The sequence below is a fragment of the Pseudoalteromonas sp. SR44-5 genome (genome assembly GCF_014163675.1).
GTDB lineage: Bacteria > Pseudomonadota > Gammaproteobacteria > Enterobacterales > Alteromonadaceae > Pseudoalteromonas > Pseudoalteromonas rhizosphaerae.
On the sequence record NZ_JACJDT010000010.1, the window covers coordinates 57,672 to 114,499 of the forward strand.

At 41.0% G+C, this 56,828-nt stretch carries 56 protein-coding genes, 7 tRNA genes and 2 pseudogenes (2 of these 65 cut by a window edge); 40 read left to right on the forward strand and 25 right to left on the reverse strand.

What is annotated here, in order from left to right:
• Together H5154_RS07805 and H5154_RS07810 are read left to right on the forward strand one after the other, a co-directional pair.
• Positions 1–1,457: the end of a translocation/assembly module TamB domain-containing protein gene (locus H5154_RS07805; protein ID WP_182717943.1), read on the forward strand. It extends 2,230 nt beyond the left edge of the window; 1,457 of the gene's 3,687 nt are visible here — the last part of the coding sequence; the start codon falls outside the window, past its left edge; the stop codon is at positions 1,455–1,457.
• A gap of 306 nt (positions 1,458–1,763) precedes the next feature.
• A complete protein-coding gene (locus tag H5154_RS07810; protein WP_182717944.1) occupies positions 1,764–2,645 on the forward strand; it encodes a peptidylprolyl isomerase in 882 nt (293 codons plus the stop codon).
• Positions 2,646–2,699: 54 nt separating this feature from the next.
• Here H5154_RS07810 and queF read toward each other — a convergent pair whose 3' ends face one another.
• Positions 2,700–3,545, reverse strand: coding sequence for an NADPH-dependent 7-cyano-7-deazaguanine reductase QueF (gene queF / locus H5154_RS07815; protein ID WP_182717945.1), 846 nt, complete (start codon positions 3,543–3,545; stop codon positions 2,700–2,702).
• A gap of 59 nt (positions 3,546–3,604) precedes the next feature.
• Between queF and syd the strand changes: the two genes are divergently transcribed.
• Positions 3,605–4,144 carry a SecY-interacting protein gene (gene syd, locus H5154_RS07820; RefSeq protein WP_182717946.1) on the forward strand — a complete coding sequence of 180 codons (540 nt, stop codon included), beginning with the start codon at positions 3,605–3,607 and terminating at the stop codon, positions 4,142–4,144.
• Between the two features lie 40 nt (positions 4,145–4,184).
• On the opposite strand, the gene H5154_RS07825 is transcribed toward syd, so the two are convergent.
• The 3 genes from H5154_RS07825 to H5154_RS07835 all read right to left on the reverse strand — a co-directional run bounded on the left by H5154_RS07825 (position 4,185) and on the right by H5154_RS07835 (position 5,562).
• Entirely contained in the window at positions 4,185–4,958 is a 774-nt protein-coding gene (locus tag H5154_RS07825; RefSeq protein WP_149982924.1) for a Zn-ribbon-containing protein, read from the reverse strand.
• Positions 4,959–4,975: 17 nt separating this feature from the next.
• Positions 4,976–5,239, reverse strand: coding sequence for a hypothetical protein (locus tag H5154_RS07830; RefSeq protein WP_149982925.1), 264 nt, complete (start codon positions 5,237–5,239; stop codon positions 4,976–4,978).
• 89 nt (positions 5,240–5,328) lie between these two features.
• Positions 5,329–5,562: a DUF2789 domain-containing protein gene (locus tag H5154_RS07835; RefSeq protein ID WP_149982926.1), complete on the reverse strand. Its 234-nt coding sequence runs from the start codon at positions 5,560–5,562 to the stop codon at positions 5,329–5,331.
• A 144-nt stretch (positions 5,563–5,706) separates the two neighbouring features.
• On the opposite strand from H5154_RS07835, the gene H5154_RS07840 reads away from it, so the two are divergent.
• Positions 5,707–6,348 (forward strand): GNAT family N-acetyltransferase, encoded by a 642-nt coding sequence (locus H5154_RS07840; RefSeq protein ID WP_182717947.1) that lies wholly within the window; start codon positions 5,707–5,709, stop codon positions 6,346–6,348.
• 722 nt (positions 6,349–7,070) lie between these two features.
• Here H5154_RS07840 and H5154_RS07845 read toward each other — a convergent pair.
• Both H5154_RS07845 and H5154_RS07850 read right to left on the reverse strand, forming a co-directional pair.
• Positions 7,071–7,370 (reverse strand): DUF3301 domain-containing protein, encoded by a 300-nt coding sequence (locus H5154_RS07845; protein ID WP_145241637.1) that lies wholly within the window; start codon positions 7,368–7,370, stop codon positions 7,071–7,073.
• A complete protein-coding gene (locus H5154_RS07850) occupies positions 7,371–8,399 on the reverse strand; it encodes a DUF3549 family protein (protein ID WP_182717948.1) in 1,029 nt (342 codons plus the stop codon).
• A 103-nt stretch (positions 8,400–8,502) separates the two neighbouring features.
• On the opposite strand from H5154_RS07850, the pseudogene H5154_RS23630 reads away from it, so the two are divergent.
• The 3 genes and pseudogenes from H5154_RS23630 to H5154_RS07860 form a co-directional block, all read left to right on the forward strand.
• Positions 8,503–8,790, forward strand: a pseudogene (locus tag H5154_RS23630) (YqcC family protein); the annotation flags it as partial.
• A 30-nt stretch (positions 8,791–8,820) separates the two neighbouring features.
• Complete coding sequence (gene truC, locus H5154_RS07855) at positions 8,821–9,585, forward strand: tRNA pseudouridine(65) synthase TruC (RefSeq protein WP_310736236.1); 765 nt, start codon at positions 8,821–8,823, stop codon at positions 9,583–9,585.
• The gene (locus H5154_RS07860; RefSeq protein WP_149982930.1) at positions 9,585–10,034 is read left to right on the forward strand and encodes a flavodoxin; all 450 of its coding nucleotides are present in this window, start codon (positions 9,585–9,587) and stop codon (positions 10,032–10,034) included. Before truC ends, H5154_RS07860 begins: the two co-directional genes overlap by 1 nt.
• Positions 10,035–10,084: 50 nt before the next feature.
• Here the strand turns inward: H5154_RS07860 and H5154_RS07865 are convergent, their stop codons facing one another.
• Entirely contained in the window at positions 10,085–11,668 is a 1,584-nt protein-coding gene (locus H5154_RS07865; RefSeq protein WP_149982931.1) for a LysM peptidoglycan-binding domain-containing protein, read from the reverse strand.
• A gap of 135 nt (positions 11,669–11,803) precedes the next feature.
• Positions 11,804–12,589 (reverse strand): hydroxyacylglutathione hydrolase, encoded by a 786-nt coding sequence (gene gloB, locus H5154_RS07870; protein ID WP_182717950.1) that lies wholly within the window; start codon positions 12,587–12,589, stop codon positions 11,804–11,806.
• A gap of 52 nt (positions 12,590–12,641) precedes the next feature.
• On the opposite strand from gloB, the gene H5154_RS07875 reads away from it, so the two are divergent.
• The gene (locus H5154_RS07875; protein WP_145241649.1) at positions 12,642–13,400 is read left to right on the forward strand and encodes a class I SAM-dependent methyltransferase; all 759 of its coding nucleotides are present in this window, start codon (positions 12,642–12,644) and stop codon (positions 13,398–13,400) included.
• On the opposite strand, the gene H5154_RS07880 is transcribed toward H5154_RS07875, so the two are convergent.
• Entirely contained in the window at positions 13,371–14,234 is an 864-nt protein-coding gene (locus H5154_RS07880; protein WP_182717951.1) for an MBL fold metallo-hydrolase, read from the reverse strand. The two genes, H5154_RS07875 and H5154_RS07880, sit on opposite strands and share 30 nt — an antisense overlap.
• A gap of 85 nt (positions 14,235–14,319) precedes the next feature.
• Positions 14,320–14,787: a ribonuclease HI gene (gene rnhA, locus H5154_RS07885; protein ID WP_145241653.1), complete on the reverse strand. Its 468-nt coding sequence runs from the start codon at positions 14,785–14,787 to the stop codon at positions 14,320–14,322.
• Between the two features lie 68 nt (positions 14,788–14,855).
• Here rnhA and dnaQ point away from each other — a divergent pair, with 68 nt between their 5' ends.
• The 9 genes from dnaQ (at position 14,856) to H5154_RS07930 (ending at position 17,819) form a co-directional block, all read left to right on the forward strand.
• A complete protein-coding gene (dnaQ, locus tag H5154_RS07890) occupies positions 14,856–15,569 on the forward strand; it encodes a DNA polymerase III subunit epsilon (RefSeq protein WP_182717952.1) in 714 nt (237 codons plus the stop codon).
• A gap of 41 nt (positions 15,570–15,610) precedes the next feature.
• Positions 15,611–16,954, forward strand: a complete 1,344-nt coding sequence (locus tag H5154_RS07895) for a TIGR03503 family protein (protein WP_404936184.1) — start codon at positions 15,611–15,613, stop codon at positions 16,952–16,954.
• A gap of 98 nt (positions 16,955–17,052) precedes the next feature.
• Positions 17,053–17,129, forward strand: a tRNA-Asp gene (locus H5154_RS07900).
• A 27-nt stretch (positions 17,130–17,156) separates the two neighbouring features.
• Positions 17,157–17,233: transfer RNA gene (locus tag H5154_RS07905), tRNA-Asp, on the forward strand.
• Positions 17,234–17,274: 41 nt separating this feature from the next.
• A tRNA-Asp gene (locus H5154_RS07910) sits at positions 17,275–17,351 on the forward strand.
• Between the two features lie 31 nt (positions 17,352–17,382).
• Positions 17,383–17,459, forward strand: a tRNA-Asp gene (locus tag H5154_RS07915).
• Between the two features lie 38 nt (positions 17,460–17,497).
• Positions 17,498–17,574 (forward strand) — tRNA-Asp (locus H5154_RS07920).
• Positions 17,575–17,611: 37 nt separating this feature from the next.
• A tRNA-Asp gene (locus H5154_RS07925) sits at positions 17,612–17,688 on the forward strand.
• A 54-nt stretch (positions 17,689–17,742) separates the two neighbouring features.
• Positions 17,743–17,819 (forward strand) — tRNA-Asp (locus H5154_RS07930).
• A gap of 180 nt (positions 17,820–17,999) precedes the next feature.
• On the opposite strand, the gene H5154_RS07935 is transcribed toward H5154_RS07930, so the two are convergent.
• Complete coding sequence (locus tag H5154_RS07935; RefSeq protein ID WP_182717954.1) at positions 18,000–19,946, reverse strand: S9 family peptidase; 1,947 nt, start codon at positions 19,944–19,946, stop codon at positions 18,000–18,002.
• A 191-nt stretch (positions 19,947–20,137) separates the two neighbouring features.
• Here H5154_RS07935 and H5154_RS07940 point away from each other — a divergent pair, with 191 nt between their 5' ends.
• Positions 20,138–20,728 carry an ATP-binding cassette domain-containing protein gene (locus tag H5154_RS07940; protein WP_182717955.1) on the forward strand — a complete coding sequence of 197 codons (591 nt, stop codon included), beginning with the start codon at positions 20,138–20,140 and terminating at the stop codon, positions 20,726–20,728.
• Positions 20,725–21,839 (forward strand): annotated as a pseudogene (locus H5154_RS07945) (DUF6136 family protein). Before H5154_RS07940 ends, H5154_RS07945 begins: the two are co-directional and overlap by 4 nt.
• 4 nt (positions 21,840–21,843) lie before the next feature.
• Here the strand turns inward: H5154_RS07945 and fadE are convergent.
• Complete coding sequence (gene fadE / locus H5154_RS07950) at positions 21,844–24,300, reverse strand: acyl-CoA dehydrogenase FadE (RefSeq protein ID WP_149982939.1); 2,457 nt, start codon at positions 24,298–24,300, stop codon at positions 21,844–21,846.
• Positions 24,301–24,599: 299 nt separating this feature from the next.
• Between fadE and H5154_RS07955 the strand changes: the two genes are divergently transcribed.
• Positions 24,600–25,364 carry a class II glutamine amidotransferase gene (locus H5154_RS07955; protein ID WP_149982940.1) on the forward strand — a complete coding sequence of 255 codons (765 nt, stop codon included), beginning with the start codon at positions 24,600–24,602 and terminating at the stop codon, positions 25,362–25,364.
• Positions 25,365–25,460: 96 nt separating this feature from the next.
• Here H5154_RS07955 and H5154_RS07960 read toward each other — a convergent pair whose 3' ends face one another.
• The 5 genes from H5154_RS07960 to cmoA all read right to left on the reverse strand — a co-directional run bounded on the left by H5154_RS07960 (position 25,461) and on the right by cmoA (position 29,826).
• Entirely contained in the window at positions 25,461–26,267 is an 807-nt protein-coding gene (locus tag H5154_RS07960; protein WP_404936182.1) for a DUF3108 domain-containing protein, read from the reverse strand.
• On the reverse strand, positions 26,212–26,859 hold the full coding sequence (gene purN / locus H5154_RS07965; RefSeq protein WP_182717956.1) for a phosphoribosylglycinamide formyltransferase: 648 nt from the start codon (positions 26,857–26,859) through the stop codon (positions 26,212–26,214). Before purN ends, H5154_RS07960 begins: the two co-directional genes overlap by 56 nt.
• A complete protein-coding gene (gene purM / locus H5154_RS07970) occupies positions 26,859–27,911 on the reverse strand; it encodes a phosphoribosylformylglycinamidine cyclo-ligase (protein ID WP_145242360.1) in 1,053 nt (350 codons plus the stop codon). The genes purN and purM overlap by 1 nt, the downstream gene beginning before the upstream one ends.
• A 200-nt stretch (positions 27,912–28,111) precedes the next feature.
• On the reverse strand, positions 28,112–29,080 hold the full coding sequence (gene cmoB / locus H5154_RS07975; protein ID WP_182717957.1) for a tRNA 5-methoxyuridine(34)/uridine 5-oxyacetic acid(34) synthase CmoB: 969 nt from the start codon (positions 29,078–29,080) through the stop codon (positions 28,112–28,114).
• Positions 29,081–29,100: 20 nt separating this feature from the next.
• Positions 29,101–29,826: a carboxy-S-adenosyl-L-methionine synthase CmoA gene (gene cmoA / locus H5154_RS07980; protein ID WP_145242356.1), complete on the reverse strand. Its 726-nt coding sequence runs from the start codon at positions 29,824–29,826 to the stop codon at positions 29,101–29,103.
• 115 nt (positions 29,827–29,941) lie between these two features.
• Here cmoA and H5154_RS07985 point away from each other — a divergent pair, with 115 nt between their 5' ends.
• Positions 29,942–30,628 (forward strand): DUF3334 family protein, encoded by a 687-nt coding sequence (locus tag H5154_RS07985; protein ID WP_182717958.1) that lies wholly within the window; start codon positions 29,942–29,944, stop codon positions 30,626–30,628.
• 139 nt (positions 30,629–30,767) lie between these two features.
• Here the strand turns inward: H5154_RS07985 and rarD are convergent, their stop codons facing one another.
• On the reverse strand, positions 30,768–31,667 hold the full coding sequence (rarD, locus tag H5154_RS07990; RefSeq protein ID WP_182717959.1) for an EamA family transporter RarD: 900 nt from the start codon (positions 31,665–31,667) through the stop codon (positions 30,768–30,770).
• 107 nt (positions 31,668–31,774) lie between these two features.
• Here rarD and H5154_RS07995 point away from each other — a divergent pair, with 107 nt between their 5' ends.
• Entirely contained in the window at positions 31,775–32,227 is a 453-nt protein-coding gene (locus H5154_RS07995) for an Lrp/AsnC family transcriptional regulator (RefSeq protein ID WP_149982944.1), read from the forward strand.
• Between the two features lie 162 nt (positions 32,228–32,389).
• On the opposite strand, the gene H5154_RS08000 is transcribed toward H5154_RS07995, so the two are convergent.
• On the reverse strand, positions 32,390–33,646 hold the full coding sequence (locus tag H5154_RS08000; RefSeq protein WP_182717960.1) for an adenylosuccinate synthase: 1,257 nt from the start codon (positions 33,644–33,646) through the stop codon (positions 32,390–32,392).
• Positions 33,647–33,768: 122 nt separating this feature from the next.
• Between H5154_RS08000 and H5154_RS08005 the strand changes: the two genes are divergently transcribed.
• Positions 33,769–34,662 (forward strand): LysR family transcriptional regulator, encoded by an 894-nt coding sequence (locus H5154_RS08005; RefSeq protein ID WP_145242350.1) that lies wholly within the window; start codon positions 33,769–33,771, stop codon positions 34,660–34,662.
• Between the two features lie 48 nt (positions 34,663–34,710).
• On the opposite strand, the gene H5154_RS08010 is transcribed toward H5154_RS08005, so the two are convergent.
• Both H5154_RS08010 and H5154_RS08015 read right to left on the reverse strand, forming a co-directional pair.
• On the reverse strand, positions 34,711–35,208 hold the full coding sequence (locus H5154_RS08010) for a M48 family metallopeptidase (protein ID WP_149982946.1): 498 nt from the start codon (positions 35,206–35,208) through the stop codon (positions 34,711–34,713).
• A 38-nt stretch (positions 35,209–35,246) separates the two neighbouring features.
• On the reverse strand, positions 35,247–36,095 hold the full coding sequence (locus tag H5154_RS08015; protein WP_182717961.1) for a DUF72 domain-containing protein: 849 nt from the start codon (positions 36,093–36,095) through the stop codon (positions 35,247–35,249).
• A gap of 203 nt (positions 36,096–36,298) precedes the next feature.
• Between H5154_RS08015 and aspS the strand changes: the two genes are divergently transcribed.
• From aspS to H5154_RS08030, 3 genes are all read left to right on the forward strand, one after another.
• Complete coding sequence (gene aspS / locus H5154_RS08020) at positions 36,299–38,077, forward strand: aspartate--tRNA ligase (RefSeq protein ID WP_145242380.1); 1,779 nt, start codon at positions 36,299–36,301, stop codon at positions 38,075–38,077.
• 113 nt (positions 38,078–38,190) lie between these two features.
• Positions 38,191–38,418, forward strand: coding sequence for a hypothetical protein (locus H5154_RS08025; protein WP_149982948.1), 228 nt, complete (start codon positions 38,191–38,193; stop codon positions 38,416–38,418).
• The gene (locus H5154_RS08030; protein WP_182717962.1) at positions 38,411–39,001 is read left to right on the forward strand and encodes a pentapeptide repeat-containing protein; all 591 of its coding nucleotides are present in this window, start codon (positions 38,411–38,413) and stop codon (positions 38,999–39,001) included. Before H5154_RS08025 ends, H5154_RS08030 begins: the two co-directional genes overlap by 8 nt.
• A gap of 30 nt (positions 39,002–39,031) precedes the next feature.
• On the opposite strand, the gene H5154_RS08035 is transcribed toward H5154_RS08030, so the two are convergent.
• Positions 39,032–39,355, reverse strand: coding sequence for a hypothetical protein (locus H5154_RS08035; protein WP_182717963.1), 324 nt, complete (start codon positions 39,353–39,355; stop codon positions 39,032–39,034).
• A gap of 176 nt (positions 39,356–39,531) precedes the next feature.
• Here H5154_RS08035 and H5154_RS08040 point away from each other — a divergent pair, with 176 nt between their 5' ends.
• Positions 39,532–40,269, forward strand: a complete 738-nt coding sequence (locus H5154_RS08040; RefSeq protein WP_182717964.1) for an alpha/beta hydrolase — start codon at positions 39,532–39,534, stop codon at positions 40,267–40,269.
• Between the two features lie 46 nt (positions 40,270–40,315).
• On the forward strand, positions 40,316–42,304 hold the full coding sequence (locus H5154_RS08045; protein ID WP_182717965.1) for a DUF2207 domain-containing protein: 1,989 nt from the start codon (positions 40,316–40,318) through the stop codon (positions 42,302–42,304).
• Positions 42,305–42,367: 63 nt separating this feature from the next.
• Here H5154_RS08045 and H5154_RS08050 read toward each other — a convergent pair whose 3' ends face one another.
• Positions 42,368–43,570, reverse strand: coding sequence for a bifunctional alpha/beta hydrolase/OsmC family protein (locus H5154_RS08050; RefSeq protein ID WP_182717966.1), 1,203 nt, complete (start codon positions 43,568–43,570; stop codon positions 42,368–42,370).
• Between the two features lie 254 nt (positions 43,571–43,824).
• On the opposite strand from H5154_RS08050, the gene H5154_RS08055 reads away from it, so the two are divergent.
• Both H5154_RS08055 and H5154_RS08060 read left to right on the forward strand, forming a co-directional pair.
• The gene (locus H5154_RS08055; RefSeq protein WP_145242335.1) at positions 43,825–44,664 is read left to right on the forward strand and encodes an isopenicillin N synthase family oxygenase; all 840 of its coding nucleotides are present in this window, start codon (positions 43,825–43,827) and stop codon (positions 44,662–44,664) included.
• A gap of 209 nt (positions 44,665–44,873) precedes the next feature.
• The gene (locus H5154_RS08060) at positions 44,874–46,277 is read left to right on the forward strand and encodes a DEAD/DEAH box helicase (protein ID WP_182717967.1); all 1,404 of its coding nucleotides are present in this window, start codon (positions 44,874–44,876) and stop codon (positions 46,275–46,277) included.
• A 55-nt stretch (positions 46,278–46,332) separates the two neighbouring features.
• On the opposite strand, the gene H5154_RS08065 is transcribed toward H5154_RS08060, so the two are convergent.
• On the reverse strand, positions 46,333–47,079 hold the full coding sequence (locus tag H5154_RS08065) for a DUF3307 domain-containing protein (protein ID WP_149982955.1): 747 nt from the start codon (positions 47,077–47,079) through the stop codon (positions 46,333–46,335).
• Positions 47,076–47,705, reverse strand: a complete 630-nt coding sequence (locus H5154_RS08070) for a hypothetical protein (protein ID WP_145242329.1) — start codon at positions 47,703–47,705, stop codon at positions 47,076–47,078. The genes H5154_RS08065 and H5154_RS08070 overlap by 4 nt, the downstream gene beginning before the upstream one ends.
• 154 nt (positions 47,706–47,859) lie before the next feature.
• On the opposite strand from H5154_RS08070, the gene H5154_RS08075 reads away from it, so the two are divergent.
• The 10 genes from H5154_RS08075 to H5154_RS08120 all read left to right on the forward strand — a co-directional run.
• Positions 47,860–48,366 carry an NYN domain-containing protein gene (locus H5154_RS08075; protein ID WP_179959226.1) on the forward strand — a complete coding sequence of 169 codons (507 nt, stop codon included), beginning with the start codon at positions 47,860–47,862 and terminating at the stop codon, positions 48,364–48,366.
• Positions 48,367–48,485: 119 nt separating this feature from the next.
• Positions 48,486–48,914: a hypothetical protein gene (locus H5154_RS08080; RefSeq protein WP_149982956.1), complete on the forward strand. Its 429-nt coding sequence runs from the start codon at positions 48,486–48,488 to the stop codon at positions 48,912–48,914.
• A gap of 1 nt (position 48,915) precedes the next feature.
• Positions 48,916–49,128, forward strand: a complete 213-nt coding sequence (locus H5154_RS08085) for a helix-turn-helix transcriptional regulator (RefSeq protein WP_182717968.1) — start codon at positions 48,916–48,918, stop codon at positions 49,126–49,128.
• Positions 49,129–49,503: 375 nt separating this feature from the next.
• Complete coding sequence (gene nagK / locus H5154_RS08090) at positions 49,504–50,418, forward strand: N-acetylglucosamine kinase (protein ID WP_182717969.1); 915 nt, start codon at positions 49,504–49,506, stop codon at positions 50,416–50,418.
• The gene (gene nagA / locus H5154_RS08095) at positions 50,418–51,536 is read left to right on the forward strand and encodes an N-acetylglucosamine-6-phosphate deacetylase (RefSeq protein WP_182717970.1); all 1,119 of its coding nucleotides are present in this window, start codon (positions 50,418–50,420) and stop codon (positions 51,534–51,536) included. Before nagK ends, nagA begins: the two co-directional genes overlap by 1 nt.
• A gap of 60 nt (positions 51,537–51,596) precedes the next feature.
• Positions 51,597–52,739, forward strand: a complete 1,143-nt coding sequence (nagX, locus tag H5154_RS08100) for a transmembrane glucosamine N-acetyltransferase NagX (RefSeq protein WP_182717971.1) — start codon at positions 51,597–51,599, stop codon at positions 52,737–52,739.
• Positions 52,740–52,955: 216 nt separating this feature from the next.
• The gene (nagB, locus tag H5154_RS08105; protein ID WP_149982959.1) at positions 52,956–53,750 is read left to right on the forward strand and encodes a glucosamine-6-phosphate deaminase; all 795 of its coding nucleotides are present in this window, start codon (positions 52,956–52,958) and stop codon (positions 53,748–53,750) included.
• 134 nt (positions 53,751–53,884) lie between these two features.
• Positions 53,885–54,808 carry an NAD(+) diphosphatase gene (gene nudC, locus H5154_RS08110; RefSeq protein ID WP_182717972.1) on the forward strand — a complete coding sequence of 308 codons (924 nt, stop codon included), beginning with the start codon at positions 53,885–53,887 and terminating at the stop codon, positions 54,806–54,808.
• A 45-nt stretch (positions 54,809–54,853) separates the two neighbouring features.
• Positions 54,854–56,035 (forward strand): cystathionine beta-lyase, encoded by a 1,182-nt coding sequence (locus H5154_RS08115; protein ID WP_182717983.1) that lies wholly within the window; start codon positions 54,854–54,856, stop codon positions 56,033–56,035.
• Between the two features lie 123 nt (positions 56,036–56,158).
• Positions 56,159–56,828, forward strand: partial view of an ABC transporter permease subunit gene (locus H5154_RS08120; RefSeq protein ID WP_182717973.1) — the 5' portion only. It continues 149 nt past the right edge of the window; the window shows 670 of its 819 coding nt (coding positions 1–670); the start codon lies at positions 56,159–56,161; the stop codon falls past the right edge of the window.

The following is a 56,828-nucleotide window of genomic DNA, read 5'->3' on the forward strand; positions in this document are numbered from 1 at the left end:
GCTCACATGATTTGGCGGCTACGCTTATAAATGAAGATAAGCGCTATCGTTTACCAATAGAAACGTTTTCGCTTAACGCGACCGCGGATCAACAAAATACACAATTGCAGGCTCGTCTAAGTTCTAGTGTGATTGGTGATATCAGTGCTGACCTCAATGCTGAAGATTTAACTGGTCAGCAATTGCTTCGTGGTCAACTTATGATTGATAAGATTTTATTAACCGATTTACAGCCTTTTATGGGTACTCTAGAGCAATTAAAAGGCAGTATTAGCGGGCAAATTGCGTTAGCTGGCACGCTCAGTGCGCCATTGTTAAATGGTGAACTTGAGATTTCCGACGTGAATTTACAAGGCGAGCAACTTCCAGTCGCGATTGTGGATTCAAATATTAGTATCGCATTTGATAAAACCAAAGCGACCTTAGAGGGTCAGTTAAAAGATGCTGAAGGCGGTGACTTAGCACTGACCGGTGATATTGATTGGCAAGGGACTCAACCTGCAGTTAACTTAGCGGTACTTGGTGAGCAGTTTTATGTGCGTGCGCAGCAAGGAGTGATTTTTAAGATCTCCCCAGACTTAAAAATAAGTTTAGTTGATAATGCTTTTAAACTAGCAGGGCAAGTGGTTGTCCCGTATGGTCGAATAGAAATAGAAGAGTTACCAGAAGGCGCTGTGCGAGTCAGTGATGATGAGATTATTATTGATAAGCAGACCAAGCAAACGCAAGCTGTGCCTTTTGATTACGATATAAACTTAAAGCTAATTGTTGAAAACGATGTGCGTATAAAATCTTTTGGTCTGGAGTCAAAAATTGAAGGTGATTTAGCGATTAAAATGGATCAACAAACGCCAATGATCACCACCGGTGAATTGAACTTACGACAAGGTACATATCGTTCATTTGGTCAAGATTTGATAATTCGTACCGGGCAAATTGGTTTTAGTGGCCCAATTGATAAGCCGTACTTAAATATTAAAGCGATCCGTAATCCAGACAATACTGCTAATGATGTTATTGCCGGGATCACTTTAACAGGCAATATCGATCAGCCTGTATTCAAAGTGTTCTCTGAACCAGCAATGGATCAAGCACAATCACTTGCTTACTTGTTAAATGGTCAACCATTAGGTGAAGGAGACAGCTCAACCGATGCGATGTTAACTCAGTTGTTGCTATCGCAAGGGGTGAGCCGCAGCGAAGGAATGGTTTCTAAAGTTGGTGAAACGTTTGGTTTATCTGATGTGAGTTTGAGCTCTAAGGGGAGCGGCGAGGAAACCAAAGTTGAAATTTCGGGTTACGTTGCGCCAGGCATTCAAGTGAAATACAGTGTGGGGATTTTTGACTCCCTTAGTGAAGTGGCTGTACGCTATCAGTTACTGTCGCAGTTATACATTGAAATCACCAGTGGCCTGTATCAAAATGTTGATATTCTTTATAAATTCGATTTAGATTAATGGTCATGATGCATTGAGAGCCTATATTTTAGCTTATTTATTTTGTTTTTTTAGTGGCTTAGCTAACACGCAATTAAGTGTTAGCTAAGCCGAAGGTCATCCTTATCCTGCTGAGTTACTCGCACTGGTATTAAGTAAGTCTGCTATCACTATTGCGCAAGCTAATTTAAAAAATCGTCTAATTGTTCAGCTTCGCAATCCCTTATTGCCGCGCAGTGCGCCGATTCAGCAACAACAATTTTGGCTTGATAAAAAAACCTTAACCCAATAATGTAGCACCACTAATAATAAAAAAAGTTGTGGGATATGTTGAAAAAATCATGCTTAGCTGCGGTTGCGTTAATCTTGAGTCAAACAAGCGTGGCAAACACGGTTGAACAACCAACAGTCAGTGATGTAATGAGTAATGTAAGCGCATCAGAATGGCGAATGGTAGACACTGATAATATCATTAAAATTACTCTACCTTCGGGCGCGGCGTATATTGAACTTAATCCATTACTTGCACCAAAACACACACAGAATATAAAAAAACTTGCTCGTGAAGGCTTTTATAGAGGTTTGAGTGTTTACCGTTTTGTGGAAGGTTTTGTAGCCCAAGGCGGTGATGCCAGTGGTAAAAAAGTAATTAACACTGCAAGTAAAGCTGTACCTGCTGAGTTTTATTTAGCGACTAAAATGGCACTTAAAATTACCGAACTGGATAGAGAAGATGGTTACGCTGCAATCACGGGGTTTTTAAATGGCTTTGCAGTGGCACAAAATGAAGCGCAAACCCAAACTTGGCAAGTACATTGTAACGGTATATTTGCGATGGCAAGGGATAATGATATTAACAGCGGTGGCACTGAGTTTTATGTCACATTAGGTCATGGACCTCGTTACTTAGATAGAAATATTACCGTATTTGGCCGGGTGCTAGAAGGCATGGCTCATTTTAATCTGCTCTCACGCATAGAAACAGCAGGAGAGAAATTTAATCCAATAACGGATCTGCAAGTTTTAGCTGATATAAGCAAAGAGGACCTGAGTCAATTTAAGATGCTAAAAACAGATTCTAATAGTTTTAAAATGTTGATTAAAGCGCGTCAAAATCGCAGTGAAGCATGGTTTGTAGAAACGCCTAATTATGTTGATGTATGCGGTATGTCAATACCAACTAAAAGAGTTAGTGAGCTAGAAAGTTAGCGAGTTGAAAATTAACCCCGAGCGGGCTCGGGGTTCTATACAATAAAATGACTATTATTGGCGGTTTATTTTCACGTTAAATGGTATTGTATCGTGATCTGTGGATCGATATGGGTTGATATCAAGGCCACCACGTCGGGTGTAACGGGCATAAACTTCAAGCTTGGTAATCTTCAATTGCGTGATTAAGTCACAATAAATACGCTCAACACATTGCTCATGAAACTCATTATGAGTACGAAAAGAAATCAAATACCGCAATAAAGACTCTTTACATACTTGCTCACCGGTATAGCGAATAATAATACTCGCCCAGTCAGGTTGTGAGGTGATCAAGCAATTAGATTTTAATAAGTGACTGTGCAGTGTTTCAGTCACTGTATTTGTCGCGACCGCTTGTAAAGAGTTAGCATGTAAATGGTAGTTATCAATTTCAATGTCTAAGTCGTCAATGCACTCACCAGGCAACGGCGTACAGGGTAAACAGTTATAATCACTCGGGCTGTACAAAGTAACATTGACGGGCTTTGCTACTGCTGTCGATAGATCCGCAGTTAGAATAGCCTGTACGTCATCAATTGAATCAAAACGGCTTTGATTAAAGCTATTTAAATATAACTTAAAAGACTTTGATTCAATGATATGGCTACTTTGACAAGGAAATTCAAAGGTGGCCACGGCAACCACAGGTTTACCTTTTGCGTTTAACCACGACAGCTCATAGCCAGTCCAAAGATCTTGACCTTTAAAGGGTAAGGCACTTTCATCAATGTTTAAATCATCGCGGTTAAGTTTACGTGCGATCGGAAACAATAAGCTCGGTGTGTAGGTATCTACATACTCGGTTGACTGGCCAAGTACGCTGCCTTTTAGTTCAGGTGAATTGCTGTAATCTGTCATGTTACGTCTTTTATAGTTACAATAGCGCCATTATACCTAAAGCTTATGAGTTTCACAGTATGAGTATTGCTACAGAATTAGAACAACTTCATCAACGATTTGCCCAGCGCCACTTAGAGCAAACAGGTTCATTACCATGTATTGAGCACGACAGTGATTGGTCAAGCCCTTGTGAGGTTGGCAGTGCGGATGCAAATGGTATGATCCAATGGCAGGCGACGCGTCGCAGTCCTACAGGCTCTTTAACTGATTTAGCAGCAGCCCTTGAGGTTGAATTTCCACAAGCACTGAATGAGTATTATGGCGCGTTTTTTGCTGGAGCAATTACTGCCAAAATAAACCAACATAGCGTGGAGTTACTGCAAGCTTGGAATGAAGATGACTTTGATTTACTGCAGCAAAATATAACTGGGCATGTATTGATGAAGCGTAAGCTTAAGCAAGAGCCAACGGTATTTATAGGCCTAACGGATCAAGACGACTTATTAGTATCAGTATTAATTTCTTCAGGTGAAGTATGTTTAGAGTATGTCGGAAAGAAACCGCATCATACCTTAGCGGCTAATCTTGAAGAGTTTATTGCAGCACTTGAAATATAACAATGCTAAAAAAGGGAACTGCAGTTCCCTTTTGTTTTTATTACTGAAAATCCCACGATATATTAGACACTAAACCACATGGTTCACATCTAAAATCAAATAAGCCAAACCATGATTCAGGTAACTTCCACTCGTTATTACAGCCTGGGCATTTACGTTCAAGCTCAGATGCTTTGTCTTTGCCACCAACCCGATACAAATAATAATAAACTGGCTTTTTAGTTAAAAAGCTAACACGTTTGGCAATATCTTTACCGCGACGAGAAAGATCGCTATCAATGTTTGATATTTCATCTAATGCAGGAAATTCACAACGCGTTGCACCATTAATTTGAATTTGGTCGCAAGCTTGCCAGTCTTCTTGCCATTTTATTAAAGTTTTATAATCACCATTGGCAATCGCGGGTATTTTAAATAACGGAACGGGTAAAAAATCATCACCGCAATACAGCGGACTACATGTATGCACATAGGTTGTATATAAAATATAGCTGGACGGCTCATGACACTCATCTGCACCATTAGAGTGAATATCTTGGCCGATCACTTTTACTTTTGGTGCCAGCAATCCAGCGCTATGTAATTTATCAATGCTGTGTTTTACAAATGGACTGTTGTTCAGCGGGTGCATTGCATCATCAGTGGGGCACATAACACGCGTTACAAAGTAGCCATCTTTTAATACTGTTGGGAATTCTTCTCCCATTATTTGCCCATTAAAGCGCAGTGCATTAACTAAGCGGTTTATCGCTTGTTCGGCATTTTCAAGGGTCGTATCTTGGTAACAATCAAACGTTAAATCAACAACAAACATGATGGATCTCTAATTTATTATTTTTCAAGTAGTGCCAGTAAGCGGTCTAGTTTTGCTTCGATGCGATCAAGTTGACTAGAGTTGTCTACAGTCTCACTTTTTTGCTGAGGTTGTTTTGCTAAATTATGGATAGAATCAGGGTTATTTTTATATTGGCTAACAGCAGCAATAATAACAGGCAATGGAATAGGTTGTGTCAGTTTACTTTTAGTTAAAGCTACAGTAGGAATTTTGCCTTCATCAAGAAGGGCTTTAATTGCATCAAAAACAACAGCATTCATTCGATTTTTAAACTCTTTAAAGTAAGGCATAGCACTAACATGTGCTGCGCCGGGTATAATAACAGGTGGTTGGCCGTAGCCAAATACTTTTACTGCTGACGTAAACGTACATCCAGTTCGTCAATCACTTCACTCCAATCACCATCTTCTGCTAATGATTCAGCAATAAAATGTTGTTGTGCTTGATCCCAAAAAGGGGCGTCTTGTAATAATGTTGTGGCAGGTAATGAATGAGCAGCAATGAAAGTGTCAATTTCAGTCTCTGAGCTTGGTAAGCCGAGTTGTTTGAATAATGTATTGATATCGTGTTTAGTGGTATCCATGTCATGCTCCTTGATGGTAACAGTTATAGGACTTTATGATGGGTTGTTAGAGTTTAACACCCGCTGAATTTGCCTTTTAACGCAGATAGGAATATACCTATAGTTGTTGATGTACAAAAATCAAAATAATAAAAAGGACTAGCTATGACAGTTGAGACTGAAAATGAGACATTTCGAGTTCAATATATCGCTGCAGAAGACATTAGTATTGCTGCGAGCTTAATCTATCAAGCTTATCATGATGATCCGCTATTGCAACCAATGCTCAATTATAGTGAGGCGAATAAAGCCGTTTATGAAAAAAAATTACGTGCTCTGATCCGTGAAGAGCTCAGTACTTTTTGGCAAGAAAAACAGCCGCTGATTGGTTTATATAAAAATGATCGTTTAAAAGCGGTTGCGTGTGTATTCGAATCATCAAGTCAGCTGCAAGCACAGCGCTATTGGCACTGGCGTTTAAAGTTAATGCTTAGTGCTGGCTATTTGCAAACAAACCAATTAATTGAAAAAGAGCAAACGATCCGTAATGCGCTCGCAGCACAAGGAAACTACTATTTTTTAGCCTTTATTGCAGTTGATCCTCATTTTCATGGTGAAGGCCTCGGCCGTCATCTACTGCGTGGCTTGAATGATTTAGTTAGCGGTAATCCAGCTGCATCGGGTATGGCTGTATTTGTAACCCAAGATAAACATACCGCGTTTTTTGCCAGTGAAGGTTTTGTGCACTTACAACAACTGACTTTTAACAATGTACAAGGTGAACTGCTATTTAAATCAGCTCAATAGCATTGATTTAAGATAAAGCGACATAATGGAAATGTCACTGTAGGAGATGTCTCACATTATCGTGCGCTTAAGCCTTTTATATCGCTGTGATCATGATTGATTTCATCGTAACAAACTGTTTTATAGTAAAAAAATTGTTTTTGCAAATTTGTTACATGAAAATTATTATTATTTATGACTACCGCTGAGTCCACTTTGCTTTAAACTTTACTTTGTCAAGACGACACAGACTCAATGAATGAGCTGCTGCCAAGGAAACGGATTATGGCAATTAAGCAAGATGCTTAGCAGGAAGCAAATGGACAAGTTAACACGGATGCAAGGATGAGTTAGGACACTGCGAGGATGCGGTACATTAGCGGAGCTAATGATAAGGATAGCCCAAAGGATTATATTACAGGAAGTAATAGGAGCGTTTGGAAACGCAGGACGGCCAGGTAGGCAAAGAGGATAACACTAGGATGTGTAGGATATTGCATAGATGCAATGTGAGGGTGTATTTGGATATATACCCGTTCAGGGGATAGATAAAAATGGTAGCTTCGGCGTAGGTATGGATGCCTTATTATGGACGAAGTCAGATTGGGGCGTAACTATATGTTACGCCTTAGTTTTTTATAGTTAACGTGAAATGATTAAATATCAGTGTGCGCTGATAACTTTCTAACTTGCTAACTTTCTAACTTTCTAACTTGCTAACTCACTAACTCACTAACTCACTACTAAATCTTATGCGGCGGCACTAAAACGCTTTTCAGCATTTCATTTTCCATAAATAACACCCCTTGATAAACGCTTTCACCATCACTGGAAAATTCAAAAATAAACTCGCTTTTGATACCAGGTTTGCCGCTTTTTAAAAGGCCAAAGCGGCGTTTAGTGCAGGCGACACTCATTAATTGCACTTGTAGCTGGTCGCTTTGACGTTTTGCGTGTGCGTTGGCAGCTTCAGCAACTTTACGATTAAGCCAAAAAAGATAAATCACACCACCAATGATAATGAATGTCCATAAACTTGCCATTTACGAGAATAACCTTCCAATTGCTCGCGCGAGAGTTTCGCTGCGATTTTCTTTGCGAAGTAAACCTAATAGGTGTGGTCGAATACTCGGTATTGCAACTAAGTCAGCAAAAATACTTGGGAAAAGCTCTTCAATTTGCTGATGGTGGGCGCAATTGTCCATAAAAATATGTAACCGCTCGGGATCAGTGAGCAAGTTAAAACAACGTCCTGCAATGGTCAGTAAAACATCCGATTCTGTGGCGATTTCTGAATCTAAAAGAGTATCCACTAATTGTACCGTAAGTGTTTGCGCTTGTGCTTTTGACATTGCACGTAGGGCACAACACAGTGCTAAGGTATCTTTTTGCGCAATGGCTTGCTGGGCGTAGCTTAACAACTGTTGACTAAATACCGGCGGTATTTCAACATGTTCAAGCATTGCGCTGAGCGGTTGTAACACTTCAGCTGGCAGTTGCTCCCAGGCTTGTTGTAATGACGCTAGATTTTTATCGCTATCTAAGCGTAATGCAAAATCAGCAATCCCCTGTACTGCAACACTTTGCCAATTATCAAACCCTAGTTTGCCACTAAAATACAGTTGGGTGTACTCATAATATTGTGAGGCAGGTTGTTTTAATAACACTTTTAACTGTGCATTAAATGCAGCTAGTTTATTTGCGTTAGGTGTAAACACATATGGGTTATTATCAAGCTTCCCGTCGGCTTGCTCGCCGGTCAAATCATTGCCAAGTGCTTCTATCACCATATTGGCAAAGTGATCGCGACTGGCGCATACCAGTTTGCTTTGCTCATCAACTGGAAACTTTAAAAACCACACGTAGGGCTCGCTACTGGCTTTGCTATCCCAAAACTGAATAGCTAACCATGCATGGCCTGCGAGCGGGAAAGGATAGGGGATCTGTGCTTGCTCAATGGCTAAAAATTGCTTTTTATCTAGCTTGGTAATATGTCTGCCAATATCAAAAACGCGCCAATTTGTGCCTGCGCCATCAAGTAATTGCCCTAAGGTTGCGATCTGCTCGGTCATAATGATCCACTGATTTTTACTGCAAAATTCGTTAAATTATACGCCATAGCAGGCCATGTTGGAACAGGGTATAATCAAGCAATGATAATCAACAAGGGTGGTTATGTACCAACAGACCCAAACTTACTTAACGCAACTCGAAGACTTATTAAAACAGCATCAACTTTGGCAAAATACTCCAATTGATCCGCAAGCGTTAAACTCAACAGTGCCATTTTGTCACGATACTATGGCGTTTGAGCAGTGGTTACAATTTGTATTTATTGAAAAAATGCAAATGTTAGTCGCTCAACAGCAGCCGTTACCGAGTAATTTTGCCATCGCGCCAATGGCTGAACTCATGTTAGCGCAAAAAAATGGTGGTGCAGCTGTGATGCAATTATTAGCTCAGCTTGATAAGTTATTAGGAAGAGAAGTAATAGTGAATGAACGTCCAGCCCCCGTTGAGTTTGGCGAGCTTGAAATTTTGTACCGTGATGAAAACTATATCGCAATTAATAAGCCTTCTGGTTTATTAGTACACCGATCATTTTTAGATAAACACGAAACACAATTTGCGATGCAGATGCTGCGCGATCAAATTGGCCAGCATGTGTTCCCTGTGCATCGTTTAGATAGGCCAACATCAGGTGTGTTACTGTTTGCATTGAGCTCTGAAGCTGCACGGGACATTAATCAGTTATTTATTGATAATCAAATCTCGAAACGTTATCTCGCGTTAGTGCGTGGTTTTGCGCCGGAGTCGGTGTTTTTAGATAAACCACTAAAAGAACAGCTGGATAAAATTGCGGATAAGTTTGCTGATCAAAATAAAGCCCCACAAGAGGCACAAACTCAGTTTAACTGCTTGCAGCAAGCAATGTTACCGATACCAATTGATAAATACCCAACAGTGCGCTATTCGCTGGTGGAGTGCTTTCCTAAAACTGGTCGTAAGCATCAAATCCGCCGTCACTTAAAACATTTATCACTGCCTATTATTGGTGATGTTAATCATGGTGATAATCAGCATAACCAATTTTTTAGAGAGCATTTTGCATTACGTCGATTAATGTTATTTGCAACTGAGCTTAATTTTGTGCACCCTTATACTCAACAACAAATCAATATTAAAGCGCCGCTAGGTGAAGCAATGCTCACTATTTGTCAACAGCTTGGCTGGCCACATCAAGAGAAGGATTATTAATGGCAACTATTAGCATATTTGTAGGCAGTGTTTATGGTGGTGCCGAGCGTTTAAGTGACGACGTTATTGACGCAATAGAACAAGCAGGGCACAGCGTAAATTTAGTTGATCAACCAACCATTGCAGATATTCAGCAAGCCACACATATTTTAGTGATCACCTCGACCACCGGACAAGGTGATATTCCTGACAACCTTGCTGGTTTTTTTAACGAGTTGAATAGCACTTTTCCTATGTTAACTGCTAAGCCATACGGTATTATCGCCATGGGCGACCGAAGTTATGGTGATACGTTTTGTGGCGCAGGGCGAAGTTTTGATGAGTTATTTCGTGACTTACAAGCACAACCTATCGGTCATCGTTTAGAAATCGATGCCTGTGAAGATTTTGAACCTTGGCCAGTAACTCAGCCATGGCTCCAAGAGTGGTTAGCTAAGTTACCTCAGTAGATAATAAAAAAGAGCGAAAACGCTCTTTTTTATTATCTGTATAACTTCGTTTAGGTGCTTTTCACATCCACTTTAAGCTTTAACTTTTGTCCTGGTTGTAAGTATTTTTGTCCTGATAAGTCATTCCATTTGATAATATCGTTGACTGTTAAATTAAACTTAGCTGCGATGCGAGCCAGAGAGTCACCACGGCGAACTTTATAGGTGATTGTTCGATTGGTACTGGCTAACGCCGCCTGAGGGGTCTTAGGGCTCTGATAAACCGTTAACTTTTGTCCTAAACGTAACACACTATTCTTTTTAAGTTTATTCCAGCTAGCGAGTTCATTAATGGTTACATCGTACTCTCGGCTTATATCCCATAAAGTATCGCCATTTTTAACCGTATGCGAGAGCTTCTTTTGACTATTGTTATTCACCGCCATACGCATTTGCTTTGGTAAGTGTTTACTATTGATTGCACCGTCACTTAACGGCACTAATAATTGCTGACCAATACGAATGGTATTTGACTTTAGTTTATTGAGTGATTTGATAGCACTGGTGCTGGTGGCAAACTTTTTCGCAATCACCGATAAACTGTCACCGCTTGCGACAATATATTGTTGCCAACGCAGACGATCTTTCATCGCTGTTTTAGCTAATAATTGTTGAAACTGCTCAACTTTATCTGTTGGTAATAATAAAAAGTGAGGACCATTTGGATCCGTTGCCCAGCGATTAAAACCTGGATTTAAACGATATAATTCAGTCAGGCTAATATCAGCCATATCCGCGGCCAGTGCTAAATCAATTTGTGAACCTACATCAACCGCTTCAACAACTTGTGCATTGATAATCGGGTTCCACTTTATCCCAAAGTCATCTTGGCGTTTTAATAAGTCTGATAATGCTAATAGTTTTGGTACGTAGGTGGTGGTTTCACTGGGTAAATCAAGAGACCAAAAATCAGTAGGCAAGTGCTTTTTACGGTTCTTTTTTATGGCGCGTAATAAACGCCCTTCACCTGAGTTATAGGCCGCGATGGCGTTGAGCCAATCACCCTCTAAGGTTTTATGTAAATAAGATAGATAATCAAGCGCCGCACGGGTTGATTGTACAATGTCACGACGACCGTCGTACCACCAGTTTTGCTTTAAATCAAAACGCTCACCAGTTTGTGGCATAAATTGCCAAATACCTGATGCACTGCGGTATGAGTAGCCAAATGGATCAAAGGCACTTTCAACAATCGGCAGCAATGCAATTTCGATTGGCATATCGCGTTTTTCAATTTCTTCTACAATAAAATGTAGATAAGGCTCAGCACGTTTTGAAATACGGTCTAAATAAGCTTGGTGTCTTGCGTAGTAATTACGCTCAGTGACGACAGGGCGATTTTGCGGGACTTCAATCGATAGTTGATAACGAATACGCTCCCATACATCATCAAAAATAGGTGCTTCATCTACATCATTTACTTGGTGATATTGCGCATTGATCATCAACGCTTCGCTAATATCATTTGGGCTTGCGCCTTCAAGTTGCGATTGTTCTGGGTGATTAGCAACTAGGTCATCAGGTTGTGTTGATGTTAATGTTTGACATCCACTTAGCACTAGTGCTAAGGCTAAAACAAGGGGGGATTTATTCATAAATACCAATGCATCAGGTAAAAAACTCGGCGAATACTACCTGTAATGAGATAACATTGCCACTTTTTGACTATCTAAAATCGTAATAATCAACTATCTAAAAATTTAATTGCTTGATTATTATTAGATTGTTTTTTAAAAATGGTCTTTCCAGATTCTAAGACCTGCAAAGTTTTGCCAAGGTTCATTATTTTGTAAGGTGTTTTTTGTACTCGGATTATATGTTTCAGGTAAGCGCTTTAGTATTCCAGTAATATCAGTTCGCATAAATGGGTTTATTTTTAGCTCTAATGCGAGTGTACTTGGTAAGGTAATTTGATTATTTTGACGCTGAATATCTACCCACTGTGCGTACTCAATTAAATCGCGGTTGCTAGGTTCCACCGCCAACGCAAAAGCTAAATTTGACTGCGTGTATTCATGGGTACAATAAATTTCACATTCAGGCGGTAATTTTTTTAATTTATCAAAAGAGTGCTGCATCTGCTCAGCGGTTCCTTCAAATAAACGCCCACAGCCACCGCTAAAAAGAGTGTCGCCAGTAAATGCTAAATTAGGGTTAAGGTAACAAATATGATCTAAGGTATGTCCAGGTGTTGTTATGATGGAAAATTCTGTCCCAAGTACGGTTATCTTATCCGCGTCCATTAATGGTTTTGTGATCCCTTTAAATGGACTATTGTGTGGGCCGTATACATCAATACCTACAAATTTTTCACACAAAGTGGCTACGCCATCAGTATGATCATAATGATGATGGGTAACTAAAATACCCGCTAAGGTCAAACCTGCTTGGTTTAAATAAGTTAACACTGGTTCAGCTTGACCTGGGTCAACTACCCATGCTTGCGAACTTGTAGGGTCGCTAAGGCACCAAATGTAATTATCAGAAAAGGCTTTAATTGCTTTGACTTGCACCATGTGACATTGCTCTATAAAGTGACGATATCAAACAGTATAACGAGCTCAGCGTATGAAACCAGCCCTTAGTTTTCAAGAAGGACCCAAACCACTGTCGTGGCAAGAGTTTCCTCATGGTGACTATTTACGTAGTGATATAGAACGTAAAATGGCCAAGTGGTTACCGCGAATGTTTGGCTATCACATGTTAAAACTCGGTAATCTCAGTGGCGAACTTAATACCAGTAAAAGCACCATTAAACACCAAGTCTGCGTAGCAGAGTCAGGACCATTTACAGGTGTTGTTGCCGATATAGATGAACTCCCTTTTTACGAGCACAGTGTTGATGCCTGTATATTAAGCCATTGCTTAGAGTATCACACCGATCCGCATCATATATTACGTGAAGCACACCGCACCTTAATACCAGGTGGCTATATGGTGATCACCGGGTTTAACCCATTTAGTTTATGTGGACTGGCGCAATTGTTGCCCTTTAGCGGTCAAAAGTTGCCATGGACGGGACGCTTTTTCACTCCCGCACGAGTAAAAGATTGGCTTAACCTATTAGGTTTTGAAATAGTCAGTGATGAACGTTTTATTTATTCGTCATTAGCACGAGGCAACCGTTTATCGCGGTTTGCGCCATGGCGACGTTTTACCAAGCAATATCTAAAACCCATGGGAAGTGTGTATATGTTGGTCGCTCGTAAACGAGTTGCGCCTTTGACACCCATAAAGCCTAAATGGCACGCTCGTCCACAGTTTGCTCCAGTAAAAGGAGCGGGTTTACGGCAAACCTCAAAGCAACACTGTGAGCGGAAGCGTTAAATAACGCTGACTGTTTTGCTGTGCTTTTGGTAATTGGCCTGCGCGAATATTCATTTGTATTGCTGGGTTCAATAATTTAGGCGCACTGAGTGTTGCATCACGGGCGCTACGGGTTGTTATGTAATCTTGCTCAGAGGCTTGTAGATGAATATTACTGGTGCGCTGCTCGAGTACCGATGTTTTGTTGGCAAGCGGGCGATCACCCGGCTGATAGTCGTGGCACATCCATAAAATAGTTTCATCGGGCAGGGCTAAAATACGTTGCAGTGACTGATAAAGCGTTTTGGCACTGCCACCTGGGAAATCACAGCGTGCAGTACCGCTATCGGGCATAAAAAATGTGTCACCAACAAACAAGTTGCCTTCAATTAAATAACACACACTGTCTGGAGTATGGCCTGGTGTCGCTAATACAGTAACCTTGTGTGCGCCCAGTGCAAAATGCTCGTTATCAGTAAATAGCTGTTCAAATGGGCTACCATCACATGGCATATCAATATTATACAGGCGGCTAAAATGCTCCTGCACTTGTATTATTTTTTTACCGGTTGCTAACTTGCAAGGATGATATGCCGCAAGTTGCTGCTTTATATAACTGGCGGCAGTAATGTGATCTGCATGGGCGTGGCTTTCTAAAACCCACTCAAGAATAAGTTGGTTATCGTTTATATGGGCAATGATCTCGTCGGCGGTTTGAAAACTTAACGTACAGCTAGCAGCATCAAAGTCAGCAGGGGCATCGATCAACATGGCAGATTTAGTGGTTTGGCAAGACACTAAATAAGTAAAGGTAGCACTTTGCTGATGAAAAAAAGACTCGATCGAGATAGCCATTTAACAACTCCATTATTTAATATATCCAAAGCTTATATCATATAACTAAGTTGTTAAATGGTTTATGATGAATTACCTACTAATATTATTCAGGGTTGTAACCTTCATCGACTAATAAATCTTTACTGCCAGCGGCATCACGCGCCAAATCATCAACAATTTCATTGTATTTATTGCCGCTATGACCTTTTACCCACTTCCAAGTCACATTATGACGGGCGCAGGCTGCATCAAGACGCTGCCATAAATCGACATTTTTAACTGGTTTTTTAGCAGCCGTTTTCCAGCCTCGCTTCTTCCAGTTAGCAAGCCATGATTCAATACCTTGTTTCACGTATTGGCTGTCGGTGGTGAGGTTTATCTCACACGGGCGGTTTAAACTCTCAAGAGCAACAATTGCTGCGAGCATTTCCATTCGATTATTGGTGGTGAGGGTATAGCCTTGGCTTAATTTTTTTTCGTGGTCATTATAAAACATAAAAATACCATAACCGCCGGGGCCCGGATTACCTAAACATGAGCCATCGGTGTAAATCTCTACGGTTTTTTGCACTGTTTTCCCTTGATCTTATGTACAATAAAGTGATTATAGAAAGATACCAGAGTCAGGCTAAATTCGATATGGCACGTAGACAAATAGTTTTAGATACAGAAACCACCGGCATCGACCCTAAACAAGGGCATCGTATTATTGAAATTGGCTGTGTGGAATTAGTGAATCGTCGTTTAACCGGCAATAACTTTCACGTTTATATCAACCCACAGCGCAAAAGTGACGAAGAAGCCATTGATGTTCATGGTATCACTAATGAGTTTTTACGTGATAAACCGTTATTCCATCAAATAGCTCAAGAGTTTCTCGACTATATTAGAGGGGCGGAGCTGGTAATTCATAATGCGCCGTTCGATGTCGGTCATATGGATAATGAATTTGCGTTACTCAATCAAGGTTATCAAAGAACCCATGATTACTGCCAAGTTCTCGACACCCTCAAAATGGCGCGTGACTTGCATCCAGGACAGAAGAATAACTTAGATGCGTTATGCCGGCGTTATGATGTAGATAACGCTAAGCGTACCTTACACGGCGCACTACTGGATTCTGAGATCTTAGCTGACGTTTATTTAGCGATGACGGGGGGGCAGGTAAAGCTCAATCTTAATCAAAATAAAAATCAAGGCAGTGAGCAACAACAAAAAGAACTGCGTCGTTTAGATTCAAACCGTCCACCGCTGGTGGTCTTACAAGCCAATAATGATGAGCAACTCGCTCACGAAGAGCGATTAAATATAGTCAACGAAGCCGGTGGTCAATGTATATGGCGCGCCGAATAAGGCAAAACATGAGAAGCATAATGTTAGTTGTGTGTTTGGTTATGATGTTACCAAACACCAGCAGTGCAACAAATGAAGATAAAATAACCTTACTGCAGCGCGATGGGCGGCAAAATGAAATTCCTTTACTGGAAAATCGTTTTCGTATTGATTATAAAGTTGACGAAATCACCTTATTATTTTTTCGCAAGCCCGGTGCACCAGCAGTGGTATTGGTAAAACCCGATGGCAGTAAATATTATGCAACCTCGGCGAGAAAAGATGACAACCTACAATGGTTTGATGAGCTAAGTTATGATCTGATTACTATTAAGCAGCCAATGCCTGGGCCTTGGCAGGTCGTTGGTAGTATTTTGCCGAAAAGCCGGATTGTGGTGTTAGGAGAAGTAGAATTACAAGCCGAACCATTACCCCCATTACTGTTTCGTGGCGAAACAGTTAAAATTACAGGGCAAATACTAAATGATGGTGAGCCGATTCAAGTGGGCTTGTTTCGGGATGTGGTCAGTTTAAATGTTGACTTTATTAGCACCAATAACAGTGACTTTGCAAACTTTGGCGCTGGCACTCAGAATGTTGCTGAATTTAAAGACGATGGCCGTGGTTTCGATGAGCGCCCTAAAGATGGTATTTTTACCGGTGAATTTAAATTAGTTTTCCCAGCCGGACAATGGCGACCAGAGCTATATATTGAAACCCCATTATTAAAGCGCACCGTGGTGCAAGATCTTATCGAAGTTAAAGAACCCCCCTTTAGTTATGAAATCGCCTTAGCCGAAGATGACCTGCAAGAACATCATTTAACTATTACCCTCGATAACCAAATAGTGCAACCAGAGACGGTATTGATCCAAGGTAAAATTTATTATCCCAATAATGAAGATCAAATGTTTACGCTTGATGCTAAAAACAGTTTGACCCGCCAGCTGACGATTAAAAATTATGATTGGGGGCGATACAGTGTTGAACTGTCTGTTTTTGGCACTAATGTGAATGGCCGTGAATTTATGGCAACTTTACCGACCTATAAATTTGAAATCGAGCGGCCAATTGAAGTGGTGCCTGAATTACCAGCACCAATTATTACCCCAGCACAGCAACAAGAAATAGAAAGAGTTGCTAAGGAAGCCGAATCAATGGCAACAATTACATTTATTAGTTTAATTGTTGGCGGGAATTTACTGGTTTTGCTGTTGGGTTGGTTAGCAATTCGTGTATTTGTGCAGAAAAAATCAATCATGCCGAAAATCAACTTACCATTTTTGAAGAAAAAAACAGCAGTTGAAAATGAGCCGCAAAGTAATGAAAAAAAAGAACTCGACAAAAATGGTTCAAAAAGTGATAGATCCGGTGAAATTTTAAACCTTTCGATGTCAGATGACTAAAAAACCTGTAAAAAAACAAAAAAGCCCTTGACGAAGTAGGGGTTGGTTCGTATTATTCACGCCGCTGTCAGGGGAGACTCAGACAGCAACGAAAATGTGGAGTGGTAGTTCAGTTGGTTAGAATACCGGCCTGTCACGCCGGGGGTCGCGGGTTCGAGTCCCGTCCACTCCGCCAATTTTCGACAATTTGTAAGTACACGCTGGAGTGGTAGTTCAGTTGGTTAGAATACCGGCCTGTCACGCCGGGGGTCGCGGGTTCGAGTCCCGTCCACTCCGCCAACACTTACACAACATATGGTTGTAAAACATATTCTTATTATGGAGTGGTAGTTCAGTTGGTTAGAATACCGGCCTGTCACGCCGGGGGTCGCGGGTTCGAGTCCCGTCCACTCCGCCAATAAGAAAAAATAACAGTTTAAATATGCGCTGGAGTGGTAGTTCAGTTGGTTAGAATACCGGCCTGTCACGCCGGGGGTCGCGGGTTCGAGTCCCGTCCACTCCGCCAACTATTTAAACAATGTTATATTACAAAATTTGTATGCTGGAGTGGTAGTTCAGTTGGTTAGAATACCGGCCTGTCACGCCGGGGGTCGCGGGTTCGAGTCCCGTCCACTCCGCCAACAAATTAAGTAATAACAAGTATAATGATATCTCTGCGGAGTGGTAGTTCAGTTGGTTAGAATACCGGCCTGTCACGCCGGGGGTCGCGGGTTCGAGTCCCGTCCACTCCGCCACTTGATATCAGTAATAAAATTAGTAAGTGCATTACCCCATGCACATACCACTGCGGAGTGGTAGTTCAGTTGGTTAGAATACCGGCCTGTCACGCCGGGGGTCGCGGGTTCGAGTCCCGTCCACTCCGCCACTTGTTATTTCCTCAATAACAAGCTTATAAAATCCTTATATAAATTTTTGCATAAAACACCTTTTGCTATCAGCTATCAGCTATCAGTTATCTTATCTGAACTTGACAAAGAACATAATAAAACCTGCAATCTTGATCAGAATTACAGGCTTATAATTAAACTTCTAGTCAGCTTTAATATTAGCCTTGTGGGCCAAAGCGTTCTTTTAAGTAGGTATCTAAAAAGTTTAGATACGCGTTGGAGGCACTGATACGGTTTTCTTTTTTGCTAAAACCATGACCTTCATCGTCAAATAATACATATTCGACCGGTACGCCATTGGCTTTCACTGCGGCAACTAATTCATCACTTTCTATCTGTAATACGCGCGGATCGTTGGCGCCTTGAATAACCATTAATGGTTTGGTGATATTCTTAGCATGGAATAGCGGTGAGATTGCACGATGACGCTCGCCGTCCGTTGCAGGGTCGCCCATTTCATCGTACAACGCTTTTTTAAAGCTTTCCCACCACGGTGGAATTGAGTTGAGCGTTCTTACCCAGTTGGTGACACCAAAAATATTAATGCCCACTTTGAATTCTTCAGGCTCAAAAGCAAGCGCTGCTGCGGTCATGAAGCCACCGTAGCTGCCACCTATGATACCGATTTTTTCTGCATCGACCCAATCTAAACTTTGTAAGTGCTTTTTACCGTAAACAATGTCTTGTAAGTCGTCGGTGCCGTGTTTTTTATCATCTAAATGAAAAAAGGTTTTACCATAGCCTGAACTGCCACGGTTATTAACCGCAAAAATAGCATAGCCATGATTGACTAAGTGTTGTTGCATTGCACTGTAACCAGTGCGGCTTTGGCCACCTGGACCACCGTGCACCCAAATTAGCGCTGGCACTTTATTATTGCTATTGGCTTGCTTGGGTTTATAAAGTACGCTGGGTATCTCTAAACCGTCAAAGCTTTTAAAGCGCACTATAGTGCTTTCAACTAAATCATTTTGATCTATCTCTTTGCTTAAAGTATTACTTAATTGCTGTGCCTTATCACTACCCACTTGCCAGACAAACAGGTTACTTGGCGAGGTATCTGAATTTAAGTAAAACGCCATGCTTTTTTCATCTGCAGAAAAGTTAACACCACGTAAGTTACCTGTGGGTAACTGAGGCATCGCAATCTCTTGGTCTGACTGGGTATCAATCACCGTGACTTTAGTGCTGGCATCGGCATTGACACCGCTGACTTGATAACGCCCTGATTTAGAAAAATAAATGAAGCTGACATCCCAATTATCTTTTAATACAGGGCTATGCTCCTCTGAGGCCAGCTCATAACGCCACACTTGTGAAAACTCGCCTTTAGCATCCGTTGAGTAGTATAAGTATTTACTATCAACAGAGAAGGTTTCAGGCGTGTATTGAGCTGGTGTATTGTGTTTTGAAATTAGCTGTGGTTTGAGGGTCTTTTTATAGGTATCGAGAATAAATGTGTCGCTGTCTTTATTGGTGTTGTTTTTAGAGAGTGCGATATAGCGGCCATCGGGGCTGATTGCTCCGACATCTAAACCAAGCGTATTTTGATAAACAGGGGTGATTTTATAGGTTTTACTATCAACGCGGTATAAGTCCATAAATTTAGCATCGCGCTGGTTACTAGTAATAAAAAACTCGCTGCCATCTTCTGTAAATCCTGCAAAGCTTGCGCGGGTTTCATCGCCGGGGGTTAAATCTGTTATTGACCCGTCAAGTTCACGGACGTAGACGTGAAAGCGCTCATTGCCGCCAGAATCTTTGGTAAAGAGGACCCTTTCATCATTTGGGAAGTAACGGACAGGGTAGGTGCTATCCTGAAAATTGGTTAAGCGGGTTTTGTTGCCTGTTTTTGCATCTACTTCATACAAGCTGTAAATACCACTTTCATCAGAGCTTACCAGTACTTTATCGCCATTGGGTGAAAAGCTACTGCCCATAATTGCGGTCGTATCAAAGAAGGTTTTAGCATTATAGGTGCTAACTTGCTGAGTTTGCTGCGACTGTACTGTGGTGACGGCTGTTGTTGAGGTTGATTGGCTACAACCGCTCAAGGCAATACTGATTGCACAGGCGAGTGCGGCAAATTGCAATTCTTTGTTCATAGTACATTCCTTGGTTTATTGTTATCTAATCATATTTTTACCGGTTTTAGTGTTGCCCTAACCCTATTTTAACGCAAGTTTTTAGCTGATTTTAACTGCAACAAAGTGTTACAAAGCCTGTATCGTTAAAAATACAGCCTACGTTATAATACTCACTCATATAAAAGGCTCTCTCATATAAAAGGAAAGTGATGATTGAAGTTAGTGGTTTACACAAGCAATTTTCCCAAAACATCCTATATAAAGATTATCGCATCAGCTTTACAGCACCGAGAGTATGTATTGAAGCGCCGAACGGTCAAGGTAAAACCACGCTGCTAATGATGCTTGCTGGACTTGAGCAACCACAAAGTGGACAGATATTATTTGCAGGCAAGGTGTTGTCTGAGCCTTATAAACAGGTAGCAATTGCCAGTGATCGCATCGCGCTGCCTGAGTTTTTAACCGCGAAACAAATTATCAATTTAACGGTTAGCAGTTTAGGCTACGATTGGCCGACAGCGCTTATCAGCGGCTTTAATTTTTCAGATTTTTTAGCGACTCGTTTTGATGCGTTGTCATCGGGTAATCAAAAAAAGTGCCAATTAATTTTAGCGTTAATGCGCGGTGCGCCGTATTTGTTACTAGATGAGCCCAGTACGGCACTTGATCAAGCCAGCATTATATATTTACTTGGTTTACTAGATAATTATTTAGCAGATAAAGCGCATGGGCAAATCATTATCACTTGCCATGAGCCGGCGCCGTTTATCGAGCATGGCTTTGAGTGTGTCCCCTTATGAGCAAGCTAGGTATTAAGCTTGAGATTGCACAATATCGCTCATTTATGCAGTATCGTTATAAGGCCTATAAAATTGAGCTGGCACAACTACTACAGCAACTTAAAAACTTCGGCTTATTATTTTTAGTGGTACTTGGCTCAGCCATGCTTGGAATGATTTTGCTGTTATTTTTAGGTCTGGGCAAAATCATCGACAGCATAGATGCGCCGCAATATGGCGCTCAAATGGCGTGGCTGTATCTATTACTGCAAAGCGTGATGCTCAGTGCAATGAAATCAGCCATTCAAAATAGTCAGCAGCGGCTCTTTCAACGCACTATTGTAAGGTCAAACTGGCTTAAGTTAATGGATATAAAACTATTGCTTTTAAGCAATGGCTGGTTGCTAGCAAGTGCTGTAATTGCGCTGGATTTAAACTATTCACAGTGGCTACGAGCACCCCATTTTGTGCTGTTTATGTTACAGCAGTTTAGCCTCGGTGTACTGTGTTTGTACAAGCCAAGAGCATTAATATATGGCTTAGTATTTACTGCTATTTTAGTCTTGCTACCGATTAATATAGCGCCGTTAGCCTATCACTGTGGCTTTATTATATTATTTGCGCTGAGCATGTTGTTGCCAGCATTTTCGCTGAGCGACCGGTTATCGGTCAATGCATTATCTACTTTTTGGCTGAGCTTTTTTATGCAACATAGCAGGGTACTAGTATGGCGAGTGGCTTTATTGTTGTGTGTATTTATGGCAATCACTACTTTGCTCAATGAGCGTGCTGATTTAGAGGCTATATTTAGTGTGATAGCCGCCGCTTTTATGGTGTTGTTTACCAGCTCACTGCAATTTGATTGTGGCAAGCTACATGATAAGTACCAGCTATTTTTTCAAGCAAATAACCAATCGCGGCTGTTTTTTATCAGCCAATTTATGCCAAGTTGCTTGTTCTTTTTGATAACACTTAGCAGCTATCTGTTGTTTGTCGCTCAAATAGAGTGGCTATTACTGAGCCTGAGTGTTGGCTGGGGTACATTACAATTATATATAGCACAAAAAAACCAGCGCATTATGCGCTGGTTTGGATGATCACAACAGGCGGGCTGTTGGCTGTGTTAACTTAATATGTTAAGCAGCATTCGCCTTTTTTGCCGTGTTATTACGTGCAGCTTTGCCTGCTAATAAATCTGCAGGGTCAAAGTCGTCAACGTTAATAACATCTAAACGTGCTTTTTCAACGCTTGCTAGCTGATCAGCCTCTGCTTGCGTTAAAATACCCGCTTCAAGTCCCATCTGAGCAACTTTATCAAGCTGGAAGAAAGGCAGTTTAACGCCTTTTTCACGACATACCTTATCAAATAAAGGTTCAACAGCTAGCACGTCTTTAAGCGTTTGCTCTTGACGACCAACTAAGTTAAGTGGTTCATTTGTTAAGTATACGTAGCTTGCTAAACGGTTACGTGTTTCGCTAGGTACTTGTAAAATTTGTGCTAATTTATGCTCAAGTTTATCAGTCGGTTTACGAACTGGACGACCGAACGGGAACAACATCAACTTAAGTGCTGCACGAAGCGGAGCTGATGGCATATTGTTAATTAAATCAGCAAGTGCACGTTGGCAGTGGTAAAGGTGATCTTGACAGCTCCATTGTACAAGCGGTAAATCTTCTTTTTTACGGCCTTCATCGTTATAACGTTTCAGCGTTGCAGACACTAAATAAAGGTAACTAAGCAAATCACCTAAACGAGCGGAAATACGCTCTTTACGTTTTAGTGAGCCACCAAATACAGCCATGCTAATGTCAGACATCAATGCAAGTGACGCACTAAAGCGCGACGCAGTACGGTAAAACTCAGCTGTTTCGTCTTTAAATGGTGTAGTTGCAAAACGGGCTCCGGTAAAGCTCATCCACTTAGTACGTACAAGGTTAGACATAGTAAAGCCGATGTGGCCCATTAATGCTTTATCAAATACCGCTAGCGCTTCTTCACGATCTTCGATTGCGCAGGCACCCAATTCAGTCAGTACAAATGGATGGCAGCGAATGGCACCTTGACCGTAAATAATCATATTACGGGTCAAGATATTTGCACCTTCAACAGTGATGGCAATTGGTGCACCTTGATAGCCACGACCTAAATAGTTATTTGGCCCAAGCATAATACCTTTACCGCCGTGAACATCCATTGCATGATTGGTTGAATCACGCATTTGCTCGGTCAAATGGTATTTAATGATTGCCGAAACAACCGATGGCTTTTCGCCTAAATCAACCGCACCAGTTGACATGCTAACAGCCGCATCTGAGCTGTACGCATAACCTGCTAGTTTTGCTAGTGACTCTTCAACACCTTCCATTTGGCCAATAGGTAAACGGAATTGACGACGAATACGGCTGTATGCACCACTTGCAAGTGCAATTGTTTTAATACCACCCGTTGAGTTTGACGGCAATGTAATAGCACGACCAACCGATAAACATTCAACCAGCATGCGCCAGCCTTGGCCGGCCATTTCTGGTCCACCAATAATGTAATCAAGCGGTACGAAAATGTCTTTACCACGAGTAGGACCATTCTGAAATGGTACATTTAGCGGGAAATGACGACGACCAATTTCAACACCTGGCATGTCTGTAGGAATAAGTGCACAAGTAATACCTGGCTCTTTAACATCGCTTAGTAGACCATCTGGGTCTTGTAGTTTAAACGCCAGACCTAATACTGTCGCAACAGGCGCTAGCGTAATATAACGTTTGTTCCATGTTAGGCTAAGACCAATGACTTCTTCGCCTTCCCACATACCTTTACATACCACACCATAATCTGGAATGGCGCTGGCATCAGAGCCTGCTTCTGGTGAAGTTAAGGCAAAGCATGGGATCTCTTGACCACTAGCAAGGCGAGGTAAGTAATGATCTTTTTGTTCTTTAGTACCATAGTGCTGTAACAATTCGCCCGGACCTAATGAATTAGGAACGCCTACAATTGATGAAAGCAGGGTAGATTTACTGGTTAACTTTTGCAGTACACACGATTGTGCAAAGGCAGAAAATTGCAGGCCGCCATATTCTTTTTTAATGATCATGGCAAAGAATTTATTATCTTTTAGGTATTGCCAAACATCTTGTGGTAAATCGGTTAACTCATGAGTTGCTTCCCAGTCGTCCAACATACTACATACCACCTCAACTGGACCATCGATAAAGGCTTGCTCTTCGATTGTCAATTTAGGCATTGGGTATTGGTGTAATTTGTTCCAATCAGGACGGCCGCAAAAAAGATCGGCTTCCCACCATGTTGTACCCGCATCAATGGCTGATTTTTCAGTTTCAGACATAGTTGGAGTAACTTTTTTAAACATGGCAAAAATAGGTTTAATAATATATTGCTGACGAATGCCAGTAACAGACAATGGCACTGCAATGATCAAGAAGATCAACCAGCTAATTGCGCCAAATGCACCTGCAAAGGTACCAATGACAAGTGTTGCGATGGAAACGCCAAGGGCAGTATTCCAGCTCGCTCTGTGGTAACTCGCGATGCTGAGCAGCACGATTAAACCAAGTGTAAATATGAGTGTCATGTATTCAATCCTTAATAGAGGTCAGACCACCTTTAGTTAGAGTAGCGCTAGAGTGAATAATTATCAAGTAGCTTAGTGAAAATATCAGTGACTGTTATTTTGTAATCTGTGCACATCAGCATACGGATAAATGTGTGATTCGTCAGTATGATTTATTTGAGAAAAAATTAAGCTGTTTTCTTGCTTGCCTTGCCCTTGCTTATGTTTAACAATGCCGCTAAGGCCTAAGTTACGGGTTTACGCTTTTTAAAAAGCAGTATTTTAAAAGTATAAAAATTTTTGAAAGGTTAATTTATTTTATGTGTGAGTTGCTTGGCATGTCGGCGAATGTGCCTACAGATATTTGTTTTAGTTTTTCAGGGCTGTTAGAGCGCGGTGGTAACACAGGTCCGCATAAAGATGGCTGGGGCATTACTTTTTATGAAGGGAAGGGGTGTCGTACTTTTAAAGATCCTGAGCCTAGCTGTCAGTCTGAAATTGCCAAGTTAGTAAAGGCCTATCCCATTAAAAGTGTCTCGGTGATTAGCCATATTCGCCAAGGTAATCGTGGCCGTGTCTGTCTTGAAAATACGCATCCTTTTACCCGTGAGTTGTGGGGCAGGGAGCTGACCTACGCGCATAATGGTCAGCTTTCGAATTATCATGATTTAAAACCTGAATATTATCGGCCAGTGGGTAATACCGACAGTGAATTGGCGTTTTGTTGGTTACTCGATCAAATTCGTGAAAAATACCCTAAACGTCCAGCTAATATGGCGTCAGTGTTTCGTTATGCGGCAAAGCTTGCACACACTTTACGTGAAAAAGGTGTGTTTAATATGTTGCTGACTGATGGTGTGTATGTGTTAGCGTATTGTACTAATAATTTGCATTGGATCACCCGCCGTGCGCCGTTCGGTAAGGCTACGTTAATTGATGCAGATATGGTGGTAGATTTTCAACAAGAAACTACGCCAAATGATGTCGTAACGGTGATCGCTACCCGGCCACTGACCAACGATGAGCGTTGGCAAAAAATGGAACCAGGTGAATTTGCGTTGTTTAAAATGGGTGAGTTAATTTAGCCGTCAGTTTTAACGTTTGAACTTAATTAATGTGGTTATAAGCTGAAAAGCCCAAGTTATGATCGTCACACTTGAGCCTTTCGTCTTGCAAGCAATTTATTCCGGTGTTATTTCGTTTTTAACTTCTTCAGGTAATGCAACTGGGCTGGTTACCGTGAACGACTTAAGTTGTACTTCAAATTGTTCTACGCCTTTTTCGCCTTTCCACATCCTAACTAGCATGTAATCCATTTCAGGGGCGAACCATGCAAGCGCTTGGCGTTTATCATTATCATATAAGCGTTTTACTTTGATCGCTTCGATATTACCGATTGGTAAGGAAATAGTCTCTTTACCAACGACTTCAAAGTTATACTCACGACAGTTGCCTTTTTTATCAACTAGCTGGTACGAAAAGCTGGTTTTACCCATTTTTAATTCTTCGCGCACTTGTACTTGATATGAAATTGAGTCTTGAAATTGCTCAGACCACTCACATTCAATGGGGTATTTACTTTCACTGCTGTTTACGATTTTTTTAGTGTGGTCAAATTGCAGTGTATATTCTTTATCCGGGCCTGTGCCTGTGCGGATCATGCTATAACTTACAGGCGTGACTTTTTTGTCGCTGAAAGTAAAATTTGATGTCTCTTTACGTGAATCTGAGAATATCATCCACTCAATATCACTGTGGTAGCTAACTTGGTAACTGTTATCTGCTAGTTTTTTTAATGTGCGGACGCCTTGACCATGGTTTTCGCCTTTGCGCAAAATATCATAGTTAGCTTCAAATTGAGTAAGTTCACCAGCAATTAAACTAGTAGGAAGTAATAAAGTGCCCGCACACAATAGCAAGGCACTTAGTTTTTTATTCTGGGTAGTGCGCGCCGTGTGCAGGAAGTTTTTTTTTGTCAAGAACTGCATAATCTGCTTCCATAGTAAGTCGTTGTTCACTGAACCACTTGACCACCAAAGGGTAAATTATATGCTCTTGTGCATGCACGCGTTTTGCTAATGTGTCAGCAGTATCATCTGCCAGCACGGGTACTTTTGCTTGAAGAATGACAGGACCACCGTCTAATTCTTCAGTAACAAAGTGCACACTTACGCCATGAATGTCATCTTTTGCATCAATTGCTCTTTGGTGGGTATTCAGCCCCTGGTACTTAGGCAACAAAGAAGGATGAATGTTCAACATTTTTCCTTTAAATTTTTGCACTAAGTTAGGAGTAAGAATACGCATAAACCCAGCTAATACAACTAGATTTGGTGCAAAAGAATCAATAACGTTCATTAATTGCGCATCGTAGGCTTCGCGCGAGTCAAAATCTTTATGGCTGAGCACTGCTGTTGCAATGCCCGCTTGCTTTGCTCGCTCAAGGCCATAAGCGTCTGCTTTATTACTAATTACAGCCGCTATGTTTGCATTTATCTCGCCGTTATTACAGGCGTCAATGATGGCTTGTAAATTAGAGCCACTACCTGAAATTAAGACTACTAGACGAGCAGGGGCCATTAATCACGGCCGCCTAGGATTTCTACTTGCTCTTCGCCAGCTTTAGCATCATGGATCTCACCAAGGTGCCAAGCATTTTCGCCAAGCTCTTTTAAGATGCTTAAGCTTTGCTCAAGTTTGTCAGCTGGCACAACCAATACCATACCTACACCACAGTTAAATGTGCGGTACATTTCGTGGGTGGTGATGTTACCGTTTTCTTGTAACCAATTGAAAATACCAGGCCACTGCCAGCTATCACCTTTAACTACTGCTTTTGCAGACTCTGGTAATACGCGTGGGATATTTTCCCAAAAACCGCCGCCAGTAATATGCGAAAGAGCATGAACATCTACTTGCTTGAACAGCTCAAGTAATGGTTTAACGTAAATACGTGTTGGTTCAAGCAGAGTTTCGCCTAATGTTTTACCTTCAAATTCAGCACTTGTATCAGCATTTGATACTTCAAGTACTTTACGAATTAATGAGAAGCCATTTGAATGCGGGCCGCTTGATGCAAGCGCGATTAGTTGATCACCAGCAGCTACTTTTGTGCCATCGATGATATTTGCTTTTTCAACTACGCCAGTACAAAAACCAGCCATGTCGTAATCTTCGCCTTCGTACATACCTGGCATTTCAGCAGTTTCGCCACCAATTAATGCACAACCAGAGATCTCACAGCCTTTACCAATGCCTGTTACTACGTCTGCGGCAGTATCAACATCAAGTTTGCCTGTTGCATAATAATCTAGGAAAAATAATGGCTCAGCACCTTGAACGATAAGGTCATTTACACACATTGCAACTAAATCGATACCTACAGTATCGTGTTTTTTAAGGTCGATAGCTAAGCGTAACTTAGTACCAACACCATCAGTGCCTGCAACAAGTACTGGTTGCTTATAACCAGCTGGGATTTCGCAAAGTGCGCCAAAGCCACCAATTCCGCCCATAACTTCAGGACGACGGGTTTTTTTAACTACGCCTTTAATACGCTCAACAAGTGCGTTACCGGCATCGATATCTACGCCCGCGTCTTTATAACTTAGAGACTGTTTTTGTTCGCTCACAGGATTTCCTCAAAAAAGTTGCATGGTTTTGCATGTGTATGCTTAGAAACGCGCGTATTTTACAACAATTGCAAGGGCGCGGCTAGTTCAAATATGAGTTTACTATTATTGACAAGGACACTTGTCCGTATAATGACACAATAGATTTAGGTAGCAGGTGCTAGGTAGTTCCTAGCACCTAAAACCGAGTTCCTTTAGTATTAAGCCTTTGCAGTCAAAATTGCACGCAACGGCGCTGGGTAACCTTCAATGGTTTTACTAGTATCGTTTGGATCTAAAAAGTCGATCAGGGACTCGTTTTCCATCCAATCTGATTTACGTTGTTCTTCAAGCGTTGTAATAGCGCAGTCTTTCACTTGCACATCTTTAAAACCAACACGTTCCATCCAGAGTTTTAGCGCTGCCGTGCTCGGAATAAACCACACGTTACGCATCTTCGCATAGCGGTCAGTGGGCACTAGTACTGTGTTTTCATCGCCTTCAATGACTAAGGTTTCAAGCACTAATTCACCACCTGGGCGAAGCTGCGCTTTTAATTGTGCTAAAAAGTCGATAGGGGAACGACGATGATAAAGCACACCCATCGAAAACACCGTATCAAAGGCTTTTAACTCAGGCAGGGCTTCAACACCTAGCGGTAATAAATGCACGTTTTCATCTGGGTTAAAGTGTTTGATGGCTTGAAACTGACATAAAAATAAATCAGACGGATCAATGCCAACCACAAACTCAGCGCCTTCACCGCGCATCCGCCATAAGTGATAGCCAGAGCCACAGCCGATGTCTAAAACCGTGCGGCCTTTTAGCGGCTCAATATGCGGTAATAAACGGTCCCACTTCCAATCGCTGCGCCATTCAGTATCAATTTCAATACCGTGTAGGCTGAAAGGGCCTTTACGCCATGGCATCATTCGTTTTAATAAGTGTGTAACTTGTTTTTGTTCGCCGTCGGTCATTTCGCCAGGGGCACCAATTTCAACTTTGTCGATAATATTGACGTGTTTGGTCGCCACTTCAGGCAAGTTTTTTAACACTTTCTGCCATTTTGGTAAATCACCGTGACTGGCCTCTAATTGCCAGTGTTTTAATTGGCTAGGTAGCGTTTCCAGCCAGTGACTTAGCGGGCTTTGTGCGATTGCGGCGTAAAATTGGTTAAACCATTGAGACATTGAATTACTCTTTATATTTGTTACTTGATTGCTACCAGTGAGCAAAAATTAAAACATTGATACCACACTTGGGTTTGGCTAAAGCCAATATCGGTAAGTCGAGAAAGGTGAGCATTTAAAGTATCTGGGCGCATTACATTCTCAATGGCGGTACGTTTTTGGCTAATTTCTAATTCAGAATAACCATTGTGGCGTTTAAAATCGTGGTGCAAGTCAATTAGCAAGTTATCGCATTGCTCGTTCTCGCCTTTGATTTTTTCGCTTAACAGTAATACACCACCGGGTTTTAAATTCGCGTATATTTTTTCAAGCACGGCTTGGCGCTGTGCGGGTGGAATAAACTGTAAAGTAAAGTTCATGGCGACCACTGACGCGTTTTCAATATTTAGCTCATTAATATCACCAAGTGTCACTGTAACAGGTACTTCTGAGCGAAAGCCGTGCAAATGTAATTTACAGCGCTCAACCATGGCTTGTGAATTATCAACGGCAATAATATGGCAATTATCAGTGCGGATATTACGGCGCATGCTTAATGTTACTGCGCCAAGGGAACAGCCCAAATCATAAAGGTTTGAATTGCTTTGCGCGTATTCACCGGCCAATTTACCCATCGTACTAACAATGGTTGCATAACCCGGAACTGAGCGCTGGATCATATCTGGGAAAACTTCTACTACATGTTGGTCAAAGCTAAAGTCTTTAACCGCTTGCTCAGTGGCATAAATGCTGTCTTTTATGTTCACACAAACAGTCTCTTGAAAAATAATAGGGTTATTTTAGCATTTTATGCTGGATAGTCAGTGATAATTTCAGTAGCTTGGCTAGAATAATGAATAACAAGTAGAAAAAGAGAAGTTTATGAGCAAAAGTAAAGTGATCAGCACAGATGATATATTGGCAACCCTTTGTCATTCTGTAACGAGTGTATTGTCATCGGCAAGTGGTAATAGTATTAGCTACTCAGCAATGGTACAAAAAATAACCCGCACCTGTATGCGTCCTGATATCGGTTGTTTTGTGTTATTTGATGGCGGATTTACAGGACTGGTAATTACTAATTTCACCTCGCAAGCGGCGATGGAGATTTATCATGATTACATGCGTAATATGGGGATGCCTGAAGAAGAACTCGCTCACAGTCATTTATCGGACGACGTCTCAAATGTACTCGGTGAATTGATGAACCAAATCGTTGGTGATTTTACTTCAAAGGTACGCGAGCAGTTACATACTTCAATTACCCAAAATCAACCGAAGATGATGGCCATCAATAAGCAAGTACAGATTTCGGTCGATACTACGATGGATAGACCGCAAGCACGGCGCGTGACATTTACCACCAGTAAACAAAATATCTTTTATTTAGAATTAGCAATGGATAAAACTGAGTTTATCAAATTGCACGATTTTGATATTGCTGAAGCTATTGACCCAGATGACATCATTGAAAACGAAGCAAAGCATAAAGCAGAAAAACAAAAAGCTGCTGATGATGCTAAAGCAAGTGATTTAGATGACGACTTTATGGCAGAACTTGGTTTATAAAGCTACCAAGCTTTAAAACTTTAAGCTTTAAATAACACAATAAAAGCGCGAGTTTACCTTGCGCTTTTTGGTTTGTGGGGAGTTGGTTGCTTTAAGGGATTACTGATAAACCTCGTTGCAATATAAGAAGTAAGCAATGTTAGCGATAATGAGTTAAATGTAACTTTCTTATACCTTCAAGAATTAATGTGACGACCGCAAGCAAAATAGCTATGTACGTAAGCCAATCCTTTTGGTTGATAGTCTCGCCTAAAAGAATCGCCACTATTAATAGCAGCACAGGCTCAACATAAACGAGTAAACCAAAAAGGCTTAAATTTAAATAGGGGGCAGATAGGGATTGAAACGAAAGCGCTAGAGCACTAATCCCCCCAAGGCCTACTACTAAATAAAGCAATGTTAAATTTACGGTTAACTCCGTGACAACTTGTCCATTGGCAAAGATAAAATAACAGGCTATAGGAAGGCTCAAAAGCATATCAACCCATGTGCAACCAATGTTATTAGTGTTTGTTTTTTTTCGTAGCCAAAAATAAATAGGGTAACCTATGCATACAACCCAAACCGGCCACAAAAATGATTGAGAAACAATTAATAGATTTAAAATCGCTATGAGAGCAAATAAACATGCTACTTTTTGATGCGGGGTTAAACGCTCTTGAAAAGCAAGCCGTCCGATAATTACCATAGTAATTGGCATGATAAAGTAGCCTAATGAAACCGCTAAACCATATCCATTTACGGGTGCCCACATGAATAGCCATAATTGTACACCAACTAAAAAAGATGAAAGGAGCCGTGTTAGCCAAAAATACTTTTCATATCGCACCCTCGTATATATGCCCAGTACTAGTGGCCAGTAACCTTTTAGTAGAATAAAAACAGTTAAAAATGGCACCGTAAATAAAACCCGCCAACCATATGTTTCTTGACCTTGAAGTTCATTTAACAGTGAAGTGTAAGCAAACATTAGTGCAAAAAGTGCTGATGAAATTATATTTAAAGTAACTCCCAATGAAGTTTTAGTAGAGTTTTGCATAGTCGGTATATAGAAGAGATTAGGTGTGTATATTTTATTTCAATACCATTGATAAATGGGCTCTAAAAAAGTACTGTTTGCGAGAAAATTTATCACCTTGAGATATTATGAAACTAGATCGCTATGACTATGCACTTTTAGAATTAGTCCAGAAAGATTGCCAAACTCCACTTCGAAAACTGGCTGAAGCGGTACATCTATCAACCGCCTCGGTGCAGCGCCGTATCCATAAACTCAGGGAAAATGGTTATATTGTATCAAATGTGGCGATTTTAGACCCAGATAAGCTAAATCAAGTTATCACTATTTTAGTAGAAGTGGAGGTTAACAGGACACATATTTCTGAGCTTGAGCTACTAAAGCAACGTTTTTCAGGTCCTGAAGTGCAGCAATGCTATTATGTTACGGGTGCAGCTGATTTTGTACTGATATTAGTTGTGCCTAATATGCAGCGCTTTCAAGAGATTTGTGATAAGTTTTTTCATGAGAACGATAATATCAAATCATTTAGAACCACCGTTGTACTAGAACGCGTTAAATCGAGTTTAAATGTGCTTTAAATACACTTGTGGTGACAATCAATTATTTTATGATGGAATGATTAATATTTTTGAATAACTGACTCAAAATATTTTTGTTCAGATAGTGGATGAAAATCTGCAATTGCCTAGCGTATAACCCAAGTGGTTTATAAAACCACTTGGGTTATAGCAATTGAGTGTTTAGCGGATAATCATTTGCTCACGCTCAGGGCCTACAGACACCATACTTACAGGTACTCCCATCAGTGCTTCGATGCGTTCTACATAATGCTGCGCTGCAGCAGGCAGACTGTCGAAGGTACGACAACCGGTAATATCTTCATCCCACGCTGGCATGCTTTCATAGATTGGCGTTAAAGCCGCTGTTTGTGGCCAAATAGGGTTTTCGCTGTGATCGCCTGCATAACCAACGCAGATTTTTAAATCTTTCATGCCAGATAGGCAATCAATTTTGGTTAAAGCGATTTCAGTGGCTGCTTGTAATTCAACACCGTTACGGGTGGCAACTGCATCAAAATAACCCATATCACGTGGGCGGCCAGTCACTGCGCCATATTCGTTCGCGCTTTCACGAAAATTGTCTTGCTCTGCCATGGCGGTAACGAGTGTACCTGTACCAACAGATGAGCTAAATGATTTAGCCACAGCGATAACACGCTCAGGGCGCAAAGCTGGCAGCCCGCTGCCAATTCCTGCATAGGCAGCAGTCACGTTTGATGATGTAGTATACGGGTATTCGCCGTAAACTAAATCGCGGCCTGCGCCTAGTTGCGCTTCAAACAATAAGTTGGCATCTTGCTTTTGCAGTGCTTTTAAAGGCTCTGTTACATTACAAATAAATTCACGCCAAGGAGCGCTGACAGCTAATAACCACTCAGTCATTTGTTCAGCTGTTTGTGAAAAATCACAGCTTGGGTAAAGGGCTTTTAGCTGTGGCATTTTCCAATCCAGCATAAATTGAATACGCTCTAATAAAACGTCTGGCTGATTTAACCAGCCAACTAAAATGCCTTTTTTCATTACTCGGTCGCCGTATGCAGGTGCAATTCCTTGACGAGTAGAGCCGTAAGCAGCATCGCCTAAGCGCACTTCTTCGAGGGTATCTTCAAGGGCGTGTAATGGTAAGCATAACGTTGCACGATCAGAAATACATAATTTTACATCAACACCGGCGGCGTTAACTTCGGCTATTTCTTCGCTTAATGCGCCAGGGCTTATCACCATGCCTGGGCCTAGTACTGCAATACAATCAGGATTAAAAATACCGCTTGGTAATTGGTGTAGTTTAAACGTACCAAAGTCATTCACAACGGTATGTCCGGCGTTATTACCACCTTGAAAGCGAATGCTCGCAGATGCGTTCTCAGCTAGAAAATCGACGATACGGCCTTTGCCTTCATCACCCCAGTTTGCACCTACAACAACAATTGACGGCATAGTTTAATCTCCAAATTGATTGAACGAATATGGTATGCGCTCTATTAAAATAAGAGAAATTAATTATAATTATTATCTTGATAAGAATTTCATATCGATTTCACGCCATTAAGGTCATAAAGATGCTAGATATTCACTGGTTAAAAACTTTTGTCACATTGGCTGAGTTAAAGCACTTTGGTAAAACAGCCAATGCGCTGCATATGACACAGCCAAATGTTAGCTTGCATATTAAGCAGTTAGAAAAAACGACACGGGTTAAACTGATAGAACGTAATCCTTTTAGTTTGACCCAAGCAGGTTTACGGCTATTAGAGTCTGGACAAAAAACCTTATGGGAATTACAGGTTTGCCAATCTGACTTAAATGCGATTAATGATCTCAGCCAAGGCACACTGACAATTGCCGCCAGTGATATAATTTCTCGTTTATTGTTGATTGAGCCTTTTCAGCTTTTTAAGCGCCAGTTTCCTGGCATTGACTTTACTTTGCTCAATACAACGTCTTCGCAAGCGTCAGCATTGGTTAAAAGTGCTGAAGCTGATTTAGGGTTTGTGATTGCCCAAAAAGAAAGTGAGCCGCTGCATTTTACGCAATTACAGCAGATAAAATGGTGTGCATTAGGTAATCATTTAAAGTTATGGCAGCAGGCCAAAAACGATAACAATGTTACATTGACTGAGCCGCCAACATTAATCTTACTCGGCCATGATACGCGAACCCGAGACTTGCTCGATAGTGCCTTGCCATCTTTAAACTTACCAAATTACCGGGTGATGGAAGTGGGCAGTGTCGATGCGCAAATTGATTGGGCTGAAGCGGGGTTTGGCGTTGCCATCGTGCCAGAGTTTTCCCTGCGCAGTAAAGCAAATCTAACTACTACAGTGACCGCATTACCGCAATTTCCAACTACCAGTTTAGGTTATATAGTGAGGCAAAATCAGGTACTTTCAAAAGCGATAAAGCAATTACTACATTGGGTAAATGAAGAAATCTCCCGTACTCATCTTGCATAGTATTTATATCTTAACTGTACGGCTATGTACTTTTTGATTCAGTTATTTTTATGTGTAAGGGTTTTTACCTTCAGCTACTAGTACACAAAAAATCCGTAAATCTAATTCGAGTTGATGGTAGCTTGGCTCCATGTGGCAGCACAGGGCGTAAAAGCTTTTGTTGTGGTCTTTTTCCTTAAAGTGGGCGAGCTCGTGTACTACTAAAGCTTTGAGTAATTCCTCTGGTGCACGCAGTAAATCACTGTTGATGGCTAAATCGTGCTTGCGGGTTTTACCTTGCATACGATACGTATGAGTACCTAGCGCGTTAGTGACCATATCGCCTTGTTTTTTAAACGCGGCGCGGCCAAACGGTGGCGCATTTTTTAAATAGCGCTTTTTAAGCTCAGTGGCGTATGCGTATAACGACTTGTCACTGGTAATATTATGGGAGCTTGGGTATTTTTTAGTTAAATACGCGCCGTGTTTATCATTTTCAATAAGCTGCATTACTTGCGTTACAATTTGCTCTGGATAGCCGCTAAAATAGCGTTTAAAATCACTCATTCAATACTTCTTTGTAGTTAATTAATTTTCAACGCGAGTCAAAAAAGGCTGGCTTGACTGGCTTCTTTTTCACCAGTGAAAGGGTTTAGCACGGGGTGCTGGTAACCTAAATCTTGGCAAAACTCGCGTGCTAATAATGGTGCTTGGCGGTTATCTGCAGTATGAAAAAATACATACGGGTGCTTACCCTCATCAAGCCATTGTTTTACTTTTTTAAGCCACGGTTGGTAATAGCTTTTATAGTCATGATCTAAATCGGCAATCACAAAGCGGGCCATAGGTTGATTGCCTGTTGCAATGGCATGCACGGGTAAATGGGGCTTTTTTTGTTGGGCATCGATGAGTGCTTCAGTGTTCGGCTTAACTGCAAATAATGCGCGGGTGTCCATTGAGATACGGTTGACATTGTTTGCTATTAATAGCTGATTAAAGGCAATTTCGGCTGCGCCTTTCTTAAAAAATTCGGGGTGGCGAACTTCAACGCCGTAGTTTAAACCTGTCGGGAGCTTGGCAATAAACTGTGCTAATAACGGCAGTTGTTTGGGGCTAAAACTACTTGGTAGCTGCAACATGATTTGCCCAACATGAGACAATATTGGCTCGAATAAATTAAACCATTCAGTGAGTTCGTCATCGATATGAGTAAGCTGTAATTCATGACTAAAGCGTCGATGGAATTTAAAAGTAAATTTAAAGTCATTGCCGACAGCATCACGCCAGCGATTTAATGATTCAACACTAGGATCGGCATAAAAGCTGGTATTGCCTTCGACTGAATTAAACACCTGTGCGTATTCGTGCAACATATCGGCATTTTTGCAGTGACTTGATAATAAATTGCCTTTCCACGCGGTACTTGACCACTGCGGACACCCTAAATACAACATAAAACGGTTAACTGATTGTGTGTTTTGGCTAGTATACCAAATCTATAAATTGAAAGCATAGTAGCTGCTGCCGAGCTCGCATTTTCAAGTAACTTGGGTATAATGCTCCCCCTAAAATGATTTATAAATAGTGGCTTATTCTCCCTCAAAAACAGCAATTCTTAGGGGAAGCGGCTATTCGTCTTTACACTGACAGGAAAACTATGCGCTCTATATACTGCGGACAGCTAAATAAAACTCACGTAGATCAAGAAGTTGAACTATGTGGTTGGATCAACAAACGACGTGACCTTGGTGGACTTATCTTTGTCGATTTACGCGATAGAGAAGGTTTAGTACAAGTTGTATTCGATCCTGAAGTTGAAGGCTTAATGGATACCGCGAATACATTACGTCAAGAATTTTGCGTACAATTAAAAGGTGTAGTTCGCGCACGTCCTGACAGCCAAATCAACAAAGATATGGCAACGGGTGAAGTTGAAATTTTAGGCACAGGCCTTACTATCATCAACCGTTCAGAGCCGTTGCCACTTGATTTTAATCAGGTAAACTCTGAAGAGCGTCGCTTAAAATATCGTTACTTAGACCTTCGTCGTTTAGAAATGAGTGACCGTATTAAACTACGCGCTAAAGCTAGCAGCTTTGTGCGTCGTTTCTTAGATGAAAATAATTTCTTAGATATCGAAACGCCAGTACTTACAAAAGCTACCCCAGAAGGAGCGCGCGATTATTTAGTACCGAGCCGTGTTCACAAAGGCAGTTTTTACGCATTACCGCAGTCTCCGCAGTTGTTCAAGCAATTGTTGATGATGTCGGGTTTTGACCGTTACTACCAAATTGTTAAATGTTTCCGGGATGAAGATTTACGTGCTGACCGTCAGCCTGAGTTTACTCAAATCGATATAGAGACCTCGTTCATGAGCTCTGCTCAGGTACGTGGTATCACAGAAAAAATGATCCGCGAAATGTGGCAGCAATTGCTAGACGTGGATTTAGGCGAGTTCCCAATCATGCCTTACGCTGAGGCAATGAGCTTGTATGGTTCTGATAAGCCTGATTTACGTAACCCAATGACATTAATTGACGTTGCCGATTTAGTAAAAGACGTCGAGTTTAAAGTTTTTTCTGGTCCTGCCAATGATGAAAAAGGCCGTGTTGCGGTATTAACAGTACCAGGCGGTGCATCACTTTCGCGTAAGCAACTAGATGACTACACTAAATTCATCGGCATTTACGGCGCGAAAGGGCTTGCGTGGATGAAAGTAAACGACCGCGGTGCAGGCGCTGAAGGCGTGCAATCGCCAATCGCTAAGTTCTTAAATGAAGAGGTGATCAACGAACTTCTTGCACGCACTAACGCACAAACTGGCGACATCATTTTATTCGGTGCTGATAAACGCAACACAGTAAACGAAGCTATGGGCGCGCTACGTATTAAGATTGGCCTTGATTTAGAGATCACTAATCTAAATAGCTGGGCTCCGCTTTGGGTTGTTGACTTCCCAATGTTTGAAGAAGACGACGAAGGTACATTGCATGCTGTTCATCACCCATTTACAGCACCAAAAGATGTAAATGCAAGCGAACTTGAAGCAAACCCAGCAGCGGCTATTTCAGATGCATACGATATGGTACTAAATGGCTACGAAGTAGGTGGTGGTTCGGTACGTATTCATAATACAGATATGCAAGAAGCAGCGTTTAGAATCCTAGGTATTGATGCACAAGAGCAGCAAGACAAGTTTGGTTTCTTACTTGAAGCGTTAAAATACGGTACGCCACCACATGCTGGTTTAGCGTTCGGTTTAGACCGTTTAGCAATGCTACTGTGTGGTACTGATAATATTCGTGACGTGATTGCTTTTCCTAAAACAACCCAAGCGTCGTGTTTGTTAACTAACGCACCAAGTAAAGCAAATGCAGATTCGCTTACAGAGCTTGCTATTAGTGTTGTTGAAAAAGCTGAAAAATCAGCAGAATAAGTGATTAATTAGCACTTAATCTTACTATTGATTTAAAACCCTTAAGTGTAGGCTTAAGGGTTTTTTTATGGTGTAATCAAAATGGTTTAATAAAAATATATTAAGGATAGTAAATGAGTATTAGTGCAACTTTGCTTGGTGAGTTCTTGGCTTTGATATTTATAGTATGCATCCCATTTTTTACGTGGATAAGTTATCGCCTTGGTAAAAGAAAAACAACAACACCGGTTATTGTTGCTGTAATTGGTGGGCTATTAGCGATTATTCCTATTTTTGGGTTGATCTATATCGCAGTTCTTGCTTTGAAAAACGATTTAGAGGTTAAGCATTCGAGTGTTTAAAGAGTTCGATTATTTCGATCAGCAATTTTCAAAATGTTTTGCCAGCGCGCAGCGCTTTAGTGACATTGAGTTTGAACAGTGCCAGTTTATTGAATGTGATTTTAGTCATAGTCAATTTAGTAATTGTCGTTTTATTGAGTGTGAATTTATTAACTGTAATTTAAGCGATTTAAATTGGGGTTATAGTTCGTTAGAAGAAGTCAGCTTTGTTGATTGTAAGCTCAACAGTATTCAATGGGCGCAGGTAAATTGGCCACAATTGTCACTTACTTCATCGGTGAGTTTTAAAAATTGCCAACTTAGTCATAGCTCGTTTTATGAGTTACAGTTAAAAGGCTTGATCATGACGGACTGTTTTGCCAAAGATGTTGATTTTAGACAGGCTAATTTAGCTACCAGTGATTTTAGTAACACTGATTTTAGAGATAGCCTGTTTCAGCAAACAAACTTGAGTAAAGTAAACTTTGTCGGTGCGATGCATTTTAATATTGATATTAAAAATAATAATGTTAGCCGGGCTAAGTTTGAGCGCTTTGCAGCGTTAAACTTACTCAGCGGACTAGATATCGAGCTGGTGGATTAGCCGTTATGACACGGCTAATCTAATGCTTAATTAGCAGGCAGGGCCATTTTTATTTCGTGCGCTGGCAAGTGCGCGGGCAATTTCAAGTAATGCAGGGGAAATATCACTGGCGCCATCTTTGATGAGTTTTGATACATCACCTGATGAATACAAACTATCGCGTGGTGATTTAATGCCTAATTCACGCACAAAATCTTTAGTCTTGCCGGTGCTGCCTGTTTCGATAAATTTGAAAATAATACGCTCGTTATTATTTTTTGGCTCTGTTTCTAGCGTTTTGATTTCATCTTGATACGCTTCAATTCTGCTTTGTAAAATATCGATACGCTGTTCGATGCTGTTGTATGATTTCATGGATAGGTTCTTTTCTAAATAGACGTTAGGACAATACGACTATTATCGCATAAATTTATAATAATTATTTTTTTCTTTAAAACTCTTCTGCTGTTTTAGGTACCTCGTTTTATTGCAATTAATATTCAAAAGCTTAAAGTACTTTATAATTTAAATAAAATAAGTCGAGCAAATTAATGCCACTACCTTTTAAGTACCTTGTGAGCTTCTTCTTTCTCATAGTCAGTGCCGTCGCCAGTTCCGCAACAAACAGCGAAATGATTGTTGATAAAGCGCGTGACCGCGCGATCCCGATCAGTATTTCATTACCAGCATATAACGAGCATTGTAGCCAACAAACAAAATGCCCTGTGGTATTTATTAATGCCGGATATGGTATTGCGCATACTGACTATCAGTTTGCGGCTGATATATTTACAGCTAAGGGCTATTTAACCATTGCTGTAGCCCATGAATTAGACAGCGATCCTGCGCTCAACCGCACGCCACCTTATATGGCCACTCGTATGGAAAACTGGCATCGTGGTGTGGTCACTCTTAAATTTTTAGTGACCGAGTTGAGCCCTCGCTACCCAGAGTATGATTTTACGCGGTTAACGTTATTTGGCCATTCTAATGGCGGTGATATAGCCGCGCTTTACGCGGCGATTTATCCTAAGCAAGTGAGTCAAATTATTACGCTTGATCATCGGCGTATGTTGTTACCTCGCAATAAAAACATTCGGGTTTTAACGCTTCGTGGCAGTGATTACCCTGCGGATAATCAGGTATTACTCAATGAAGATGAATTAGCACAGTATCCGGTTACGCAGATTTCGATAGAGAACTCACGCCATAATGATATGTATGATGGTGGGCCTGCTGATTTAATAAATGAAGTGAAAAAAAATATAAAAGAGTTTTTATTATATTAAGCATCTAATGAAGAGATAAGTGTTGTTTAAAAGGAGCAAATTAACAATGAAATATTTTTTGCAAGGAAGCATAATTTTTTTACTTTTAATTATGTTGATGCCTTCTTATGCAGAAGTAAGGGAGGCTGATTCAACAGCGGGATTACATGTAACAATTGATGTAAAACCTAATGGCAATCTAATAGTCACTGAGCAGTTTGATATAACGGCCGGTGGTTATATATTCAAGCATGGTATTTATAGACGAATCCCATTATTACTTGAGGGCCGTTATGGTGGTGAATATTTAGCTGGCTTCAAGATGCTAAGTGCTCAGTTAAATAATACATCAATACCTTATCAAGCAACCATTTCAAATGGCAACGCAATCATAAAAGTAGGTGATCCTAAAAAAGAGTTAGATTATGGGCCTGCTAGCTTTATTATTACTTATCAACTATCAGATGAAATTCGGTTTTTTGAAAATTATGATGAGTTATATTTTAATGCCATTCCTCATCAATGGGCAACTTCAATAGAGAAGTCAATGGTTGTAGTTAACCTACCAGAACAAACCAGCGTCCTAAAGTACAAAGCCTATACCGGCTCTTACACAGAGAAAGAAGATAATTATATTGTTGATAATCCAGTACAAAATCAATTTAGGTTTACTGCTACGCAAGACTTAGGTTTAGGGGAGGGGATGACAATTGTTCTCGCGCTTCCTAAAGATATAATAGATCAACCTTCGGTATTTTATTTTATATTTTTACTGGATTTTTTAGAGTGGATTTTGCTTATCACGTTTTCGGGTACGGTGGGTGGTTTTGTTTATTGGTCTTGGCGTAAGGTTGGTATATATCCAGATGAAAATGTCGATACTCCAGATATTACTGATGTGCCCAGTGAAATTAGCCCTGCAATAATTAATTACATATTAAACCACGCAATTTTTTCAAATAGTACAATGAGAGATTTAACTTCTGCCAGCACTCACTTAGCTATTAAAGGCTATCTAGGCATAAAATATGAATACCTCCCCTCTGATAGTGGTATTAAAGAAGGTTCATTTTATACCCATACATTAACATTATCACTTAAGACAAACCTACCAAACACTCCTTTACCAAAAAATGAACAATGTATTCTCGATTGGGTTATTAAACAGGGTGGGAGTTACCAAGTTAGCCGTGAAAATAGAAAGAAAAATCGAGAACTCTTTAAACTTTTTTCTAGTGCGATTAGCAAAGACTTAAAAGCGACAAGTATTTTTACGTGGAATATTAAATACACACTTTTTACTGTTGCTCTGTCGTCGGTATTTGTTAGCTTACAATTGATATTTGGCGTTTCAGATTGGACTGATATTCTGTGGGGGCCGCTTGTTATTCTTATGACTGCTCCCGTGTGCATTATATGGTTGGCTATTTACGAAAGTATTTTTGAGGACACTGATGGGAATGTTGAGCCACAGTGGGAAAAAAAGTGCTTACTTATATGTATTACTTGGCTTCCTTGGATGTGGCTTCTTTGTAGTTTTGTACCCTTGTTGTCGATCTCGATGGCTTTTTTATTGTTACTTAGTATAACTGCATTATCTTTAAATCGCGGCCCCTCCCAATACGGGAAGCCATTACTGGTAAGTTCAATGCAAATACGGAAATATATATCCGCTAAAAAACTGCCTGAAGACGATCTATTGCTCACTGAAACTGAATATGAGAAATTTTTACCGTATGCAATTTCGCTGGATTTGCATGATGAATGGTGTGCTCGATTTGATAATGTTCTTAGGTTTAAAAGAGGACAATTTAGAAAACAAAAAAGACGTAAAAAGAAGAAAATTTCAGAATCTCTCAATCCTTATAGATATACACCGATGTGGTTTTCAGGTGGTTTTTCTGACCAGACAGAATTTCTTAATTGTGTAGATGGAATGAGTTATTCAGCTTTGGGAAACTCAAGTGTTTCATCCTCTATGTCGAGTTCAGGCTTCTCCAGTAGTGGCGGTTTTTCTGGCGGAGGAGGAGGTGGAGGTGGCGGAGGTGGTTGGTAGGCAAATGATAAAAACACCAAATTTCAGGTGTATAAATCAAATGCCTAAGCGGGAAGTTTGTTGTTAATCAACCAACTCACTTACAATCAGTGGGTTGTTATGCAGGGTTTTATGCACAGGGCATTTGTCGGCAATTTCTAATAGGCGCTGGCGCTGAGCGTCACTCAAATCGCCCACCAGGGTGATTTTACGAGTGATGGCTTCGAGTTTGTCGGTTTGCTCGCAGTTATCGCAATCGGCGTGATAATCACGGCTGTGGTCCAGTTCTACCTTTACGTGTTCAAGTGGCAAGTTTTTACGACTTGCATACATACGTAAAGTCATCGCTGTGCATGCACCAAGTCCAGCAAGTAAGTGGTGATAAGGGTCTGGGCCTAAATTATTACCGCCAACACTTAGTGGTTCATCAGCCAGCCAAGTATGATCCTTGGTACTTACATGCTGAGTAAAGACATGATCTTTCTCTTCAACTAATACATTGCCGCTGCTAAGTTTGGCACTGTACTGGTTTTTATCAAAATCCACATAACGTTTTGCCCATGATGCTATAACGTCTGCTGCGTAGTCAGCATCGTCTTTGTTAGTGAGTAAGTGGTCGGCGTTATCCAGACTAATAAAGCTTTTTGGATGTTTAGCAGCGGCGTAAATCTTTTCAGCTTCAGAGATATTTACTGTGGCATCAATAGGGGAGTGCATAACTAATAAAGCACGTTTTAATTTACTGATATGGCTGTGGTCGTAATTGGCAATGTCGTCCACAAACTGTTTTTTAATGGTAAATTCTCGCCCTGCTAAATTTACCTTGGCTTCGCCCTTGCTATTAATTTCATCAAGATGAGCGGCAAAGTTATGCGCTACATGTTGCGCATCTGATGGTGCGCCTATGGTGGTAATGGCTTGTACTTCAGCAATGTGTTCGGCAGCTGCTAGTACCGCTGCGCCCCCTAAACTATGACCGATTAATAATTGTGGCGCTTTAAAGTGTTCACGTAAGTGATCTGCCGCGGCAATTAAATCTTGGATATTTGATGAGAAATTACTGTTGGCAAAATCACCGTCGCTATTACCAAGGCCAGTAAAATCAAAGCGTAATACCGCAATACCTTGTTGAGTGAGTGCTCGGCTAATTCGACTTGCTGCGGCTATATCTTTACCACAGGTAAAACAATGGGCAAACAAGGCATAAAATTTAATATCACTGGCGGGTGTTTCAAGCTGACCGGCGAGTGTTAAATCACCACTTTTGAACGAAATTTTTTGGCGCATATGTTACCTTTGCTTAATGAAAGAGGTTAGTGAAGAATAGACCATTAAAGTGCGTTTATAATTACAGTTGTTTTGGCGTTTTATCCACAATAGCAACATTTTGATTTGCATCAAGTAATAAACGCTTACCCAGCTAAAGAGGACATAAGTCCTTATGTTTTTTTGCCCGTTTTATTATGCTCGCGAAGCGCTACAATGGAGCAACTGCTATGATTAGCAAAGGCTTTTAACAACTTAATTCATTGGATACGAACATGCAATTACCTACCGTTGATTATAAAGCGAGCGATGCGGCCGCTCAATTTGTTGAGTCTCTTAGAAATACGGGCTTTGGTGTATTAAAAAACCACCCAATTCCACAGTCTCTTGTTGAATCAATTTATAAAAATTGGCAGGATTTTTTTAATTCTGAACAAAAACATGAATTCTTATTCTCTAAAGACACTCAAGATGGCTACTTTCCGCCTTCGGTATCAGAAGTTGCAAAAGGCTTTACAGTTAAAGACATTAAAGAATACTTTCATGTTTATCCAAAAGGCCGTGTACCAGCGCAGTTAGAAGCAGATATTCGCGAATATTATCGTTTAGCCAATGAATTTGCTGCGACATTGTTAAGCTGGGTGCAAGCTGAAGCACCAGCGGATGTGCGTGCTAAGTTTTCAATCGATTTAAAAGATATGATTGCTGATTCAGAGCAAACATTATTACGTATATTACATTACCCGCCGATGACAGGTGATGAAGAACCTGGCGCTATTCGTGCTGCTGCACATGGTGATATTAATTTATTAACGGTATTACCTGCTTCAAATGAGCCAGGCTTGCAAGTACAAAAAACAGATGGCGGTTGGTTAGATGTGCCATGCGATTTTGGCAGTTTAATTATTAACATTGGCGACATGTTGCAAGAAGCGTCAGGTGGTTATTTTCCGTCGACTATTCACCGTGTTATTAACCCTACTGGCAAAGCGTCATCTAAGTCACGTATTTCTTTGCCGTTATTTTTGCACCCGCGTCCAGATGTGGTGTTATCAGCGCGTTATACTGCTGACAGTTACTTACAAGAGCGTCTGCGTGAGTTAGGTGTTAAATAGCATCACTCAAGTGATGATAGCTTTTCAACAGCGGCCACAGTGCCGCTTTTTTGTTTTTTAAGGTTGTGTTTTTTTAGTGAGTTATAGTGTGATGTGGCTAGTTAAATTTGGCTGACGCTATTTCAAACGTGAATATACCATGCATTATTGCGTACGATCGGTATAATGCGCCATTGGCCGATTGGGCCTTAAAATTATTGAGAGAAAATATGAGTTTTGATGGGTTAGGTTTATCACAGTCTTTAGTTAATGCGGTTTTAGAAAAGGGCTATGAAACGCCAACACCAATTCAAGCTCAAGCCATTCCAGCGATCATTGAAGGTCGGGATGTTATGGCTGCAGCGCAAACTGGTACAGGTAAAACAGCGGGTTTCACTTTACCGTTAATTGAGCGCTTATCAACAGGCCAAAAAGCCAAGGTTAACCAAGTTCGTGCTTTAATTTTAACTCCAACCCGTGAGCTGGCATTACAAGTAAGCGAGAATGTTGAAGAGTATGCTAAGCATTCTAATATCAGTTCTTTTGTTGTGTACGGTGGTGTTAAAATTAATCCGCAAATGATGCGTTTACGCAAAGGTGTAGATATTTTAGTTGCCACTCCGGGTCGTTTAATGGATTTGCATAACCAAAATGCCTTGAAGTTCGATAACCTCGAAGTGTTGGTGCTTGATGAAGCTGATCGTATGCTTGATATGGGCTTTATTCATGACATTAAACGTATCATCAGCAAGTTACCTGCTAAACGTCAAAACTTGATGTTCTCAGCGACGTTCTCAGACGATATTAGAGCGCTTGCGAAAGGGCTTATTAATGATCCGGTCGAAATTTCAGTCGCTGCAAAAAATACCACGGCAAAAAGTGTTACCCAATGCGTTTATGCGGTAGATAAAGCACGTAAAACCGCCTTGTTAAGTCATTTAATTCGTACTAATGATTGGCAACAAGTGTTGGTATTTAGCCGCACTAAACATGGTGCAAACCGTTTAGTAAAGCAGTTAGAGCGCGATGATATTGTTGGCGCTGCAATTCATGGTAATAAATCTCAAGGCGCGCGTGTTAAAGCGCTTGAAGGCTTTAAAAGTGGCGAAGTACGCGTACTTGTGGCAACGGATATTGTTGCCCGTGGTTTAGACATTGTTGAACTGCCACATGTAGTTAACTATGATTTGCCTAATGTGTATGAAGATTATGTGCATCGTATTGGTCGTACCGGCCGTGCGGGTGCATCTGGCGACGCAATTTCATTTGTAACACCGGAAGATGCTGATGACTTATACGGTATTGAACGTTTTATCGGTGAATTGATCCCACGTGCAAAAGAAGCTGGTTTTGAGCCAACAAAAGGAGTGCCTGAAAGAGAGCTTGATGCACGACCTATCAAACCTAAAAAGCCTAAAAAAGCGGGTCAGCCTTTTTCTAAACCTAAGTCTGATAGCAAAAAGCCAAATAATAACGGCGGTAATGGCATCGGCCCACGCCGTGGTGGCTCAGGCAAAAAACCTGCTGCTAAAGCCGCTGGTGAGCAAACACAAAACCCATGGGCTAAGCGTCAATCTGTTGGTGGCAGTGGTCAACGTCGTCGCTCTGGTAATGATGGCGCGAGTAACACGTAATAATATTTTGATAAAAACGCGCCTAAGCTGGCGCGTTTTTTTATGCTTTTTATTTCTATAATGCTTTAAGATAATTAACTGCTAAGCCAATAAATAAGGTGACGGTGACACTTAAAAGTGTACCGAGCATAACATATTCGGTGAGTTTTTTATCTTTACTGGCACGTAAGTCGCCAAAGCGAAATACCGATTTTGCTGCTAATAAAAAGCCAACGCCAGCCAACTGATCTAGCAAAATAAATGTAAGCATTAAAACTCGCTCAAGCATGCCAATACTTTGCCCCGCTGCTGGTAAACTTCCTGTGGAGCTAAACCCGGTAGTGAGACGCTCTAACATCATACGAATGAACACAGCACTGGGACTCAATACCAGTAAATAGCCACATAGCACCCATAATGTAGTGGGGGTTATCAGCCATTGCCAAATGCTGGTAATAAATTCACTGTTGTCGCTCAACCACACAGTCAGTAGTAGTATCACGACAAGATGAGCAAGTTGATCAATGATAAATGGCACAACCCCTTTGTTTGAATATGATTTTGCTAAATCAATTAAGTAGTGGGTCACGATAACAATAGCTGTGGCAATACCGATACGCGAGAGCTCTTGCCAGCCAAAACTAAACTCCCACCAGCTGACAATTGCTGCCGTAGTTAGACCGTGCACTAGCACATGCAAGTACAGTTTTTTAGCACGAAAGTGACGTGTATTACGGTTATTAACCCAACTCATTGGCTGCCAATAAAAATCAGCTAAAATATGACCGATAAATAATGCAACTAATAACAACATAAAACTCATTTTTTTACTCCTATCACGGCATTAGCAATGGCCTGCTCTGCATAGTCTAAAAAACGCTCGATCAACTGATAATGTGCAAGATTAAGTAACTTGGTCACATTCTCACGACTGGTTTTTAATTGTTTAGCAAGTTCACTATGTTGATTGTTTTCTGCGGTTAAATAGACATATAAGGCATTCGCTTGTTTGTGTGTCATTTTGCTCAGGAGCACGTCAATAAAAGCTAGATTAAGGGTTAAGCCATCATTTTTGAGTTCATCAATACTGCTAAGAGTAAAGCGTTGGTTATGGATTTCGTCAAGACCGCGCCCCGATAATGTAAATGCAGAGCCTGTTGCTGTTTTAATATCGGCTCTAGCATTATCTATTTCACCAATGGCAAGGCTTTGGCGAATTTCATAGCCGGTGGCTTTAAGATGTAAGTAAAGTAGCACTGCGACACGGCATACTTGGGGTGGTTGATTTATTTGCACCTGAAAAGCATCGCCTCGATAAATAATACTTTGTCCTAGATGGCGTTGAGTAATTGCTCGCAAACTTTGGTCGAGCTGGTAGAGCATCGCATCGTAGTCGTGCTTTGGAATATGTTGTGATTTGATCACATCACCGCTGATCACCGCAATCATAAATGTCCTTGATTTAAGTTACATAAAGAAAAGTAACCAATTTTGGTTACATGCTTCAATGTAACTAATTTAGGTTACTTGTAAGCTAAATGCAAGGGCTTGAAATTAATCAGGGTATGCTACAGTAGTGTGATTAATTTAAAAGGGATAACGCATGAGTCAAGAAATACATAGTACAACGGCGAAAAAGCCGAGAGTGGGGATTTTTGTCGATGTCCAAAATATTTATTACACCTGTCGAGAGAGCTACCGAAAAAACTTTGATTACAATGCCTTTTGGGCAAAAATCAGTGATGACTATGATATAGACTGCGCGATTGCATATGCAATTTATCGCGGGGACGAAAAGCAATCTCAATTTCAAAATATTCTTCGTGCGATTGGTTTTGAGGTAAAGCTAAAACCATTTATTCAGCGTAAAGATGGCAGCGCAAAAGGCGATTGGGACGTCGGCATCACCATCGACATGCTAGAACAAGGTAAAAACCTCGACAAAGTTATTTTACTCTCCGGCGACGGGGATTTTGCCTTATTGCTGGGTCATTTACAGCATCATTATAATGTACCGTGTGACGTCTATGGCGCTGATAGACTGACGGCTGATGCATTAAAACAAAGTGCGGCACAGTTTTTTTGCATTGATGATTCCCTGTTACTTTGAAACTAATGTATTAAAAATATAACATTATGTTAAAAATATTTGACATGGTGCGAGCTCACTCTTATATTCATTAATGTTAAGTATACTTAACATAAAATTTATTTTTATAAGGGGGGGATATGAGTTATACACAAAAATCGCGGTTACTTGAGATGTGCATAACGATGGTTGTGTTGTTTAATTACTTGCAGTCAGTATTATCAATGACGCCAGAAGCTCAGATGGATCCGTTATTAGCAAGTGGCTTGTTGATATCACTTACGATACAAACCGTTGTAATGCTTATTGTGATGCACATTATCTTAGCGATATTTAATACTAAATATGCGGATCAAGCGAAAGATGAACGTGAACAGGCTATTGCCTTAAAAGCAAAAAGTGTTGCACTACTTATTTTACAATTAGGCGTTGTGAACGCGGTGTTTGCAATGCTGATTGACCCACATTTTGGGTTTGCAATTAGTCCGGTTCACCAGTTAGTAATCGCAGCGTTGGTGAGCGAGATAATCGGCGCTGGGGCCGAAGCTTGGCTATTATATAGAGGTTAGAATGGCAAAGTTAGCGATTACTAATACGATCCGTACATTACGGTTTCAGCATAATGAAATGACGCAGCAGCAATTAGCTGAAGTCGTTGGGGTGACGCGTCAAACAATTGCCGCAATTGAAGCGGCAAGGTATTCACCGTCGCTGGAGGTCGCTTTTAAGATAGCGATTGTTTTTAATCTACCACTAGAAAAAATATTCCAATATCGTCAGTGAATCTTTACTAAATTATTTTCTTTGGTAAACTGAATGCATATTCTGCATTTTTATTTATGTTTTTGGCCATTTAAGTTATGAAAATAGTGTTATAAATCACCATTTTTGTTGTTTTTTTAGGTAATAATGTCATTTTTAAACCTTATTATTACGTTAAAAGATAGTCGACACTAATTTAATTGATATTAATTATTTATTTAATTCAATTAATTAGAGATAAATGTGGGATATGTGAGATTTTTTATAAAAAACTTAATGACAACGCTGTCATTTTTTGTGTAACATTAATTCAACATGGGTTGCGGGTGAATCGCATTAAGATAATAAAAAACATGCGATTAATACAAATATAAAACGAAGGTTAGAGGTCGTTAAATGATGGCTAAGAGTGCGAATGAGGACCAATTGTATATTGGTATCGACGGTGGCGGAACTAAGTGCCGTGCAACTATATACTCTGCGCAAAACGGGGTATTAGGAACAGGTTTAGGTGGCCCTGCGAATCCATTACATGGGTTGGAGCGCACATTAGAGTCAATAATGGTATCTACACAATTGGCGATGCGCGATGCAGGTTTGCCATTAGAGTCTATTCATCAAGTGTATGCCGGTTTAGGATTGGCGGGTGTTAATTTACCGAACTTATATGAAAAAATAACAGAGTGGGAGCACCCATTTAAACAAATGTTTTTAACTACTGACTTACATACGGCGTGTATCGGGGCTCATGAAGGCGGTGATGGTGCTGTGATAATCACGGGTACTGGCTCATGTGGTTTTTCATATGTAAAAGGGCAGTCGGTGAATTACGGCGGTCATGGTTTTGCACTTGGCGATAAAGGCAGTGGCGCATGGATGGGCTTAGAGGCAATTAAAGCGGTGTTAATGGAGCTAGATGGTTTAGGTCCTCACACGATAATGACGCCAGTGGTTAAAGAGCATTTTAATGTCACCACAGCAATGGGCATTGCAGAGCAAATGGCCGGACAACCGTCAAGTAGCTATGCAAAACTTGCTCGCTATGTATTTGATGCAGCACACCAAGGCGATCAAATCGCTTTAGCCATTGTAAAAGACGGAGCGCAATACGTGAGTCAGTTAGCGCATCGTTTATTAGAGAACAATCCTCCGCGTTTATCTATGATCGGTGGTCTTGCAGAGCCTTTAAATCAATGGCTTGACCCAGCAATTGCAAAACTCGTTGAAGTACCAAAGCAACCGCCTGAAATGGGCGCAATTTATTTTGCACAGCAATCAGTATTAGAGCAAAACCAAAAGGTAGCACTGTAATGAAAACCTTCTATCGCGCGACACGTTTATTCACGGCTGAAAAATTTCTAGATAATGCATTATTCAGCGTTGAAAATGGCATTTTTCATCTTGAAACTTCCACCACAGGCAGTGTTATTGAGCTAAATGGTTTAGTTGCGCCAGGCTTTATCGATGTACAAGTTAATGGCGGTGGCGGGGCATTTTTTAATGCTGAGCAAAGCACACACTGCTTAGATCGTATCGCAAAAGCGCATGGTCAATTTGGTACAACGGCACTGATGCCAACACTTATCACCGATAAAGTTGAAACCATGCAAGCAGCTGCTGATGCAACAGCAAAAGCAATATGCGAAGGGGTCGCGGGTGTATTAGGTATTCACTTTGAAGGTCCGCATTTGTCTTTTCCAAAAAAAGGCACACACAGTGAGCAGTTTATTCGCCCAATTAGCGAACAAGAATTTGCCATTTATGCGCGTCAAGATTTAGGTATCAAAATGGTTACCTTAGCGCCAGAAAATGTCAGCATTGCTGATATTGAGCGCTTAGTGGCGTGTGGTGTAAAAGTATCACTAGGTCACACTAATGCTGACTATACAACGACAATGGCGGCACTCAATGCTGGCGCCGATGGGTTTACACATTTATATAACGCGATGTCGCCGTTTACATCGCGTGAACCAGGCGTGGTTGGCGCTGCGCTTTGGCATGATAACAGCTGGTGTGGCTTAATTGTTGATGGGCATCATGTACATCCATTGTCTGCACAATTAGCTATTCGCACCAAACAGCGCGGCAAAATTATGTTAGTCACTGACGCAATGCCACCAGTGGGTACCGATGATATGGAATTTGATTTTTTTGACGGGCGCAAAGTAATTCGTACTGGGGATAGATTAAACTCAAGTACGGGCGAATTAGCAGGCAGTGTATTAGACATGGCCAGTGCAGTGCGTAATACCATTAATACATTGGATGTAAGCCTCAGTGAAAGTTTACGCATGGCTGCACTGTATCCAGCAGAATATTTAAACCTCAAGAAAAAGGGACGTTTACTTGATGGCTTTGATGCAGACTTTGTGGTGCTCGATGAACATCAGTTTGTAAAAGCAACTTATATTGCAGGTAATGCAGTGTAACGTTTCCCTGTAAAGACCCCGCAGTTGTATCGCGGGGCTTTTTATTTAAGAGTAAAAATAATGACAACAGCACATACAGACACAAAGCCGAGTAAAAAGCGCTTAGCATCTCTTGATGCTTTACGTGGCATGGATATGTTTTGGATTTTAGGTGGGCAATCTATTTTTGCCGCTTTATTTGTTTTAACCGGTTGGACTGGTTGGCAGGTATTTGAAGCGCATACGCTACACAGTGCATGGCATGGATTTACATTTTACGATTTGATTTTTCCGTTATTTATCTTTTTATCAGGTGTGGCGATGGGCTTAGCACCAAAACGCATCGATCATCTGCCATGGCAAGAGCGAAAAGTTTTTTATGCTAAAGCGTTAAAGCGGTTATTGCTATTGTGCGGGTTAGGGGGGATGTATAACCATGGTTGGGGCACAGGTATTCCGCTTGCCTTCGATGAAATACGCTATGCGAGTGTACTTGGTCGAATAGCGATTGCATGGTTTTTCTGTGCAATGCTAGTGTGGCATACCAGTATTCGCACACAGCTCTTTACAGCAATCGCTCTCCTGCTAGGGTATTGGATCTTGATGTGTTTTATTCCTGTACCAGGAGGTAACGCTGGTGATTTAAGTGCACAGGGGAGTTGGAATGCATGGTTTGATTCGCATTTTTTACCCGGTATTAGTTATCAAAATAGAGCCGTCGACCCCGAGGGCGTGTTATCGAGTCTACCAGCTATTGTGAATGCCATGTTTGGGGTATTTGCAGGACAACTAATCGCCAGAGCAAGTAAGATTGGCGAATGGCAAACAGCAGGCATATTATTTGTTGCAGGTGTTGTGAGTGTTTGCTTAGGTTGGCTTTGGGATTTACAGTTTCCAGTTAATAAAGAATTATGGACCAGTTCATTTGTTTTAGTCACAGTCGGGTGGAGCGCAATATTACTGGCTGTGTTTTATGCAGTGATTGATATTCTCAATGGCCAAAAATTAGCTTATCCGTTTGTGATTATTGGCGCTAACTCAATCATTATTTATTTGGCATCAAGCTTAGTGAATTGGGAGTTTATAAGCCATAGCGTGTTTGGTGGCTTTATTGCAGCTGCAGCTACCGATTGGCAGCCACTGATTGGCGTGGTTGCGCTTTTGCTGGTGCAAATGCTTTTATTACATTGGATGTATAAGCGCAAAATATTTGTCAGTGTTTAGCTGGCTAATGTACAGCACAGTAAAAAAGGTAAATTTTTATTCACTTTTACTTTACAAACTAAAATTGAATGGCAACAATGACAGCGTTGTCATAATGGTGTTGGCCAAATAGTGTATCCCTGTTTGGTTTGATCTAAGGCCCAATCCGATTGCACATGGGGTTGGGACTTAGATGCCATTTTTTCATCAACTAATTTAATAACTGAGCAAATTAATATGCAAATAGTAATTTTAAATGATGCAGCAGCCGTAGCAGCATATGGCGCAAATATTTTCGCAACACAATTACAAAAAAAACCAACGTCAGTGCTCGGTTTAGCAACGGGCTCTACGCCAGTTGCGTTATATCAAGAATTAATCGCTAAAAATAAAGCGGGTGAGATTTCATTTTCACAAGCAACAACGTTTAATTTAGATGAATACTTAGGTTTAACGGGCGATCATCCACAAAGTTACCGCCACTTTATGAATGAGCAATTGTTTAGCCATATTGATATAAACAAAGATAATACCTTTGTACCGCCAGGGGATGCCCTAAACCCAATTACAGCATGCAAAGAATACGAAGACAAAATAGTTGCAGCAGGCGGTGTTGATGTACAGTTATTAGGCATCGGACGTAATGGTCACATCGGCTTTAATGAGCCTTCATCAGGTCTGCGTTCACGTACTCGTGTAAAAACCCTGACTAAAGCAACCGTTGATGATAATGCCCGTTTTTTTGCTGCTGATGAATATCAGCCACAGTTATCAATTACGATGGGAATTGGTACGATCTTGGAGGCGAAAAAAGTTGTTTTACTTGCTACGGGTGAAAATAAGGCTGATGCAGTGCATGCTATGATTGAAGGCCCGTTAATGGCTAAATGTCCAGCCTCTGCGCTTCAGTTACATAAAGATGCTGTGATTGTTATTGATAAAGCAGCAGCAAGCAAACTTGAAGATTTAGAGTTTTATCAGCATATCGAAGCTGAAAATCAAAAGTTACAGGCTCATTTAGCTACATTGTAATTACGACAGAATTTATTGTGTGTTTAAAAAGCCCTTCAGGGCTTTTTTTTTTGGCTGTTTCAACGTCAGTAATAAATTGGGTTTCGTGTAAGCTTATGGTAGTTTTAGCCATCTAAATAGTAACAAGGATAAGCATGCTAAATTACAGCCAGATGCCTTTAAACCGCGCATCAAACCTACGTAAAGAGCAACAATGGGTGGCAGCACAAATAAATGAGCAAAGCCGTTGGTTATTGGTGAATAACAATCACACTTTATTTGATATAAATAATATTGCTGTGACTTTTTTAAGCTTTAGTGATGTGAGTCACTTAGCACTAAACGAAGCGATATTTTTAGGTTTAGATGAGCAGCAAACCAGTCATTTCGCACTTGATGTAAGCAAGCTAGACGAAGCCGCCTTAAGCCAGCTGATAGGTGACGCTGAGTTTGTCGATATTCGTCGCTTTGGGGTGCAAGTGGAAATCGCGCAAGGCTCAATGGCTGCACTGGCACGAGGTTTGTGTTACTGGCATGCAACTCATCGTTTTTGTGGACGTTGTGGCAGCGAAAATGAGCTGGTTGAAGCGGGTCATTCACGTTTATGTAGTAATGATGGGTGTAAACACCAAACGTTTCCGCGAACTGATCCGGCCGTGATCATGGTGGTAACGCGTACATTTGCTGATGGTGTTGAACGCTGTTTACTTGGTCGCCAAGCTGTGTGGGCAGCAGGTATGTATTCGTCTTTAGCTGGTTTTGTTGATCCGGGCGAAAGCTTAGAGCAAGCGGTGGCGCGTGAAGTGATGGAAGAAGCGGGCATTGTGGTTGAAAATGTTAAGTATATTGCCTCGCAGCCGTGGCCATTTCCATCATCGATTATGCTGGGCTTTATCGCTGAAGCTGTTACGGAAGATATCCAGGTTGATAAAGACGAACTAGACGATGCGCGGTGGTTTAGCCGTGAAGAGCTTGCTCAATTTGGCAATTGGCACGAAGAGGGGGAGCATTTAAAGCTACCAAGAGCTGATTCTATCTCGCGCTATTTAATCGACTATTGGTGTAATTTGCAAGATTAAGCATAGTGCAGAGTATGTTCTAACGAAATATTTTAAGGATTAATGATGACGACAAAAAGCAATAAAAGTACGCTGTTAGTAAGTACCGGACGTAAAAAAGCATATACTCATGGGGTGGTTAACCCCGTAGTGCAACGTGCATCGACAGTTGTTTTTGATTCAGTGGCAGAGCTTAAAGAAGCGGCAAAAAAACGTGGCGATAAAACACTTTTTTATGGTCGTCGTGGTACTACTACACATTTTGCATTACAAGAGGCGATCACTGAGCTTGAAGGTGGTGAGGGATGTGCGCTTTATCCATGTGGTGCAGCGGCCATTAGCAGCACACTATTGGCTTTTTTGAAAGCGGGCGATCATATCTTAATGGTAGATAATGCTTATGAACCAACGCGTGATTTTTGCGATAAAATTTTAGCTGGCTTTGGCGTTGAGACGACTTATTATCCTCCAACAATTGGAGCAGATATTAAAGCGCTGATCAAAGACAACACCAAAGTGCTGTTTTTAGAGTCGCCAGGTTCTATCACCATGGAAATTCAAGATGTACCAGCCATGGTTGCAGTTGCCAATGAGCATGAGGTAATGACCATGCTTGATAACACCTATGGTAATGGCTTGCATTATCGCCCACTTGAACACGGGGTGGATATTAGTATTCAAGCGGCAACTAAATACATTGTGGGTCATTCGGACGTGATGATGGGTGTGGCAGTGGCCAATAAAAAATACTGGCCGACACTACGAGAAAATTCATATTTACTTGGTCAATGTACGTCGGCTGATGACGCCTATTTAGCGTTAAGAGGCCTGCGCACTATGGCGGTACGTTTAAATCAGCATGAAAAAGCCGCGATCGAAGTCGCTACTTGGTTAGAGCAGCATCCATTGGTTGACCATATTCGTCACCCGGCATTTGCAACGTGTCCGGGTCATGAGTTTTTTAAGCGTGATTTTGATGGTAGTAATGGCTTGTTTTCTTTTGTTATGAAACAAGGTAACCAAAGCGCGATTGATGCTTTTTTAGATAGTTTAGAGCATTTTAAAATGGGCTTCTCGTGGGGCGGCTTCGAGAGTTTAGTGACTGCCAACTTAACTATGAAAGGTTTACGCTCAGCAACTGGTTGGACGCAAGGACCAGTGATCCGCTTACATATAGGCCTTGAAGATGTGGACGATTTGATTGCTGATTTAAGCCAAGCACTCGACATATACCAGCAGAATTTGTAGCTTGCGGATCAATAAGACTACATTATTTGTTACAAAGCTCGTATTAATACGGGCTTTTTTTTGCTAGTAATTCAACACGTTTGCCCTTAGTGTAAGCTGTATATAGATTAATAAGGAATATCTGTGACGCAACTCCACCCTCAGCGATTATTAAAGATTGCCCAGTTTGAACTAGTGAGATTATTTTTAACCAAGCGCGGCTTACTTGCTGTTGCCGCATTTTCGATTTGTTGGTTATTGATTTTACGCTATCCGATAGGTCAAGCGGTCAGCTTAATTAGTTCGCCCCAAATAGCCGATTTAGCACAACAAGTATTTGGTGCTATTGGACTGAGTAAATTACTCGATTGGCCTGAAGCTGAATTAGCAATGTATTGGTTAATTGCATTGTATAGCTTTCCTAGTTTCTGCTTGTTTTTATGTAGCGACCAACTTGTTGGTGATAAACAACGAGGAACACTACGCTTTTTATCTCTTAGAGCTACCCGAAATGAAATGTTATTTGGCCGCTTTTTAGGACAGGTATTTATTTTAGCAGCATTAATACTTGTTACCTTGGTAGCTTCAGTTGCAGTTATGGTATTTAGAGATCCAGCATTATTAGTCAGTGGCATAAGTCGCAGCTTTGTTTTGTTCTGTTATTTATTAATTGCTGTTTTGCCCTTTATAGCACTAATGACGTTGTTAAATACTTTTGCACGCTCAGCGCGTTTAACTGTGGTGCTTGCCGTATTATTTTTTGCTGGCGGGAATATTGTGGTCAGTATTTTAAGCTGGCAAATACCCGTTTTGG

Bases quoted from the DNA above. Each gene is read 5' to 3' on its own strand.
- H5154_RS08035 (WP_182717963.1), bottom strand. From the start codon at position 39,355: ATGAAATCATACAACAGCATCGAACAGCGTATCGATATTTTACAAAGC.
- H5154_RS07830 (WP_149982925.1), bottom strand. From the start codon at position 5,239: ATGAATGCTGTTGTTTTTGATGCAATTAAAGCCCTTCTTGATGAAGGC.
- H5154_RS08070 (WP_145242329.1), bottom strand. From the start codon at position 47,705: ATGATTGCGGTGATCAGCGGTGATGTGATCAAATCACAACATATTCCA.
- H5154_RS07860 (WP_149982930.1), top strand. From the start codon at position 9,585: ATGGCAACTATTAGCATATTTGTAGGCAGTGTTTATGGTGGTGCCGAG.
- syd (WP_182717946.1), top strand. From the start codon at position 3,605: ATGAGTATTGCTACAGAATTAGAACAACTTCATCAACGATTTGCCCAG.
- nagX (WP_182717971.1), top strand. From the start codon at position 51,597: ATGACAACAGCACATACAGACACAAAGCCGAGTAAAAAGCGCTTAGCA.
- aspS (WP_145242380.1), top strand. From the start codon at position 36,299: ATGCGCTCTATATACTGCGGACAGCTAAATAAAACTCACGTAGATCAA.
- H5154_RS07850 (WP_182717948.1), bottom strand. From the start codon at position 8,399: ATGACCGAGCAGATCGCAACCTTAGGGCAATTACTTGATGGCGCAGGC.
- H5154_RS07880 (WP_182717951.1), bottom strand. From the start codon at position 14,234: ATGGCTATCTCGATCGAGTCTTTTTTTCATCAGCAAAGTGCTACCTTT.
- H5154_RS07985 (WP_182717958.1), top strand. From the start codon at position 29,942: ATGAGCAAAAGTAAAGTGATCAGCACAGATGATATATTGGCAACCCTT.
- H5154_RS07825 (WP_149982924.1), bottom strand. From the start codon at position 4,958: ATGTTTGTTGTTGATTTAACGTTTGATTGTTACCAAGATACGACCCTT.
- H5154_RS08025 (WP_149982948.1), top strand. From the start codon at position 38,191: ATGAGTATTAGTGCAACTTTGCTTGGTGAGTTCTTGGCTTTGATATTT.
- rarD (WP_182717959.1), bottom strand. From the start codon at position 31,667: ATGCAAAACTCTACTAAAACTTCATTGGGAGTTACTTTAAATATAATT.
- H5154_RS08085 (WP_182717968.1), top strand. From the start codon at position 48,916: ATGGCAAAGTTAGCGATTACTAATACGATCCGTACATTACGGTTTCAG.
- purN (WP_182717956.1), bottom strand. From the start codon at position 26,859: ATGGCCCCTGCTCGTCTAGTAGTCTTAATTTCAGGTAGTGGCTCTAAT.
- H5154_RS07960 (WP_404936182.1), bottom strand. From the start codon at position 26,267: ATGCAGTTCTTGACAAAAAAAAACTTCCTGCACACGGCGCGCACTACC.
- H5154_RS08055 (WP_145242335.1), top strand. From the start codon at position 43,825: ATGCAATTACCTACCGTTGATTATAAAGCGAGCGATGCGGCCGCTCAA.
- H5154_RS07995 (WP_149982944.1), top strand. From the start codon at position 31,775: ATGAAACTAGATCGCTATGACTATGCACTTTTAGAATTAGTCCAGAAA.
- H5154_RS08060 (WP_182717967.1), top strand. From the start codon at position 44,874: ATGAGTTTTGATGGGTTAGGTTTATCACAGTCTTTAGTTAATGCGGTT.
- nagA (WP_182717970.1), top strand. From the start codon at position 50,418: ATGAAAACCTTCTATCGCGCGACACGTTTATTCACGGCTGAAAAATTT.
- H5154_RS07865 (WP_149982931.1), bottom strand. From the start codon at position 11,668: ATGAATAAATCCCCCCTTGTTTTAGCCTTAGCACTAGTGCTAAGTGGA.
- H5154_RS07840 (WP_182717947.1), top strand. From the start codon at position 5,707: ATGACAGTTGAGACTGAAAATGAGACATTTCGAGTTCAATATATCGCT.
- H5154_RS08050 (WP_182717966.1), bottom strand. From the start codon at position 43,570: ATGCGCCAAAAAATTTCGTTCAAAAGTGGTGATTTAACACTCGCCGGT.
- H5154_RS07895 (WP_404936184.1), top strand. From the start codon at position 15,611: ATGATGTTACCAAACACCAGCAGTGCAACAAATGAAGATAAAATAACC.
- H5154_RS08080 (WP_149982956.1), top strand. From the start codon at position 48,486: ATGAGTTATACACAAAAATCGCGGTTACTTGAGATGTGCATAACGATG.
- cmoB (WP_182717957.1), bottom strand. From the start codon at position 29,080: ATGTCTCAATGGTTTAACCAATTTTACGCCGCAATCGCACAAAGCCCG.
- H5154_RS07940 (WP_182717955.1), top strand. From the start codon at position 20,138: ATGATTGAAGTTAGTGGTTTACACAAGCAATTTTCCCAAAACATCCTA.
- nagK (WP_182717969.1), top strand. From the start codon at position 49,504: ATGATGGCTAAGAGTGCGAATGAGGACCAATTGTATATTGGTATCGAC.
- H5154_RS08005 (WP_145242350.1), top strand. From the start codon at position 33,769: ATGCTAGATATTCACTGGTTAAAAACTTTTGTCACATTGGCTGAGTTA.
- fadE (WP_149982939.1), bottom strand. From the start codon at position 24,300: ATGACACTCATATTTACACTTGGTTTAATCGTGCTGCTCAGCATCGCG.
- H5154_RS08045 (WP_182717965.1), top strand. From the start codon at position 40,316: ATGAAATATTTTTTGCAAGGAAGCATAATTTTTTTACTTTTAATTATG.
- H5154_RS08015 (WP_182717961.1), bottom strand. From the start codon at position 36,095: ATGTTGTATTTAGGGTGTCCGCAGTGGTCAAGTACCGCGTGGAAAGGC.
- H5154_RS08115 (WP_182717983.1), top strand. From the start codon at position 54,854: ATGACGACAAAAAGCAATAAAAGTACGCTGTTAGTAAGTACCGGACGT.
- nudC (WP_182717972.1), top strand. From the start codon at position 53,885: ATGCTAAATTACAGCCAGATGCCTTTAAACCGCGCATCAAACCTACGT.
- H5154_RS08010 (WP_149982946.1), bottom strand. From the start codon at position 35,208: ATGAGTGATTTTAAACGCTATTTTAGCGGCTATCCAGAGCAAATTGTA.
- gloB (WP_182717950.1), bottom strand. From the start codon at position 12,589: ATGGTGCAAGTCAAAGCAATTAAAGCCTTTTCTGATAATTACATTTGG.
- H5154_RS07835 (WP_149982926.1), bottom strand. From the start codon at position 5,562: ATGGATACCACTAAACACGATATCAATACATTATTCAAACAACTCGGC.
- H5154_RS07955 (WP_149982940.1), top strand. From the start codon at position 24,600: ATGTGTGAGTTGCTTGGCATGTCGGCGAATGTGCCTACAGATATTTGT.
- H5154_RS08000 (WP_182717960.1), bottom strand. From the start codon at position 33,646: ATGCCGTCAATTGTTGTTGTAGGTGCAAACTGGGGTGATGAAGGCAAA.
- nagB (WP_149982959.1), top strand. From the start codon at position 52,956: ATGCAAATAGTAATTTTAAATGATGCAGCAGCCGTAGCAGCATATGGC.
- queF (WP_182717945.1), bottom strand. From the start codon at position 3,545: ATGACAGATTACAGCAATTCACCTGAACTAAAAGGCAGCGTACTTGGC.
- H5154_RS07845 (WP_145241637.1), bottom strand. From the start codon at position 7,370: ATGGCAAGTTTATGGACATTCATTATCATTGGTGGTGTGATTTATCTT.
- H5154_RS07810 (WP_182717944.1), top strand. From the start codon at position 1,764: ATGTTGAAAAAATCATGCTTAGCTGCGGTTGCGTTAATCTTGAGTCAA.
- H5154_RS08040 (WP_182717964.1), top strand. From the start codon at position 39,532: ATGCCACTACCTTTTAAGTACCTTGTGAGCTTCTTCTTTCTCATAGTC.
- H5154_RS07935 (WP_182717954.1), bottom strand. From the start codon at position 19,946: ATGAACAAAGAATTGCAATTTGCCGCACTCGCCTGTGCAATCAGTATT.
- H5154_RS08075 (WP_179959226.1), top strand. From the start codon at position 47,860: ATGAGTCAAGAAATACATAGTACAACGGCGAAAAAGCCGAGAGTGGGG.
- H5154_RS07875 (WP_145241649.1), top strand. From the start codon at position 12,642: ATGAAACCAGCCCTTAGTTTTCAAGAAGGACCCAAACCACTGTCGTGG.
- dnaQ (WP_182717952.1), top strand. From the start codon at position 14,856: ATGGCACGTAGACAAATAGTTTTAGATACAGAAACCACCGGCATCGAC.
- H5154_RS08065 (WP_149982955.1), bottom strand. From the start codon at position 47,079: ATGAGTTTTATGTTGTTATTAGTTGCATTATTTATCGGTCATATTTTA.